50 protein-coding genes and 1 tRNA gene (2 of these 51 cut by a window edge) are annotated in these 57,355 nt (G+C 63.1%); 19 read left to right on the top strand and 32 right to left on the bottom strand.

Translation table 11 applies throughout. The features are described 5' to 3' along the window. The 6 genes from AC1DVR_RS12930 to AC1DVR_RS12905 all read right to left on the bottom strand — a co-directional run. Window positions 1-1,493: the 5' portion of an AAA family ATPase gene (locus AC1DVR_RS12930; protein ID WP_478000990.1), read on the bottom strand. Its footprint begins 868 nt before the window's first position; the window shows 1,493 of its 2,361 coding nt (coding positions 1-1,493); the start codon lies at window positions 1,491-1,493; the stop codon falls past the left edge of the window. After that, a complete protein-coding gene (locus AC1DVR_RS12925; protein WP_478000989.1) occupies window positions 1,486-1,707 on the bottom strand; it encodes a helix-turn-helix transcriptional regulator in 222 nt (73 codons plus the stop codon). Before AC1DVR_RS12925 ends, AC1DVR_RS12930 begins: the two co-directional genes overlap by 8 nt. Then, window positions 1,708-1,875, bottom strand: coding sequence for a hypothetical protein (locus AC1DVR_RS12920; RefSeq protein WP_478000988.1), 168 nt, complete (start codon window positions 1,873-1,875; stop codon window positions 1,708-1,710). Between the two features lie 42 nt (window positions 1,876-1,917). Continuing rightward, complete coding sequence (locus AC1DVR_RS12915) at window positions 1,918-2,676, bottom strand: sigma-70 RNA polymerase sigma factor region 4 domain-containing protein (protein ID WP_478000987.1); 759 nt, start codon at window positions 2,674-2,676, stop codon at window positions 1,918-1,920. 98 nt (window positions 2,677-2,774) lie between these two features. Next, a complete protein-coding gene (locus tag AC1DVR_RS12910) occupies window positions 2,775-2,990 on the bottom strand; it encodes a hypothetical protein (protein ID WP_478000986.1) in 216 nt (71 codons plus the stop codon). Window positions 2,991-3,086: 96 nt separating this feature from the next. After that, window positions 3,087-5,246, bottom strand: coding sequence for a hypothetical protein (locus AC1DVR_RS12905; protein WP_478000985.1), 2,160 nt, complete (start codon window positions 5,244-5,246; stop codon window positions 3,087-3,089). 360 nt (window positions 5,247-5,606) lie between these two features. Here AC1DVR_RS12905 and AC1DVR_RS12900 point away from each other — a divergent pair, with 360 nt between their 5' ends. Genes AC1DVR_RS12900 through AC1DVR_RS12890 form a run of 3 tightly spaced genes read left to right on the top strand, consistent with a single transcriptional unit; the run spans window position 5,607 to window position 7,749 of the window. Beyond that, window positions 5,607-6,056: a DUF2924 domain-containing protein gene (locus tag AC1DVR_RS12900; RefSeq protein ID WP_478000984.1), complete on the top strand. Its 450-nt coding sequence runs from the start codon at window positions 5,607-5,609 to the stop codon at window positions 6,054-6,056. Continuing rightward, on the top strand, window positions 6,053-7,369 hold the full coding sequence (locus AC1DVR_RS12895) for a recombinase family protein (RefSeq protein WP_478000983.1): 1,317 nt from the start codon (window positions 6,053-6,055) through the stop codon (window positions 7,367-7,369). Before AC1DVR_RS12900 ends, AC1DVR_RS12895 begins: the two co-directional genes overlap by 4 nt. Continuing rightward, window positions 7,366-7,749 (top strand): hypothetical protein, encoded by a 384-nt coding sequence (locus AC1DVR_RS12890; protein ID WP_478000982.1) that lies wholly within the window; start codon window positions 7,366-7,368, stop codon window positions 7,747-7,749. The genes AC1DVR_RS12895 and AC1DVR_RS12890 overlap by 4 nt, the downstream gene beginning before the upstream one ends. A gap of 188 nt (window positions 7,750-7,937) precedes the next feature. Here the strand turns inward: AC1DVR_RS12890 and AC1DVR_RS12885 are convergent, their stop codons facing one another. Genes AC1DVR_RS12885 through AC1DVR_RS12870 form a run of 4 tightly spaced genes read right to left on the bottom strand, consistent with a single transcriptional unit; the run spans window position 7,938 to window position 12,241 of the window. Beyond that, window positions 7,938-8,309, bottom strand: a complete 372-nt coding sequence (locus AC1DVR_RS12885; protein WP_478000981.1) for a hypothetical protein — start codon at window positions 8,307-8,309, stop codon at window positions 7,938-7,940. Next, window positions 8,306-10,294, bottom strand: a complete 1,989-nt coding sequence (locus AC1DVR_RS12880) for an AAA family ATPase (RefSeq protein WP_478000980.1) — start codon at window positions 10,292-10,294, stop codon at window positions 8,306-8,308. Before AC1DVR_RS12880 ends, AC1DVR_RS12885 begins: the two co-directional genes overlap by 4 nt. Then, on the bottom strand, window positions 10,291-10,503 hold the full coding sequence (locus tag AC1DVR_RS12875; protein ID WP_478000979.1) for a hypothetical protein: 213 nt from the start codon (window positions 10,501-10,503) through the stop codon (window positions 10,291-10,293). The genes AC1DVR_RS12880 and AC1DVR_RS12875 overlap by 4 nt, the downstream gene beginning before the upstream one ends. After that, window positions 10,496-12,241 (bottom strand): AAA family ATPase, encoded by a 1,746-nt coding sequence (locus tag AC1DVR_RS12870; RefSeq protein ID WP_478000978.1) that lies wholly within the window; start codon window positions 12,239-12,241, stop codon window positions 10,496-10,498. The genes AC1DVR_RS12875 and AC1DVR_RS12870 overlap by 8 nt, the downstream gene beginning before the upstream one ends. A gap of 413 nt (window positions 12,242-12,654) precedes the next feature. Between AC1DVR_RS12870 and AC1DVR_RS12865 the strand changes: the two genes are divergently transcribed. Continuing rightward, window positions 12,655-14,418, top strand: coding sequence for an AAA family ATPase (locus AC1DVR_RS12865; protein ID WP_478000977.1), 1,764 nt, complete (start codon window positions 12,655-12,657; stop codon window positions 14,416-14,418). Between the two features lie 10 nt (window positions 14,419-14,428). Then, window positions 14,429-15,667 carry a hypothetical protein gene (locus tag AC1DVR_RS12860; protein WP_478000976.1) on the top strand — a complete coding sequence of 413 codons (1,239 nt, stop codon included), beginning with the start codon at window positions 14,429-14,431 and terminating at the stop codon, window positions 15,665-15,667. A gap of 16 nt (window positions 15,668-15,683) precedes the next feature. Here the strand turns inward: AC1DVR_RS12860 and AC1DVR_RS12855 are convergent, their stop codons facing one another. From AC1DVR_RS12855 to AC1DVR_RS12820, 8 genes are all read right to left on the bottom strand, one after another. After that, window positions 15,684-16,925: a DNA-methyltransferase gene (locus AC1DVR_RS12855; protein ID WP_478000975.1), complete on the bottom strand. Its 1,242-nt coding sequence runs from the start codon at window positions 16,923-16,925 to the stop codon at window positions 15,684-15,686. A gap of 140 nt (window positions 16,926-17,065) precedes the next feature. After that, window positions 17,066-17,254, bottom strand: coding sequence for a tyrosine-type recombinase/integrase (locus tag AC1DVR_RS12850; RefSeq protein WP_478000974.1), 189 nt, complete (start codon window positions 17,252-17,254; stop codon window positions 17,066-17,068). Window positions 17,255-17,413: 159 nt separating this feature from the next. Next, the gene (locus AC1DVR_RS12845; RefSeq protein ID WP_478000973.1) at window positions 17,414-18,874 is read right to left on the bottom strand and encodes a hypothetical protein; all 1,461 of its coding nucleotides are present in this window, start codon (window positions 18,872-18,874) and stop codon (window positions 17,414-17,416) included. Between the two features lie 305 nt (window positions 18,875-19,179). Continuing rightward, window positions 19,180-19,269: transfer RNA gene (locus AC1DVR_RS12840), tRNA-Ser, on the bottom strand. A gap of 614 nt (window positions 19,270-19,883) precedes the next feature. Further along, window positions 19,884-20,600 carry an alanyl-tRNA editing protein gene (locus AC1DVR_RS12835; RefSeq protein WP_478001097.1) on the bottom strand — a complete coding sequence of 239 codons (717 nt, stop codon included), beginning with the start codon at window positions 20,598-20,600 and terminating at the stop codon, window positions 19,884-19,886. Window positions 20,601-20,620: 20 nt separating this feature from the next. After that, window positions 20,621-23,416: a DUF3772 domain-containing protein gene (locus tag AC1DVR_RS12830; protein ID WP_478000972.1), complete on the bottom strand. Its 2,796-nt coding sequence runs from the start codon at window positions 23,414-23,416 to the stop codon at window positions 20,621-20,623. Then, entirely contained in the window at window positions 23,413-24,447 is a 1,035-nt protein-coding gene (locus AC1DVR_RS12825) for a cysteine synthase A (RefSeq protein WP_478000971.1), read from the bottom strand. Before AC1DVR_RS12825 ends, AC1DVR_RS12830 begins: the two co-directional genes overlap by 4 nt. Window positions 24,448-24,769: 322 nt before the next feature. Beyond that, window positions 24,770-25,171 (bottom strand): cytidine deaminase family protein, encoded by a 402-nt coding sequence (locus tag AC1DVR_RS12820; RefSeq protein ID WP_478000970.1) that lies wholly within the window; start codon window positions 25,169-25,171, stop codon window positions 24,770-24,772. Window positions 25,172-25,301: 130 nt separating this feature from the next. Here AC1DVR_RS12820 and AC1DVR_RS12815 point away from each other — a divergent pair, with 130 nt between their 5' ends. Both AC1DVR_RS12815 and pth read left to right on the top strand, forming a co-directional pair. Next, window positions 25,302-25,904, top strand: coding sequence for a 50S ribosomal protein L25/general stress protein Ctc (locus AC1DVR_RS12815; protein WP_478000969.1), 603 nt, complete (start codon window positions 25,302-25,304; stop codon window positions 25,902-25,904). Window positions 25,905-26,013: 109 nt separating this feature from the next. Further along, on the top strand, window positions 26,014-26,733 hold the full coding sequence (pth, locus tag AC1DVR_RS12810; RefSeq protein WP_478000968.1) for an aminoacyl-tRNA hydrolase: 720 nt from the start codon (window positions 26,014-26,016) through the stop codon (window positions 26,731-26,733). A gap of 40 nt (window positions 26,734-26,773) precedes the next feature. Here the strand turns inward: pth and AC1DVR_RS12805 are convergent, their stop codons facing one another. Then, complete coding sequence (locus AC1DVR_RS12805) at window positions 26,774-27,775, bottom strand: YcjF family protein (RefSeq protein WP_478000967.1); 1,002 nt, start codon at window positions 27,773-27,775, stop codon at window positions 26,774-26,776. 30 nt (window positions 27,776-27,805) lie between these two features. Continuing rightward, the gene (locus AC1DVR_RS12800; protein WP_478000966.1) at window positions 27,806-29,194 is read right to left on the bottom strand and encodes a YcjX family GTP-binding protein; all 1,389 of its coding nucleotides are present in this window, start codon (window positions 29,192-29,194) and stop codon (window positions 27,806-27,808) included. Window positions 29,195-29,332: 138 nt separating this feature from the next. Between AC1DVR_RS12800 and truA the strand changes: the two genes are divergently transcribed. From truA to AC1DVR_RS12780, 4 genes are all read left to right on the top strand, one after another. Beyond that, entirely contained in the window at window positions 29,333-30,103 is a 771-nt protein-coding gene (gene truA, locus AC1DVR_RS12795) for a tRNA pseudouridine(38-40) synthase TruA (RefSeq protein WP_478000965.1), read from the top strand. A 325-nt stretch (window positions 30,104-30,428) separates the two neighbouring features. Further along, the gene (acs, locus tag AC1DVR_RS12790) at window positions 30,429-32,387 is read left to right on the top strand and encodes an acetate--CoA ligase (RefSeq protein WP_478000964.1); all 1,959 of its coding nucleotides are present in this window, start codon (window positions 30,429-30,431) and stop codon (window positions 32,385-32,387) included. A 311-nt stretch (window positions 32,388-32,698) separates the two neighbouring features. Beyond that, the gene (locus tag AC1DVR_RS12785; RefSeq protein WP_478000963.1) at window positions 32,699-34,774 is read left to right on the top strand and encodes an MFS transporter; all 2,076 of its coding nucleotides are present in this window, start codon (window positions 32,699-32,701) and stop codon (window positions 34,772-34,774) included. 212 nt (window positions 34,775-34,986) lie between these two features. Next, window positions 34,987-35,961: a hypothetical protein gene (locus AC1DVR_RS12780; RefSeq protein WP_478000962.1), complete on the top strand. Its 975-nt coding sequence runs from the start codon at window positions 34,987-34,989 to the stop codon at window positions 35,959-35,961. 5 nt (window positions 35,962-35,966) lie between these two features. Here AC1DVR_RS12780 and AC1DVR_RS12775 read toward each other — a convergent pair whose 3' ends face one another. From AC1DVR_RS12775 to tpa, 10 genes are all read right to left on the bottom strand, one after another. Continuing rightward, complete coding sequence (locus AC1DVR_RS12775; RefSeq protein ID WP_478000961.1) at window positions 35,967-36,839, bottom strand: dimethyl sulfoxide reductase anchor subunit family protein; 873 nt, start codon at window positions 36,837-36,839, stop codon at window positions 35,967-35,969. After that, the gene (locus tag AC1DVR_RS12770) at window positions 36,839-37,582 is read right to left on the bottom strand and encodes a 4Fe-4S dicluster domain-containing protein (protein WP_478000960.1); all 744 of its coding nucleotides are present in this window, start codon (window positions 37,580-37,582) and stop codon (window positions 36,839-36,841) included. Before AC1DVR_RS12770 ends, AC1DVR_RS12775 begins: the two co-directional genes overlap by 1 nt. Before the next feature lie 154 nt (window positions 37,583-37,736). Beyond that, window positions 37,737-40,523, bottom strand: coding sequence for a molybdopterin-dependent oxidoreductase (locus AC1DVR_RS12765; protein ID WP_478000959.1), 2,787 nt, complete (start codon window positions 40,521-40,523; stop codon window positions 37,737-37,739). 96 nt (window positions 40,524-40,619) lie between these two features. After that, window positions 40,620-41,639: an acetate/propionate family kinase gene (locus AC1DVR_RS12760; protein WP_478000958.1), complete on the bottom strand. Its 1,020-nt coding sequence runs from the start codon at window positions 41,637-41,639 to the stop codon at window positions 40,620-40,622. After that, complete coding sequence (locus tag AC1DVR_RS12755; protein WP_478000957.1) at window positions 41,640-42,386, bottom strand: sulfite exporter TauE/SafE family protein; 747 nt, start codon at window positions 42,384-42,386, stop codon at window positions 41,640-41,642. Beyond that, on the bottom strand, window positions 42,383-43,180 hold the full coding sequence (phnX, locus tag AC1DVR_RS12750) for a phosphonoacetaldehyde hydrolase (protein WP_478000956.1): 798 nt from the start codon (window positions 43,178-43,180) through the stop codon (window positions 42,383-42,385). Before phnX ends, AC1DVR_RS12755 begins: the two co-directional genes overlap by 4 nt. After that, window positions 43,180-44,301, bottom strand: coding sequence for a TIGR03364 family FAD-dependent oxidoreductase (locus tag AC1DVR_RS12745; RefSeq protein ID WP_478000955.1), 1,122 nt, complete (start codon window positions 44,299-44,301; stop codon window positions 43,180-43,182). The genes phnX and AC1DVR_RS12745 overlap by 1 nt, the downstream gene beginning before the upstream one ends. Beyond that, window positions 44,301-46,076, bottom strand: coding sequence for a sulfoacetaldehyde acetyltransferase (gene xsc / locus AC1DVR_RS12740; RefSeq protein ID WP_478000954.1), 1,776 nt, complete (start codon window positions 46,074-46,076; stop codon window positions 44,301-44,303). Before xsc ends, AC1DVR_RS12745 begins: the two co-directional genes overlap by 1 nt. A gap of 252 nt (window positions 46,077-46,328) precedes the next feature. Next, window positions 46,329-47,777, bottom strand: a complete 1,449-nt coding sequence (gene pdxR, locus AC1DVR_RS12735; protein ID WP_478000953.1) for a MocR-like pyridoxine biosynthesis transcription factor PdxR — start codon at window positions 47,775-47,777, stop codon at window positions 46,329-46,331. A 135-nt stretch (window positions 47,778-47,912) separates the two neighbouring features. Next, window positions 47,913-49,286, bottom strand: coding sequence for a hypotaurine--pyruvate aminotransferase Tpa (tpa, locus tag AC1DVR_RS12730; RefSeq protein WP_478000952.1), 1,374 nt, complete (start codon window positions 49,284-49,286; stop codon window positions 47,913-47,915). 287 nt (window positions 49,287-49,573) lie between these two features. Between tpa and AC1DVR_RS12725 the strand changes: the two genes are divergently transcribed. The 8 genes from AC1DVR_RS12725 to AC1DVR_RS12690 all read left to right on the top strand — a co-directional run bounded on the left by AC1DVR_RS12725 (window position 49,574) and on the right by AC1DVR_RS12690 (window position 55,740). Then, window positions 49,574-50,479 (top strand): 2-dehydro-3-deoxygalactonokinase, encoded by a 906-nt coding sequence (locus AC1DVR_RS12725; protein WP_478000951.1) that lies wholly within the window; start codon window positions 49,574-49,576, stop codon window positions 50,477-50,479. 1 nt (window position 50,480) lies between these two features. Next, window positions 50,481-51,113 carry a 2-dehydro-3-deoxy-6-phosphogalactonate aldolase gene (locus AC1DVR_RS12720; RefSeq protein ID WP_478000950.1) on the top strand — a complete coding sequence of 211 codons (633 nt, stop codon included), beginning with the start codon at window positions 50,481-50,483 and terminating at the stop codon, window positions 51,111-51,113. 2 nt (window positions 51,114-51,115) lie between these two features. After that, a complete protein-coding gene (locus AC1DVR_RS12715; protein ID WP_478000949.1) occupies window positions 51,116-51,973 on the top strand; it encodes an SMP-30/gluconolactonase/LRE family protein in 858 nt (285 codons plus the stop codon). Between the two features lie 15 nt (window positions 51,974-51,988). Further along, entirely contained in the window at window positions 51,989-52,561 is a 573-nt protein-coding gene (locus tag AC1DVR_RS12710; protein WP_478000948.1) for an SIS domain-containing protein, read from the top strand. Window positions 52,562-52,669: 108 nt separating this feature from the next. Further along, entirely contained in the window at window positions 52,670-53,428 is a 759-nt protein-coding gene (locus AC1DVR_RS12705) for an ABC transporter ATP-binding protein (protein WP_478000947.1), read from the top strand. 40 nt (window positions 53,429-53,468) lie between these two features. Next, window positions 53,469-54,227 carry a transporter substrate-binding domain-containing protein gene (locus AC1DVR_RS12700; protein WP_478000946.1) on the top strand — a complete coding sequence of 253 codons (759 nt, stop codon included), beginning with the start codon at window positions 53,469-53,471 and terminating at the stop codon, window positions 54,225-54,227. Next, entirely contained in the window at window positions 54,227-54,964 is a 738-nt protein-coding gene (locus AC1DVR_RS12695; RefSeq protein WP_478000945.1) for an ABC transporter permease, read from the top strand. Before AC1DVR_RS12700 ends, AC1DVR_RS12695 begins: the two co-directional genes overlap by 1 nt. Then, window positions 54,964-55,740, top strand: coding sequence for an ABC transporter permease (locus tag AC1DVR_RS12690; protein ID WP_478000944.1), 777 nt, complete (start codon window positions 54,964-54,966; stop codon window positions 55,738-55,740). Before AC1DVR_RS12695 ends, AC1DVR_RS12690 begins: the two co-directional genes overlap by 1 nt. A 116-nt stretch (window positions 55,741-55,856) precedes the next feature. On the opposite strand, the gene AC1DVR_RS12685 is transcribed toward AC1DVR_RS12690, so the two are convergent. Both AC1DVR_RS12685 and AC1DVR_RS12680 read right to left on the bottom strand, forming a co-directional pair. Then, window positions 55,857-56,696 carry an ABC transporter permease gene (locus AC1DVR_RS12685; RefSeq protein ID WP_478000943.1) on the bottom strand — a complete coding sequence of 280 codons (840 nt, stop codon included), beginning with the start codon at window positions 56,694-56,696 and terminating at the stop codon, window positions 55,857-55,859. Window positions 56,697-56,709: 13 nt separating this feature from the next. Beyond that, a protein-coding gene (locus tag AC1DVR_RS12680; protein WP_478000942.1) for an ABC transporter permease crosses the window boundary here: on the bottom strand, window positions 56,710-57,355 show its 3' portion. 278 nt of this gene lie beyond the right edge of the window; only the last 646 of its 924 coding nucleotides appear in the window; the start codon falls outside the window, past its right edge; its stop codon occupies window positions 56,710-56,712.

The raw sequence follows: 57,355 nt of genomic DNA, 5'->3' as shown, positions 1-57,355 counted from the left end.
CGCAGTTCGTCGGATGGGTCCTCGAGATTGTAGACCCAGGTGCGCAGGGGACCCTGGACCCATTCACCGACCAGCGGCCGTCCGGAGGCCATCGCCAGCGCCTCGATGATGCTGTTGGACGACTTGCCGACGCCACCGGGTGCGACGGTCACCGAGACCTGCTGACGCAAGAGATGCCGACCGTAGAGCCATGGGCGTGGCGGAATAAGGGAAGGCTCCACCCACTCGAAAGGCGTGGGAAGGGCCCGGCTGATGCGATGCCCTGCGGTAGTGCCATCTGGACCTATTGCACCGAATGATGAGAGAGAGCCCTCTGGATTGGTGCGATGCCGGACGCTGTCATCTGACGTGCGCGGTACCGTCTGTCTCCCGGCGATCCGCGCGGCCGACATGGCAAAATCCTGTTGATCGCATTCTTCGCCATAGGCGCGCACCGCGGCTTCGAAAACTCCGGCATGCTCGAAGGCCACGTAGAGATCAAAACTGTCGCCAAACCTAGCCCCAGTCTTGCTCGGCGAACCGAGCCCCGCGCTGGCGTCGCTGCCGCTGAGACTAACCCAGTAATCGCCGTAATCGCGCGTGGCAAAGGTTCCGCTCGTCTGGTGCGGGGATCGCCAACTATCGGTTTGCCCGAGGCGCTCGTAACCATACCGTGGCAAGAGATCGGAAATCTTGTTCGCGGCGTTGAACCGTTGCACTGGCGTAGCGCCCTCGGCAACCTTGGGAAGCTCCGATGCCTTCTGCGCGCGTCGCGCAGCAACTTCCCGTCTGGCCTCTTCGTCCGCCGCGCGTTCATACATGCAACGGCGCGTCACTGGATGATCCTGCGTGAGGTTCAGCGGCTTGCCGCGGAACACCTCCTGCTCGTAATGGTCACCCCGGTTTGGCAGGTAGACGATCTGCCCAGTGAGCGCCAGTTTCCGGTCAGGTACACATGTGCCGCCGCTGGCTTCCTCCAGCAAATCGAAGAATGCCAGCGCCATCTCACTGTAGTCTGCCCCAGACAACGGTTGGCTCAGCGGAATCAGGACGCGCCAACGCCGGGCTTCCTCAGTCGAAGATCGGGTGGCATAGATCAGCCGCGAAACGCCTGGCACGACTGCCTCCAGCACCTGCTGGAGATCGCTGAGCGCCATGTTGTTCTTGTCGACATCGATGCAGAACCACCAAAACGAACCACGCTCGCGCTGGACGGCATGATCGCGCGCGTCGAAGCCAGTATAACTCGACGACATGAACCAGCGCGCCGAAGATTTCGGCACGCTCTGCGGTGCCAGAACCATGGCGGCAATCTCGCGACCTGTGATGGTGCTGTAGTCCAGTCCTACCGAAGCATGCAAATTGAGGCGACCATCGCTCAGCGTGATCGCGTGCGTCTCGCTCTGCCCTACGCCAGTCGGAAATAATGCCTGTGGCCGTTGGCCGGCAGCGGCAGCGCCGTCGTTTTGGGGCTCGCAATGGGCCGCCGAGCGATCCACTATCGCGTCAGTCATGATTGCCCCCTTCTGTCGCTCGATGGCCGTCTTCCCAGGCCAGCACATCCTCGCGGCGGTAAAGCACACGACAGCCGAGGCGGATCGGCATCGGGCCAACACCCAATGCTTCGCGCCGCTCGATCGTACGGATGCTGACCCGCCAAAAGACGGCAAGTTCCGCCCGGGTCAGCCGGGACGGCAGGATGGCGGATTGGGGATCAGGGCCTGCCATTCAGTGCAGCGCCTGCGCAAGCGCGACATAGACGGCGAACAGCGCCCCGCCGTCGGCCATGACGCCCACATCCTCGATCCGGTATTTGCGACCGGCCAGAACAACTTGCGCCAGATCCCAGGCCCGGTAGTAGCCGGGCAACTTTTGATAGTTCGGTTCATCGTCCATGTTTCGCCCCCTTCAAGGCCCGAACTCGCGGGCATCTGCAGGTCAAAGGCCAATCGGTGGCGGGGAATGGGACATGTCGGAAGAATTATCTCGCATGGCGGTGAGTTTCTTCATCGTGCGTTGATGCCGCTTGCGCGCCGCCTCATGAGACAGGCCAAGCGCGGACGCGGCCTCGGCCTGATTTTCCCCCAGCGTGATGATACGCAAAAAAAGGTCGCTATCGCGGCCCAGAACGGGCAGCAGGCGGCTGCGCCATACATCGCGGTCCGTGATGTCGTCGTCGCGAAGGGGCGCCGTGACCACCTCAAGGCTGTCGAACATCGGCAGTTCGATGCGCCGCTGTGCCTTTCGATCCAGATAAGCACGCCGAAGATCGCGTTCGGTGTTCATGATCAGTGTCGCGGCAACTTTCTGCACCGATGCAAGGTCCAGGCGACGAACGCCGATCGCGACATGCCCGAGGATATCATCGGCCAGATCATCACGATCCAGCGGCCAATCGCGCCAAAGACGATACCGCACAGCATCAAGTCCGGGCCAAAGCGCGAGGATCAGGATGACGGCCGCCAGCTCTGAGACGGGGCCGCTGGCTTGCACTTCTACAGCAAGGGCGCGCACGACGGCATGGCGCTGCGTCGACGGGTCGGTCGTGCTGTGCTGCCGCTCCAACAGCGCATCGATGCAGGGCGCCGCGGCCAAAACTGCATGACGCGTCTGCATCTGCCCAAAGAGCAGTTCGGAAGAGCGCCGATGGCAAAGGGCAAGGAATTGCAGATGGAACGCGGACCATGAGGTGCGCATGATGTCCAGCCTTTCGGCCGGGCGTCTGGCGCCTCACGGGGGCTCTGGGTTTCAGGGGATCAAAAGCGAAACGGGCGCCACTGGGGCGCCCGGGATGGTCAGGTGCGGTTGAAGGTGCCGCAACCGCGGCAGGTCGCTTCGACAGGCAGGGTCACAAGGTAATCGTGACCGTGAACACGCACCTGCAGTTTGCCGCCCCGGCGCACGCCGAGCAGCTTGCCGCATTCAAGGCAGCGCCACTCAGCACCCGACGGTGCCGGACGGTTCGGAGTGGTGGAGCGGGGAGGCAGGACGGGGAAGTTCGAATTGGCCATGAAAGGCTCCTATCGTTGGAGGAGCCATTGAATTGTCATGGCGAATCTGAGTGCGTCAGTGACCCAAATTCAGTTGGTTCTCAGTTGCCACTGCTTCTATGTCGCAATGGCCCAAAGGCCGCGGCCAGCGGAATGTATGTACTTCCCGTTGATTTCTTTCCACTCTTTGCCAAAGGCATTTTGTGGATGGGCCATTTTTGTTCCCATCATGGTATCAGCTAACGAAAGACCGGGCGCACCTTCGCGTAAGGCAGTTACCAGGTTTTCGACGATGGTGACCCTGGCGGCGCTGTCCACCAACCATGCCCGTTGACCAGGTACGATCAGTTGGGCGAGTCCCGCCTTCCATTTCTTGAAAACGACGGTTTCCCCCGCTTTTGCCTGAACGAGTTCACGCGCATAGCTCTGCGCAACTGCAGCAGGATCGATTTCAGGGCTGGTGTCATCATCTGTCAAGCAGGACTGGAGCGCGATGACCGGATGTGTGGCAAGGCTCGTGAAAGGTGCATCTCCGGCGGCGAACACAACGCCATTGACCAGATTCGGCATCCCCCGCAGGTGCCGGTTGACCGCACCACAGATCCCAACGTCGCCAAGCCCAGATGCAAGCCAGACCGGAACCGAGCGACCATCGACGAGAATTTGACCGAGACGCCAGATCCGCTCTGCCTCCCTGAAGATTTTCCCGGTTCGCTGAAGGGGCGAGAGAAACTCCGCCAACTTCTGCACGATGCGCTCGACGTCGATATCGTATTGCTCGACGAAATCCGCATGGACTGTTGCGGCGGGCGCTCCATCGGCAGCATTGACCTCATGCGTGCCCTCATCTCTAAGAACACCAATTTCGCCGGACTGTATGGGACCATCTTCCTCGGTTAGGCGGATGTCCTCCAGACCCTTGCGGCGGATCAGCGCCGCCTGAGACAGCATCGCGATATTGGCACCGAAATATCCCAAAGTGTCGCGGTCGGCGAGTGCCCCGTGGTCGAGAAGTTTGAGCAGTGGCCTGATCTGCATCGAAAATTCTTCCTGACGCAGGTCACGGAAGCGCTCCATGATCTTCCAATGCGCGAGAAGCGCCTCGCCAATATTCCGCCTTTCCGGTTCCCGCTGGTTGGCGATGGAACAGCTGTTCTTGCCCGAAACCGTCATGCCAAAGCTCGACAACTTGCCGTTGCCTTGTTTCACGTATTCGATATGGATCTTGGCGTGGGTGATCCGGCCGGAACCGGGCAACCCTTTGGCAGCCCCCAAGACGCGCGGCGCAAGTTGTTCCGCCTCCTTGCCTGCCCGGGTTCTAAGGGTCAGGAATTGGCCATTGGTGCCCATCGAAATACCAAATTCCACAACGGACACCTCCTTGACCTGATCACAGAGATGGGCCGGTGCGTCGAGGTGCAAGGAATTGCGCAGAGGCCAGAGGCTGAACACCTTCCAGCTCAGGGGATCGCTCTTCAGATCGACGCCGAGGACGTCGACGGCAAATATTTCTGCGATCCGCTTCCGGAGCAATCTATCCTCCGAACAGATTTCGATCAGACCGGTCGCGGGCGTATAGCTGAGTACAATTTCCCGAGCCGGGAGGTAGGTGAGCTGATCTATACCGCGATCTTTTTTATAGGTCCTGACGCTGGTGAATTGACCCGCGGTAGTAATCGCGACGACCCACCTTGCAAGCTCGCCCTCCGTCAATGGATCCAACCATGCCGTCACTTCGCAGCCTTCCGACAGATCAAGGTCCTTTGTGAGCTTCTGCGCCAGGGCCACAGAGTCAAAGCCGTCTCCCGCAAAAGGGCGCGGCGCCGACAGGCCGAACGTGTCGAAGAGCCGTTTGACGTCACGGAAATTACGAAGTCGGTGCGTGCGGTCCACCCGGTTGAAGAACGACCGAGCGAAGAGATAGCGCCAAGCGCTGCGCGCGATTTCAGCATGACCATTCTGGCAGTCGGCCAGTTGTTCGTGAGACAGAGCATCCGGCGCCATCAATTCTGCCAGCCTATCAGGCACAGCTTCAGCCTGATCGAGAATAAACGCGGCAACCAGTTCGGCGTTCTTCAAGTACTGGACTGGGAGCGCCTCAATGACAGTTGCAAGATCACGCGGATCGGCAGGAGGCGGAACGTTGGCTACGTCGCTTGGCTGTCCTTCAAGTCGGGCGGAATTCGCCTGATTGACGAGGATCATAACCCAATCGGTCGGCACATGATCCACGACCTTCTTAAGCCGTGGAAAATCGTTAATTCGTTTGCGCGCCATGCCCGATCCTGCTCTAGGAGAATTTCAACCTGACGGTGAATGCTGCGGCAACTGGCTCAGATTTTCAAACGGAATCAGGTGGAGGGATTTCTTTCCGGGCATGTCCCATTTCCCCTCTCCGATTGGCCTTTGACTGGCAGATGATCTCGAAAGGTCTGCCATGTCCGGTCCCAATCCCCTTTCCGCCCACCTGATGTCACCGCGCGAACGCCGCGAGGAACTGTGCAAGATCCTGGCCTTCGGCCTGATCCGCCTGAAGCAACGCAATGCAAGCCAACTCTCTGACCGCACTGGAGAAAGTTCGCTTCACATCCCGCCCGACCAGAGCGGTAGTCGCCCTGCAACTCACCGGAGATCCGCATGACGACCGATCATATCCCCGCGCGTTTGGCCGCGCTGAAGACCACATCGACGCCGGACCTGAAGGCCCAGTGGCGCGACCTCTTCGCGACCGAACCGCCGCCGTTCAACCGTCGGTACCTTGAAAGCCGCCTCGCCTACCGCATTCAGGAACTGGCCTATGGCGGCTTGAAGCCCGAGACGATCCGTCGGCTGGAGGCCCTTGGCGAGGAACTGGATGGTGGCGATCGCAAGAAGAGCCGCATCCGGGCGGATCTGAAGCCCATCGCTGGAACGCGGCTCATCCGCGATTGGCAAGGCGTCGAGCAGGTCGTCACCGTACTGCAAGACGGTTTCGAATGGCAGGGCCGGCCCTACCAGTCGCTGTCGGCCATCGCCCGCGCTATCACCGGCACGCGCTGGAACGGTTGGGTGTTTTTCGGGCTGAAAAACCATCGGAGGGCGGCATGAACGCACTGGTCAAACCCGACAAGCCGGTGCGCAAGCTGCGCTGCGCGGTCTACACTCGGAAATCTAGCGAGGAAGGGTTGGAGCAGGAGTTCAACAGCCTGCACGCCCAACGCGAAGCCTGCGAGGCCTATATCGCCAGTCAGCGGTCCGAGGGCTGGGTGCTGGTCCGCGATCAGTACAACGATGGCGGCATCTCAGGCGGCACGCTGGAACGCCCCGGTCTGAAACGGCTGCTGGCCGATATCGCGGATGGGCTGGTCGACGTGGTGGTCGTTTACAAAATCGACAGGCTTAGCCGCTCGCTCATGGATTTTTCTAAGCTGGTCGAGGTGTTTGACCGCAATGGCGTGACTTTTGTCAGCGTCACGCAGTCGTTCAACACCACCACCTCTATGGGGCGGCTGACGCTGAACATCCTCTTGTCCTTCGCCCAGTTCGAGCGCGAAGTGACGGCCGAACGTATCCGGGACAAGGTCCGCGCCAGCCGGATGAAGGGCATGTGGATGGGTGGTTGCCCGCCGCTGGGGTACGAGGTGAAAAACCGCAAGCTGGTCGAAAACCCTGCCGATGCCGCCCACGTCCGGTGGGTCTTTGCCCGCTTTATCGAGATCGGATCCGGCACCGAACTGGCGCGCGAACTGGCGGCACGTGGTGTCACCACCGCCCGCGGCCACCGCATCGACAAGAAGTTCATCTACCGAATGCTGAACAACCGGGTCTACATCGGGGAGGCGGTCCATAAGGGGACCAGCTATCCCGGCGAACATGCGGCGATCATCGACCGGACCATATGGCACAAGGCCCATGCCATCCTGACGGAAAGTCCCCGCAAACGTGCCGCCAACACGCGCGCCGAAACACCGGCCTTGCTGAAGGGCCTGATCTACGGCCCGGATGGCGCCGCCTTCTCGCCAACCCACACGAAGAAGAGCGGGCGGCTCTACCGCTACTATGTCAGCCAATCAGTCCTGAAACATGGCGCCGGCGCCTGTGAGGTCAGCCGGGTGTCCGCCGGGGAGGTCGAGGCTGCAGTCATCGGCCAATTGCGCGCAGTCTTCCGTCAACCGGAAATCATCGCGGGCACGTTGAAGGCGGCGCGGGAGAAAGATGTGGGGTTCAATGAGGCCGAGGCCCGCGAGGCGCTTATCCAGCTTGATCCCCTGTGGGACGAACTCTTCCCCGCCGAACAGGCGCGCATTGTCAGGCTCTTGGTCGAACGCATCGACATCGGCACCGACGGCATGGCGCTCCGCCTGCGGGTCGATGGCCTGTCAGGGCTGGCCCGCGATATGCGGGCGAAGGAGGTGGCATGAAGGTCGAGGTCCATCCAGCAGACGTGATCACGGTTCAGGTTCCATTCCGACTTGTGAAACGCGGCGGGCGCAAGGAAATGGTCCTGCCGGAAGGGACGGCCCACAAGACGAGATGCACCGACAGCACGGTGGTCAAGGCGCTGGGACGGGCGTTTCGATGGAAGCGGATGCTGGAAAGCGGGGGGTTCGCGACGATCGGCGATCTGGCGGCGCATGAGAAGATCGCACCGAGTTACATGACCCGGGTGATGCGGTTGACCCTGTTGGCACCGGGGATTGTCGAGGCGATTGTTGAAGGGGGGTGCGAACTGGGCATGGCAGAGTTGCTGGAGTTGTTCCCGGTGGAGTGGAACGTGCAGTATGTGGCCATCAGGTTATGAGCCGAAACGCCAGCGATTACAATAACTTAAGCATATCAGATGGTTACGCGATAACCCTTTGAACCGTCGACGCTTTTCAACCGCACCGCGCCGCAGCCACCCGCAGCGGGTGGGCCCAAACGGTGAACAACGTAGTTAGACAGGTTGACCTATTGTTGACCCGAAAGAAAGTACAAGCACCTGTTCCTTTACACTTTCAGCAGATCTTCAGCCTCTCTGAGCAGTTCACCAAACTGGACATCTCCACCTGAATGAAGGCGGCCAAGTTCTTGCGCACCCCACTCAGCGTAACGCTCTAAGCTACGATATACTGGCTCGTCTGTCATACTTCGCAATGCTGACACTGCGACAAACAGTGACCGATCAGGATCAAGCGTCCCTATGTTGAATACGGTTGTCCGACTGAATTCGCCTGACTCGAAACCACCATGTGCGATCCCTAGTCCAACAGCAAAACGATAGGCGTCGAGAACGCGATGAAAGACGCCAGACGTCTCAAGCGCCCGAAGCACCCCAAGACCCGCATTAGAAAGTCCCACTGTGGTCGGTTCCGGGCTCATATTGTGACTTCTCGCTCAAGCACGATAGATGACTGGCGCGAGGACTGCCGCTCAATCCGATAAATCCGAGAAATCCGATGACTTATAGAGGGAAGGTCTCGATCACGGTCCATCTCGCCCTCGTGTACCAACAGGATAACTTGCTCTGCCATTTCAGGCAGATGCTTTAGGACATTCGCTCTGTGCGTCCAATCAAGGCGACCGAATGGCGTATCCATAACGATTGGACCTCCGCGGCGTCCAGCCTTATTCAGACCATCAATCAAAGCGAGGGCGACAATCTGCTCAGCACCAGCGCTCCTCTCCGTCACCGAACGGCCTTTCTCATCCAAAATTGTCAGACCATAGTTTTCATTGATTGAAAGGCCTCCAAAGTCGGGCTCAGACGTTAGGCGTATAAATGAGTCGGCCGCATAGTCCTGAACTCGTCTACGTTGCCGATCGCGAAGACGATCAACTCCCGCAGTGAAAATCTTATCGAGCGCACTATACGCAGCAACGAGCTTGCTACTCCGCTGACCACGTGACTCCGGGTTTCGGGAAAGCATCCTGGACAACTGGTCAAGCTTTCGTCTCATCGTTGAGATTTCGGACTCTCGAACCTCAATTTCCTTTTGAAGGCCGATTGAAACTGCCAGCTTTTGCTCGCGCTCACTTCTAAGGCGCTCAACGGCCGCCGGTTCAAACTCTCGAAGCGAAGCGCGAACCTCTACAAGCGAGGCCCGCAATGACGTCTCTTTTAGAAGAACTTCACGTGTCTCCTTCTCAGCAGCTAGAACACGATGGGCCAATCCTAAGCCCTGAATACGAGCCAACTGCTCAATCTTGCTAGAAATGACGCTAAGCTCGCTGAGATTCTCTCCGGACTGCGCAGCTCTCGCTTCGATTTCTTGAAGCTTCAACATTACCAAATGGCTCTCAGCATCATGAATTCCTTGCTCACAAAGAACGCACCTTCTGTCTGCCAAGACAGTGCGCAGGTCAGCGATCCGCGAAGAAGTTATCGCGCTCGCTCTAACCGCCTTAAGCGCAGCATCACGATCGTCCTCAAGTCCTCGCCTTATCATCGCCAACTGTGGCTCAAGAAGGTCACGCCAAGCCTCTTGCAGCAAATCAGCTCGACGTGCTCGCAAGCTCTTAATTTTGGCGACAATACTAGCCAGTTCAAACTCAAGATTCCGAAGTCGTTCGCTTTGCTCAACGGCGGTTGTCATGGACTCAAGGCGCTCCAGCAAAGCAGAAGTCTCCTCGCGCAAGAGCCGAACTCTAGCTTCAAGGCCGCCCTTCTCCTTCTGCGTATCGGCTATACGCGACTGCAGAGACCGTTGTTGTTCAGCTTGGGCCGTCAGTGTTCTAAGTTGCTTCAAGTCCTCCGACTGTCGCGCTTGCGCCTGCGTCAGTAATGTCCGAATCTCTTCGCCTCCCTTGGTCAGCGCGGGAAGACCAAGAACATGTTCAATTGCCTGTTTAATTTTCAATGCAGAGTTCTCATCACGAACGAGCATCTCGTACTCTTGAAGTAACTCACCATCGAAAAGAAAGAATCGAGAAATGCCCTCAGGCATCAATTGATTCATTTCGAACGCTCGATCCTGACCTGTAACAGGGATTCCGTCCTTTCGCAGCGTAAAGATCTCCTGCAGCTCTTTGCTCGAAACGGGGTGCGCCACATGTTGAAAGGGGCGAAGCTCGCGCCGGAGCTCGTATTGCGACCCGTTTGCGTCCAGTTCAACCGAAACGAAAAGCGACCAATCACCGGCTAGCTTCGCATCTTCATTAATCAGGTCCATCCGATCTATCTGACGAGATTGCCTCGCTGTTGCATAGCCAAAGAAGGCAAAACGAATTGAGTTCAGAAAGCTCGTCTTACCACGCATATTGTCTCCATAGACGACAACCACGTTGCGACTTCCAGACGGCATCTCCATAGTCTGAACGCCTCGATACGGCATAAAGTTCTGAACTGTGATTTTCGTCAGCCTCATGATGAGCCTACTTTGTTACTATCGACCTCGGCCTCCACGGCTTTCTTCGCCCCAAGAAGTACTGCGTCCCGCTCAGTGTCAAACTGAAACCGACGCTGAAGTTCATATATTTCGCGAACGAGCCCCTCACTGATGAGCGCCTGCTGTTCCAATCGCAACTGCAAGAGGATTTCTAGCACTACATCGTCGCGATCAGGAGATTCAACCATAGATAGCTCCCTTCGGGATCTCTCGAGGCCACGCACTTTCGCTTCCCTCGACCGCTGGTAGGTCTGCAATCAATTGTGAAAGGCGAGCATCCTTGAGTTCTGCTGAAGCTACAAGAAGATCGGACTTATTTTTCCCACACGTCTCTTGTAGTGCATCTGAGACTTTCTTTAATAGCTCTTTTCCGAGAGATGATTCAAATACAGGCAAAGATTCAAATAACTTCAAGCTAGACTGGCAATTCGCGCGATCATCGTTGTATAGGGAGTACTTTATTTGATCTCGTTTCGACCTAAACGAGTCATAGAAAGTTGTTTTGAATTTCGCCGCTATTCCGTTGATCATAGCCTCTACGTCTTGTGGCTGAAGGTCAGTGCACGAACTTATGTGGGCCGGATTCAAGAAATAGTGCTCAACATCAGAGTAACTTGTTAAGAACACACTATATGCCTTCCCATTCTCCGGGAAAGCAGCCATAAATCTTGCTTCATCCTCCGCAGTCATGAAGTCTCGGTCACGGTGGATTATTACCCGCACCCCGGGCTTCACCAGATTGATGAAGCGAGATAGATCGATTGCTGAATTGAACTTTGAACTTGTTCTATAACTATGTATTAAAAACTGGGCAGGCTTTGCGCCATTCGCCTCAAGGAGCACGCGTAGATAGCTTGTGTCAGTATCTTCAGTCAGTACTATTGTCGCACAGCCTGTTGAGTAGAACCTCTCGGCGCCTTCAAGCGCCCCGAGACCGACCAGCATTGATATTCTATCTTTGCCTTGCTCGGGATGAACTGATCCGTCATCAATCCAGACGAAGTTGGTATGCTCTGAATTCTCTAGTTGATCTAGAATAGTCCTTGAATGCGTTGCCAATAGCACCGATGTTTCACCACCTGCTGCGATTTCTTTAAGTGCTGATGCAATCATTCTCTGATTGTTTGGATGAAGGTGAGAATCAGGCTCATCGAGGAGAAGCAGCGCCGGGGAAAAGTTTACAACGTAAGCAATGATTTGGAGATACTGCAACACCCCGGTCCCAAAAGCTTCAATGGATCGCGAAATCCCATTTACTTCAATTCGAGCATCTATAACTTGGTGCAATTTTGGGTTGAAATTTACCTCGAGTCTTCCATTTGGAACAATTCTCTGAAGGAGATCGTTTAGGCGCTCGCGACGCTCTGGTTTCTCATGAATCCGAAGCAACACATTTCGAAGATATAGATTCGCCTCACCTCCAGCTATTCCACGCGCTAGAATGGCATCAACACGGTACTCCTCCCTAAGGGGAATTCCCGCCAGGCCCGGCACATAAATGGAGAACGGCCTCGAGCTGTCAGAAAACATCTGGGTGGTTCGCTCAAGGTCGGTAACCTCCAGTACAATTGACTCACCAGCCCCCCGCGATACTTTTACCTCGTATTCGAACTTTGAGGCTTCACCTGCTTTGGCCTCTTCGAACTCGAATGCAACCGAAATAGGTGGGGCGCCCTCTACCAATCGGTCTTCATGGGCGAGGTCCCAGAATTCCCGCGTTGGCTGATAGCGAACCTTGTCCGGGGTAAATGTGTCGGTTCCAACCTCCGCTTCGGACTGAAGTAGCCCAACCGCAAAGTGCGCCGCTTGGAGTACACAACTCTTTCCCGAATTGTTCCCTCCGACTAACACGGTCAATGGAGAAACTGGCACAGTGGTGCCTGCTATCTTCTTGAAGTTCGCGATCTTAATTGCTTGTAACTTCACTCGGCGATCCCGTTTCGTTCTAACACATCCACAGCGTCTTGTCGGCCATCCATGGGTAAGAAGGCCTGTCCACTTTGAGCATCGTAGGCGCGTGGACCACATCTCGCAAGGGTGGGCGGAAAATGGCCCCCCTGAGTGCCTCGTGATCACCGCGGCGGCCGCCCGAGGCTCTAGATGCGTTTATACACCCGCGACTTGCACGACCTCCGTGCAGAGGTATCTGCAAGTTGAGACCTGCGACCGCTTTGCGGCAACTTCGCTGGCTCGCGAACGCCTTCCGACGTTCTGTCGCGTTGCACGGCCCTTCGAAGGTCAAACTTCGAACGGAATTCTGGTGATGGACCTCGCTCATCTGGCTCAGTACAATCAGGCTTCATTGGCGCAGCGGCGTAACCGCTGTCACAGGGGGCAACGTGGCATCGCAGATTGCAGGTTTCGAAGTTGACTTCTTTCGTTGGTTCAAAGATCGTCTGAGGGATAAGGGTCTTCAGTTCTCTCAGTGCGGTTTCAAATTGGGTACCAGCCTTGGCTCCCGTCATGAGATCAATTTGAAGACTGGCTTTTGGAGAGAGCCGAATTACTCAGCGAACAAACCGCCGCGATGGCTTTACCAGATCGAGCCCGATGGCGCGGGCTGGAAAGCTGTAAATCCTGCGAAAGGCCCACTGAATCTGGGCGCAATCAATGCCTCGCAGGAAGACAAGGCAGGTGTAGTGTTCCGCCTGGTGCCACTCTTGCGACAGGGGACGAACGACTATTTCCGCGACGATAGCCTTGAAGTCCACGCCCTATTCGTTTTCCACGGGGCAACGCCGCAAGGCTCCTCGGCTGAACCGTTCCATTTCGACCCCGATAGCGGGGCGATGAAGTTCAAGGGCGCTGCCCTGCCCTATCTGGTCGCTGGACTTCTCGCGGTGCAGCCGCGCGACCACGAGGTCGAGGTGACGCTCAACGGCACGCTTCGCAAGGTGACCTATGGCGAAATGATCAACGCCCTGGCGGCGGACATCATGGTTTCCCCAGTAGGCGGATCGGCGGGACCGATCCCGGTTTACGACCTGAGCGACAAAGCTGAGTTTGAACGGCTGAAGAAGGACATCTCGGACGCCTGGACGGCAGCGGGACCGGTGGCCCCTCCGGCTCTGGCAGCAGGCTCTAGCCTCCCTGACGAGGAAGACGAGGTTGCGGATGACGACGAGATCGTCGCGGCCGCCTCGCTGCATATCCCCGAGATGAGCGATCTGCTGGGTATCGACCCTACAGTCTATCGCCAGATCAATGCCGCGCTTGCCTCGGGCAAGCAGCATATCATGCTTTACGGCCCGCCGGGGACGGGGAAGACGACGCTTGCCCGCCATATCGCCACGGTGCTGACTGGCGGGAAATGGACACTGGTCACAGGCTCATCGGATTGGAGTTCGCAAGACATCATCGGGGGCTATCAACCTGTCGGCAGCGGATCGGTGGCCTTCATTCCGGGGGTGCTGCTGCGCCGCTTTGACCGACCGCTAATCATCGACGAGATGAACCGCTGCGACATCGACAAGGTAATCGGGCCGCTCTTCACAGTGCTGTCGGGGCAGCAAACCACCCTCCCCTATCGGCTCGACATCGAAGACAAGGATAGCCTGCAATATGTGATCCTGCCTGAGAGCAAGCCCTCGGCTGCGGCGCATGAATTTGCACCGGGACCGCACTGGCGCTTGGTGGCGACGATTAACTCCATCGACAAGGCATCCCTCTACCAGATGTCCTATGCGCTCGCGCGACGCTTCGGCTGGGTCTATGTCGATGCCCCCCGTGATACGGCGGGCTTCATGGAAGCCTTCCTGCGCAAGGAGGATCCTGCTTGGGCGGGACCAGCGGCAGGAGCCCCTTGCCCTCTCGCTGCGTTCTGGGCCGCGATCAACACGGTGCGGGTGATCGGCCCAGCGCCCATCATCGACGCGATCAAGGCCGTGCAGGCGATGGAAGAGCACGCGGCCTTCTTTGCCGCTCCGACGCTTTCGATGAAGGAAGCGCTGCTCGACGCGGTGGACATGGTGCTGTTGCCGATGCTCGATGGGATCGTTGTGCAGGATGCGGAGCTTTTGGCGGGAAAGGCTGTCGAGGTCTTTGGGCTCGATGCCGAACAGAGCAGGCGGATCAAGGCGCGGATGGCGTCCGTGGCCGTGTAGTTGACGCGTGATGGAGACGCTCGACCAGGCTATCGGTGACTACGCAGCGGGGGTGTTCCTGCGGTATTTCCGGCACGGGACGCTGGCAGGGACGGAGAGCCCCCATCTCGATCTCGCTCGGGACATGGACTTGCTCAGGGCGCATTGGGCGCTGTCGGAGCCAGTGCGGACTTTTCTGTCTTATGTGCTGACGCATCTGCACGAAGCCCAAAGCCTGCTGCAATTCGTCAGAAGGACGGATGATGCCGTGGCGCGGGGGCGGATCGACGCACGGGGCACAATGCTCGCGCGGCGGGTAGCCGGTCATCCGTCACTGGTGATCTACGAAGAGCCGGTGCGCAGCTTCAATACAGGGCCGAACCAGGTCGTGGCGTGGGTTGTGCAGACGGCTTCGACTTATGCGGCGCGGCTCTTCGCCACTCAGCCTGCGGGCTCGGCCTATGCCCAACTGGTCGAAGAGGCAATGGCGGATGTGACGGCAGTGAAACGCCTCGACGCATTGCGCGAGGTTCTGAAGAGCGTCGCCATCCATCGCAGGCCGGGACCAGGAGCGTTGCGGGACGCGGCGCGGTCGCGGCGGATGATCTACCGATTGGCGATTGCCGCCTATGAAACGCTGGCGCGGGTAGAGGCCGGAGACGAAGAGGCGCTGCGGAGCGTTCTGCTCAGCACTTTGATCGGGCCTCTGGAACAGTGGCGGCGCTTTGAACTGGCCGTGGGGCTCGGGATTGGTGAAGCCTTAGCTGCAGAGACAGGCGAGCCGATGCGCCTTGCCTTGCTTGGCAAGCCATCGGGAGCGCCGGTCATCTCATGTGGGCGATATGACATCTTCTGGCAGGGTGGCGGCGGGCTGTTCACCCCGCCTGCCTTGGAGCCGTCCGAAGAGCGTCTCGAAAGCCTACTGGCAGCTTACGGGATGGCGCTCGCTGCGGACCGGCCGGATTTGGTGATCGCCGACCGGTTTGCCGGTCAGGTGGTAGGGATTGTCGAGGTGAAGTATTTGGCGGGGGACACGGCAAATGCCCGCTTTCGCGAAGCGGCGGGACAGATCGTGCGCTATGCGCGGGGCTATGCCCCGGAAGCGGGGATAGACGGACTTGTCCGCGCCTCGCTCATCGCACTGAGCCGCGAAGTCCCTGCCCACTTGGATGAATCCGCCGCCGCACCCCGTGCGGTGGATTTCGCGGGGTTGACCGATGGACGACTGCTGCTTTGGGTGCAGGAGCGGCTTCTGGCCCCCCCTACCTAGAGCGCAGAGGTAGTGGTTACTCTGCGGCGATCTTCGGCGCGGAATTCTTGCGCATTGTAGCAGGGCGCTGGGCGCCGCCGTCCTCGAAGAGCGGCGCATCCTCTTCGGCAATTGGTCGCGCACAAGGCGAGGCTATCTCGTATGGAATGCCCCGATCCTTCGGCAGGGACTGAAGCGTGGGCTCAAAGCGGGCACGGGCTCCGAGAAGATATTCCTCGGACAGTTCGCAACACGTCCAGCGGCGCTTCAAGTTCTCAGCGACGACGCCCGTCACGCAGGAGCCGCCGAAGGGATCGACCACTAGGTCACCCGGGTCGGTAAGGAAGCGGATGAAGTACTCGGGAAGCTGCGCGGGGAAGCGGGCCGGATGGATCGGGATGTTCTCGGCTCGGCAGTGATCCTGATAGCGCCCATTGGACTCAGTATTGGCGATGGCTAGCAGGTTTGGCGGGACGGAGCCGCCGTTATCCTTGTTGAACTTGTCTGAGATGTCATGCCCCGACGGACGCAACTTGGCCTTGTAGCCGTTCTTCAACAGGTGCTCCATCGATTTGGAGTAGGGCTGAAGAACCCGCTTGTTGTTGGCCTTGGGGTATGGCGTTTTCGAGAGCCACCAGATGGTGTTCACGGCGTCTTTGACGCGCACGCGGCGGACGTTTACCCATTCGGCGGGAGTCGGGAGCTTCGACGGGTTGAACCAGTAATGCTCCTGGCACAGGTGGAAGCCGTATTCTTCGACGAGCATGACGAGGAGCTTGAAATGGTAAAGGCTGCGTGTGGGTTGCCCTGGCACCCATGCGCCGCCAATGTCGATGACGAGGCTGCCTGTGTCCTTCAAGACGCGGTGAAAGCCTTCCGCGAAGGGGCGGAACCAGTCGCAGTAGCGATCAGCATCTTCATTGCCATAGCTCTTCTTGCGCACTAGGCCGAAGGGCGGCGAGGTCATGATGAGATCGACGCTGCTTTCCTCGGCTTTGCTGAAGAGGTAGCTGCGGCTGTCGCCCCAGAAGATTTGCCCGTGAGCGGTCTTTAGAAACGGGCGCAGGAGATCAGCCGGAAAGTCTCGAGGATTGGTCTTCTCCTCGTCCATCGCAAGCCCTTCTTCCTTGGTGAAGCGGCTATGCAGGAAGCGGATATATTCGCTGAGAGAGGCGTACCCCTGTGCGGCGGCGGCGGTTTCGATTTCGGTGCGCTCTTCCTCAGTGAGACGGATATTCGCGTTTTTTGTTCTTGGATTCTCTGCTCTTGGCCGTGCCATCGTATCGATTTCCCTGCTTTTCGTGTCACTCTATGGGACCTGTTTTCGTAACACAACAACCTAATCGGTTAACCGTCACACAAAAACTTTCGAAGCTTATTTCAGATCATCCGAGCAGCGCCAACGACTCATATAGATACTTACTTCTCCACCAGCCTCAACCGCGGCTTTAGCATCTCACCCACGGCGTTGACGCCCGCCCGCAGCGGCGAGTCGATCAGGTGAGCGTAGCGCTGGGTGGTGCCGATCTGGGTGTGGCCCAGCAGCGGCCCGATCATTTCCAGCGAAGCCCCGCAAGAGACCAGCAGGGATGAAAACGTGTGACGCAATTGGGGTCTGAAGTCGTGGACTGCCGCCCTAGCCCCCATTTGACCTGCTTCCCATTTCCTGGACCGAACCGAGCTGGGATTTTCCACATGCGCTCTAGGCTCGAGGACCTTCCCGCCGTTAGTTGGGTTGCATTCCAGTGCGAGCCAGCCCCGACGACATCACCCTTCGCCATACTTTGACTTATAACGCTCTTCCGGCGCAAGCCACTCCTCAAGAAAGTCCAAGGGATCCAACGTCCCGATCATCTTCTTTGCCAAAGCCAGACGCTCCATAAGCCGGGTTCGGCGTTCTCCGTCCAGCAACGCCGTCCGTTTCTCTGCTTCTGAAAAGAACCTTTCGATAGCCACCGTGACCGTCCACCGATCCATTATGTCAGAGAGCTGTTTGCCACTCTCAGCAGATGCCTGCTTGACTTGCCGCTGATCCTCTTCCCGACGCCAACGTTCCTGCCTCTCTTCCCATTCTCGTTGCCGCCGGGCAGCCTCGACCTCGGCTGAAGTCATGAGCGCCCTGATTTCGGCCTCAGAGCTTTCCAGTGTTCGCAAAAATGCTGGAATCATCTCGCCGAACGATGCTTTCGCGGTCTCCTGCCAAACTTTCACCCAATCGACGCCATGCACAGGAGAGTATGCGACCAAGCGGAAGCGTCCGCAGGGAATATCCCGCTCAGTCGTCCATGAATTGGTGAGTTGCCAGGGTCTCGCCGACTTTACCACTTTGCTATCGTCGCGAACGTATTTTCCATCGATATACCGCATGGTTACCTGTTCGGTCATTTCGATTAATGCAAGGCCGATGGGCATCGATCCGACATACGTGATCGTAGGACGGTGCGGCGACCAGATGTTGCCAGTGCCATAACGGCCATATTTCCGGTCTTTTCCAGGCGCTTCTCGCTCTTCAATGTGAACGCGGTGCATCCTCTGATCCGGCAACGCAAACTGAACCCGGTGCCCTTTCTGGTCCAGGGCTTTGTAAATCTCGTCGGCGATATCGAGGGCGCGGAGGAGGCAGTTTTCCGAGGTAACAATGTCAGGCAGGAGCAGTTTGTATGGCCTGAGGAATTCTCCCTCGTCCAACTTGCGTGTCTTGCGGAAATGCCCCTCCACTCCAACGAGCATCGGATGGCGACCGGCCCGGATCGTACTTAAGGTCCGAGCCACATTTGTATTTCTTTGAATAGTCTTCGATTTTGGCGCCGCGATCGGTCGGTCTTTCGACCAGCTCAATTGATCCCCCGGCAACGCGGGGGGCAGGAAAGGACGTGGTTTTGCTTTCCCGACCGCCATCTTCTGCCAGTACCCTACAGGTGGTCGCGGCACTTTGAGGGCCTCACAAATCCGGGCAAGATAGGAGCCGGACACGCCGAACTTCTCGGCAAGATGATTGATTGGAGTGACCCAGACCTGTGCGTATAGGTCCTCGCGGGTCACTTCGAATTCTTCGACAACCGAGGCAGTTGAGGGAACGTTCATTGAATACTTCTCGGACGGTGGAATTTGCCGATCTGGGGATACCCGATCGCTATCGGTTCTCACCAGAACTTTCTTTGATTGACCGCTGCCGACATCCGCCGCGCAAAGTCCGGTTGCCCTTTCTTGAGCGGAAAGTGTCTTCATTGTGCGTCCGGCCCGCCGGTTTGCGCGGAATGCTCTTTGCGCGATTTGGACGCCCGTCGCGTCTGCAATGCGAGTGGAAACCACAAACCATCAAAATGGTGGTAAGATTTTCTCATTCAAATACAGATGCTTAAAGCTGAACACTAAATCCGCGCAGTCGTCAGCTTTGGAGAATACCCGTCGGGAGAGAGCCATTTCCGACGTTCTCCCACAAACGCAGTGTTCAGCTTTTCCCGTATAACCCCCGAATATAACGACAAAATTCGGCTAGTCGTGGCGACGGAGATTTTTTGCATCAGGGCAAGTGGCGGACAGAGAGGGATTCGAACCCTCGAGACGGTTCCCCGCCTACACACTTTCCAGGCGTGCGCCTTCGACCACTCGGCCACCTGTCCGTTGGCCGGGTGTTTACACGCGGGATAGCGGCGGATGCAAGGGGCCTCGGTGAGGAAAGTTGGGGCCGGGCGGGGGATTATGGCTTTGGGTGGTTTTGTGGCGGGGAACGTCGGAGCGGGCACGGGGAGGTGTCGCGGTGGAGGTGTCACGCTGCAGACTTCACGGCGGCGATTGCTTGATGGGCGGTCTGGCAGGGTGACCAAGAAAGGGGGGCCGCTGTTGAGCAGTTGCGGCGGGCGGTCACGATGGGGCGAGTGTGGAGGCGCAGTCGTGGAGGGGCGGAGGGCTTCGGTTTGCCAAGCCAGGTGGTCTCGGGGCGACGGTGATCAGGAGGAGGTTGTGCGGACGGACGGCGGGGTCCAGACCGTCAGGCGGGGGCGGTCACGAGAAGTGGCTGACCCCGGTCCAAAGGACAGATTGGCCCCGGAAAAGATTAAAGGGACAAGGCTGCCAGGTTCCTGCCACCAAGACCGGGCATTCAGGCCTGAGCCGCCAGGAGAGGACAGTCGGGGCAGGCCCGTCAGGGCAGGACAGACAGAGCAGGACAGTCGGGACAGGCCCGTAAAGTCAGGACAGCCAGGACGGCCAAGACAGGCCGGTCAGGACAGGGCGTTCAGGACAGGGCGATGGTGACGCGGCGGTTCTGGCGGCCCTTGTTCTCGATCTTGCCGATGGTGAGACGGCCGATTTCGCCGAGGCGGGCGACGTGGGTGCCGCCGCAGGGTTGCAGGTCGATCTGGCTGGCGCCCGCGCCGATCCGGATCAGGCGCACCCTGCCCTGCCCGCGTGGCGGGCGCACCGACATGGTCTTGACGAGGCCGGGGTTGGCGTCAAGCTCGGCCTCGGTGATCCAGTCCTGGGTCACGGCGAGGTCACGGTTGATCAGCCGGTTCAGGGCGGCTTCCAGGGCGGCCAGATCGCCGGGCGGGTCGGGCATGTCAAAATCAAGCCGGCCGCGTTCGGTGCCGATCTGGCCGCCGGTCACCGGCAAGGGGATCACCACCGACAGAAGGTGCAGCCCGGTATGGACCCGCATGTGGCGGTAGCGGCGGTCCCAGTCGATGCGCTGCAGGATGCGGGCGCCGACCGGCGGCAGGGCGCGCGGCTCGCCCGGCACCAGGGCCACGCCGCCCGCCTCGACCTTGACGGCGGTGGCGATGGGCAGGCGCTGGCCCTGCCATTCGATCACGCCGCTGTCGCCGGGCTGGCCGCCGCCGGTCGGGTAGAAGACCGAGGCCGAGATCACGATGCCGCCTTCGGGCGTATGGGCCACGACCTCTGCCTCGGCCTCGGCCAGATAGCTGTCATCGCGGAACAGAAGTTCGGTCAGGGCGGCTGGCTGGGCTTCGGTCATTGCGGCTTCTCCTCCGGGACGGGGGGTGGCAGGCGGCGGGCTTCGGGGGGCAGGGGCGCGCCAAGGATCGCCTCGACGGCGGCGATGTTGGCGGCCTCTTCGGCCTGGGCATCGGCCTCGGCGGCGGCCTCGTCGGCGCGGCGCTTGAGGTAGTCGCGGTGCAGGGTGGTGAAGGGGATGTTCTCGGCCCGGAAGCGTTCGGTGATCTGGTGGTTGATCTCGGTCCGCACCGCGACCTGGAAGTTCACGTCGCGCAGGATGACGCGGATTTCGAACTGCTGCACTTCACCGGCGAGGCCGATGAAGGCGATCATCGGCGGCGGCGCCAGCAGAACCAGCGGCTGCGCCTCCGCGATCTCGCGCAGGAGGGTCGCGACCTTGCGGCTGTCCTCTGTCAGGGGCACGGTCACCGGCACGATCAACCGGCCGGTCAGGCTGAAGCGGGTCCAGTTCGTGACCCGGCCCGAGATGAGGTCCGAGTTCGGCACGATCACGTCGGAGCGGTCGAAGGTCTGGATCCGTGTCGAGCGCACCGAAATGGAGGAGACGATGCCCTGCACCGGGCCGACCTCGATCCAGTCGCCCTCGGAGACCGGGCGTTCGATCAGCAGGATGATGCCCGAGACGAAGTTCGACACGACGGTTTGCAGGCCGAAACCGATGCCGACCGACAGGGCGCCGGCGACGATGGCCAGGCCCGACAGGTCGATCCCGGTCGAGTTGATCGCGATCAGCGCGGCAAGCATGATGCCGACATAGCCCACGCCCGAAACGATGGCGTTCTGGCCGCCATGGTCCAGCCCGGTGCGCGGCAGGATCGTGGTCTTGAGGGCCCCCTGCAAGAGCCGTGTCGCCGAATAGCCGATGCCGAAGACGACGGCGAAGAACAGGAAATCGGTGGGCGAGATCCGGGTCTCGCCCAGTTGGTAGCCTTCCTGGAACCGGGTCCAGATCTCGGTCAGGTCCGAGGTCCGCGCGCCCCAGATCAGCGCCACCACCGGCAGCATGGCCAGGGCCAGCGCAAAGCTGATCAGCACCGGGGCGAGCGCGTCCTGATCAGTCTCGGCCCGGGTGATCAGGGCGTAAACATCGCTGACCAGCTGCTGCATCAGGTAGAGAAGGGCGATCAGCCCCAGCGTCATCGCGGTTGGAAAGACCAAAGCGCCGGCGGCCGAGATATAGCCCACCGCCGCCAGCAAGGGCCCGATGATGCCCACGACATTGGTCGCCCGGGCCAGGATCGCAATCAGCCGCGCGTTGTAGGTGGCGCGGCCCTCGTCGCCGCTGTCGGCCTTGACCTGGCGCAGCAGATGACCCAGCCGGACCAGCAGCAAGGACCCGATCAGGATGATCGGAAAGACCAGGACCGAGGTCGCGGCATCGCTGACCTCGATCTCGGACATCGCGACCCGGCGCAGCAGGGCGATGGCCAGCAGCAGCCCGAAGGAAGTGATCAGCACCCTGCCCTCGGCCCGGCGTTCGGGCGGAAGGTTGAGGAAAGCGCCCACGGTGTTGGCCATCGGCTCGCCGGTCGTGTCGGTCACCGGATCGGCCACCGGAAAGATCCGCCCGCCGAGCCAGATCGCGGCGAAGAGGGCAAAGCCCATCTGCCCGAGCGAACCTGCCACCAGAAGCCCGACCATGCCGAGGACGCCCGACAGGCGCAGCGCCTCGGTCAGGGCCATGCAGCCCAAGACCGGCACGATGATCACCCCCAGCGAGGCGAGAAAGCCGCCGATCCGCCGCCCGCGGGCCGAGGTGCGGCCCTGCAGGCGCAGGACCAGCCAATCGACCCAGGGTCGGCCACGCCACAGCATGGCCAGGGCGAAGACCAGGAAGGTCAGGATCAGGGGCAGGTTGTTGATGGCGCGCTTGCGGACATTGGCATCGCCGACGCGGGTCACCGTCTCGCCCACGATGGTCTTGACGGTCTGGGTCAGGCCGCTGACTGCATCGGTCCAGTTGCCGGGGTAAAGCGGGTTGGGCCAGAGTTTCAGCAGCTCGTCCGCCTGCCTTTCGCGCAGCACGCGGTCGATCTCGCGGATCAGGCCGTCGGCGCGTTGATAGGCCTCGTCGGCGGCGATGCCGGGGGCCTGCAGACGGCCCATCTGGGCATTGAGCTCGGCCCGGCGGGTGGCGATCTCGGGCGCCTCGGTGGCGCCTTCGGCCGGGGCCGGGCCAAGTGCCGAGATCTGGTCCTTCAGCGTGGCGATCCGGGTGGAATTGGCGTTCTGCGCGCCCTGCAGCTGTTCGCGCCAGCGTGTCAGTTCCAGGCGCAGGTTTTCCAGCGACACGTCCGAAAGGTTGGGGTTGGAGATGGCGGATTCGGCCCGCGTCGCCATCCGCTCCCAGCCCTGATAGTCCAGCGCGCCGCTGCTGGCGCCGCCGCTGGCCACCGGCTTGGGCGCAGCCCCGCCCGCCGCCCCGGCTTTCGGTGCGAAACCGCCCGAAAGCGGGGCCTCCCCGGCCGTCGTATCGGCGATCGCGGTATCAGCGGTGGAGCCTGCGGCGGCGGTGCTGTCGAGGGCACTGCGCGGCTTTTCGGGGATCAGCGCGCCCGAGCCATCGGCATGGACCTTGACCGTGGGCTGCCCGGGGGCGGCGCCGCCCGAGATGACCGCGTTGTCACTGGCCGAAGTCTCTGGCGCCGGGGCCACCGGGATGACGGTGACCGGTGCCGCCTTGTCCTGGGCATAAAGCGGCGCGCCCGGCGCCAGGGCACAGAGTGCAGCCAGACCTCCGGCCAGAAAAGCGCGCCTCAGGCGGCGCTTCATCCGGCCCGGGCCTGTCATGCGTCCTCGAAAACCGTGGGAATGTTGGACGGCGCCCGGTCCAGCCATTCCGGCACCGGCAGGCCCTTTTCCTTCAGGAACGTCGGGTTGAACAGTTTGGACTGATAGCGGTTGCCATAGTCGCAGAGGATGGTGACGATGGTCTTGCCCGGCCCGAGGTCGCGCGCCATCCGGATCGCGCCGGCGATGTTGATGCCCGAGGAGCCGCCGAGGCAGATTCCCTCGTCCTCCAGCATCTCGAAGACCAGGGGCAGCGCCTCGGAATCCGGAATGCGGTAGCTCATGTCTGGTTTGAAGCCTTCGAGGTTGGCGGTGATCCGGCCCTGGCCGATGCCCTCGGTGATCGAGTTGCCGGGGCTCTCGAACTTGCCGCTGGTGTACCAGGAATAAAGCGCCGCCCCTTCGGGATCGGCGAGGCCGATCTTCACGCCCTTGGGCTGCAGGGCCATGGCGGTGCCGGCCAATGTGCCACCCGAGCCCACGGCGCAGATGAAGCCGTCAACTTTGCCGTCGGTCTGCTCCCAGATCTCGGGGCCGGTGGTTTCGATATGGGCCTGACGGTTGGCGACATTGTCGAACTGGTTGGCCCAGATCGCCCCATTGGGCTCGGTCCGCGACAGAGCCTCGGCCAGACGACCGGAGTAGCGGATGTAATTGTTCGGGTTCTTGTAAGGCACCGCCGGCACCTGGACGAGTTCGGCCCCGGCCAGGCGGATCATGTCCTTCTTTTCCTGGCTCTGGGTTTCCGGGATCACGATGACGGTGCGGAACCCCATCGAGGCGCCGACGAGGGCCAGGCCAATGCCGGTATTGCCCGCCGTACCCTCGACGATCGTGCCGCCGGGTTTCAGCAGCCCGCGCGCCACGGCATCCTTGATGATGAACAGCGCGGCGCGGTCCTTGACCGACTGGCCCGGATTGAGAAACTCGCATTTGCCGAGGATGGTGCAGCCCGTCATCTCGGAGGCCCGCTTCAGCTTCAGGAGCGGTGTGTTGCCAATGGTGTCAGCCAGATCGCTATGGATGCGCATGGGGGTCCCCTCAATCCTCTGGGCTCTGTGTAAGCAAGGCTTTGGCGAAACTCAAGCAAGGCCGGGCAAATCTTGCCGAAGCCGCGCCGGGTCCGACCCGTGATCCAGTTGAGCGCCTGCGGCGCAGGTCTTTTTCTCGCCTCTGGCCTGCGGCCAACCGGCTCGGGCGATGCCTCCGGCGGGAGTATTTGGGCAAAGCGCAAACACAAGGCGCCCCTGCCCTTCCATTTCATCCAGATGCAAATATCCGCGGGGGTGAAGCCGAAGGCGAGGGGGCGGCAAGCCCCCTTCCCCGGGTGGATCAGGGCGAATCGCCGGGATGTCAGGCCTGCGGTGGTGCGGCTTCGGGCAGCCAGTGGTCGGGCAGCAGCTCCCGCATCGGGCGGCGTCCAGTGGGCAACAGGACCTCTGTCGCGCGATTTGCCGGGTCGATCTGGACGATGAGTTCGCGGCAGCGGCCGCAGGGCGGCAGGATCTGGCCCTGGGCATCGACGGCGACCACGGCGCGGATCCGGCTTTCGCCGGCGGTGATCATCGCGGCCACGGCGGCATGTTCGGCGCAAAAGCCGAGGCTGCAGGCGGCGTCGATGCAGACGCCGGTATAGATGCGTCCCGCGGCGCTGCGCAGGGCGGCGCCGACGCTGGCCACCTCCACCGTCGGCGACAGGCGCCGCGGCTTGACCACGCTCAGCGCCGCTGCCAGCAGTTCCGCGTCATGTTCCATCGTCATACCCCTTCAAAAACCGCGGTTTCACAGGGATTTTGCGCTTCCCCTCCGCCGCGTTCCGCTTTATAGCCCCGCAGGTCGCGCCATGCACCCTTGGAGGATGGCGGACTTTAACAGGAGAATACCTATGGCACGCCAGATCAATGATCTGAACGTCGAGGTTCGTACGGGGACAGGCAAGGGGGCCGCTCGTCAAACTCGTCGTGAAGGATTCGTACCCGGGATCGTTTATGGGGATGGCCAAGAGCCCATCGCCATCAAGGTTCCGTACAACTACCTCTTGAAGCACCTGAAGGCCGGCCGCTTCCTGCAGACCCTCTTCAACCTGAAAGTCCCGGGCCAGGCTGACACTCATGTCATCTGCCGCGGCGTTCAGCGCGATGTGGTCCGCGACCTGCCGACCCATGTCGACTTCATGCGTCTGCATGACGAGTCGCGTATCGTCCTGCACATCCACGTCACTTTCGAGAACCACGACGCGGCTCCCGGCCTGAAAAAGGGCGGCACGCTGACCATCGTGCGTCCGGAAGTCGAACTGGAAGTGCTCGCGGGCGATATCCCCGATCACATCACGATCGACCTGACCGGCAAGAACATCGGCGATGTGATCCACATCAACGACGCCGTCCTGCCGGAAGGCGTCAAGCCGACCATCGCGCGCAACTTCGTCATCGCCAACATCGCGGCTCCGGCCGGTCTGGTGGCTGCGGAAGCTGAAGCCGAGGCCTGAGCTTTCGCCGGGTGAGGTTTTGAACGGGCGGCATCCCCTTGCCGCCCGTTTTCATTTGCGAGGCTTGCACCGCATCAGGGCAGGCGACATGCTGGGGCAGAGGTGAGGCATGAAACTCTTCGTGGGTCTGGGCAATCCGGGGGCCGAATATGCCGGCAACCGCCACAACATCGGCTTCATGGCGCTGGACCGCATCGCGGCCGATCACGGCTTTGGCCCGTGGAAGAAGGCTTTCCATGGCCTCGTGTCCGAGGGCCGGCTCGGCGGCGAAAAGGTCGTGCTTCTGAAGCCCGAGACCTTCATGAACAAATCCGGCCTTTCCGTGCAGGCCGCCGTGACCTTCTACAAGCTGGCCCTGGCCGATGTCGTGGTCTTTCATGACGAGCTCGACCTCGCCCCCGGCAAGCTGCGGGTCAAGATGGCGGGGGGGCATGCCGGGCATAACGGCCTGCGTTCGATCCATGCCCATCTGGGCGAGGCCTATGGCCGCGTCCGCATGGGGATCGGCCATCCCGGCCACAAGGATGCCGTGGCGGGCTATGTGCTGCACGACTTCTCGAAAGCCGACCGCGACTGGCTGGAGCCTGTGCTGCAGGGCGTCTCGGATGGCGCGGCGGATCTCGCCCAGGGCGAGGACTCCCGCTTCATGACCACGGTCGCCCTTCGCGTCTCGCCGCCACGCAAGGCCCCCCGCGATGCGCCGGAGGCCAGGACGGGCGAAACCAAAGCGGCTGAACCCAAGGGGCCGGCGGTTGAGAAACCACGTGAAGATCCCGCTGCAAGTCCGCTGACCGCCTTGCAAAAGCTGGCGCAGAAGTTCCGCTCGTGACATTGGCCGGTAGGATGGGCAATTTGCCCATCTTCGGGACCTAACCGGCCTCTTTCGCCCCGAACAACCCGGCCAGGGCCCGGCTGATCGTCGCCGAAACCCCGGGGCGTTCCACCGCGACAAAGGGCATCGGGCGGCAGATCTCCATCGCTGTCAGACCCACCCTTGCGGTCAGCGCCCCATTCACCACCCCCTCGCCGAAGCGGCGCGACAGTTTCGACAGGATGCCGCCGCCGGCGAAGGAGCCGATCAGGTCGTCGGTCAGCGCCACCGCCCCCGTCGCCACCAGCGACAGGAAGACCCGGCGGAGCAGGCGCCATGAGCCCAGCGATCCCGCCCGCCCGCCGTAAATCTCGGCCACGCGGCGGATCATCCGCAGGTTCGACACCAGCGCCGTTGCGACATCGGCCAGGGCCAGCGGGATCAGCGCGGTCACCGTCGCCACCTGCCGCGCCGCGGCCTCGACCTCGGCGCGGGCGAGGTCATCCAGCGGCAGGATCAGTTCGACCTCGGCCAGCCGCAACAGCGCATCGGCATCCAGCACCTCCTCCTGCCGCTCGGCCAGCCGCGCGCGGGCCCATTCCATTTGCGGCCGCCCGGCGTAAAGCCCTTCCAGCCGGGCCAGAACTGCACGGGCCTGCGCCAACTCGCCGCTTTCCACCGCCTTCAGCGCCTGCAGGCGGATGCTGTCCAGCCGGGCGAGACGCGAGAAGGCGCGCAATTCGCCCACCACCAGCACCAGCACGATCCCCGCCGCCAGCACCAGCAGCACAAGCGCCAGCCAGCCGAGCCAGATGTTGCTGGCGATCAGCCCTGCCACAAAGTTCCACGCCGAAACCGTGATCACCAGCGAGAAGAGGCTGCCGAAAACCCAGGTCGCAAAGCGCGCGAAGGCCGAGCTGCGCCGCGCGGCCAGCCGGCGCACGCCCTCCATCGCCTGACCCAGCGGCAGATCCTCGGGCATCTCGGCCAGACCGGGGTCGACCTCGCCCGCCCGTTCCAGAAGCGCCGGGCGTTTCAGCCGCTCGTCACCTTGCGCCATGCGGGTTCTCCTTCAAGGTCACAGCCAAAGTCACAGCTTGTCCCCGATCAGAAACTCCGCCGCGCGGTCAAGCCGGATGTGCGGCGGTCCCTCGCCGGGCTTGCGGGCAGCGCGGGCCGGGGCAAAGCCCATCAGGGCGAAATCGGCGTCGAGCCATTTTTCCGCCCCTTCCCGCGCCGGGGAGAGGATGCGCGCGGGGTCGAGCGGCAGTTCACCGGCATACATCGCGACCTGCCTTCCATCGGCGAGCCGCCCGCGCACCGCATCCAGCACCTCGCCGCCGCGGGTGATCTCTTCCTCCACCGTGCAGCGCAGGCTGGCCAGCGACAGGGCCGCCGTCCCGGCCCCGGCGAAATCGGCGCGGGCCTTGGCCTCGGCCAGCATGGCTTGGGTGATCGCGGTCAGGGCGGGGTGCTGGCGGTGGTGCAGATGGTCGGCCTTGGTCGCGGCGAACAGCAGCCGCTCGACCCGCCGCCCGCCCAGAAGCAGATCCAGCCAGCCGTTGCGCCCGGGGCGGAAGGCGGTCAGCACCTCGGCCATGGTGCGGCGCAGATCCTCGACCGCGGCCGGGCCCTGATGCAGCGCCGAAAGCACGTCGACCAGCACGATCTGGCGGTCGATCCGGGCGAAATGGTCGCGGAAGAAGGGGCGGACGACCTTGTCCTTGTAGGCGGCATAGCGGCGCTCCATCTCGGTCCAGAGACAGCCGCGCGGGCGTTGGGCGGGCTTGGGCAGGGGGGCAAAGGTCAGGACCGGGCTGCCCGCCAGATCGCCAGGCAACAGGAAACGCCCCGGGGTGCAATCGGTCCATCCCGCCGCGCGCGCGGCGTTCAGATGCGCGGTAAAGCTCGCGGCCAGCGCCATGGCTTTCGGTTCGTCCAGGCGCAAGGCGCCATCCTCGGCCCGAGCCAAGGCCATGAAATCACGCGCTTCCGCGCGCTTGGCCAGCCGCGACAGCACGCCGTCGGACCAGTCCTCATAGCTCTTGTCCAAAAGCGCCAGATCCAGAAGCCACTCGCCCGGGTAATCCACGATATCGACATGCAGCACCCGTGGCCCGGTCATCCCGCCGATGAAGCCGCGCCCCCGGGTGCGGAAGGACAGCCGCAGTTCCGACACCGCCCGTGTCGATTGCGGCCAGCGCGGGTTGTCGCCCGTCATCGCGGCGAGATGGTCCTCATAGGCAAAGCGCGGCAGGGTCATGTCGGGCTGCGGCTGCAGATAGACCGCCTCGATCCGGTTGCGCGCGGTCAGCTGCGGCATCCGACCCCGCTCCAGCAAGTTGGCCACAAGGTTGGTGATGAAGACGGTCTTGCCCGCCCGGCTGAGGCCCGTCACCCCAAGCCGCAAGACCGGAGCCGGCAGCGCCAGGGCCTCGACCCCGCGCCAGACATCGTCCACCAGATCTGAAACGCCCAATCCCTGCCCCTTTGCCTGCCCCCCTTACATAGGCACGGCCAGCCCCCCGATCCAGCCCCCCCGTTTCTAGGGCCCCGTTGCACAAGCCCCCCCAAGCCGCTACAGCCACGCCATCCCCTTTCCCAACCCGGCCCTCCCATGCCCCGCTATGCCCTCCGCATCGAATACGACGGCAGCCCGTTCAACGGTTGGCAGCGCCAGGCGCAGGGTCAACCCTCGGTCCAGGCCGCGGTGGAAGAGGCACTGGCAAGGCTGGAGCCCGGCCCCCATACCATCGCCGCCGCAGGCCGCACCGATACCGGGGTGCATGGGATCGGTCAGGTCGCCCATGTCGACCTCGCGCACGACTGGGACGCGTTTCGTTTGTCCGAGGCGCTGAACCATCACCTGCGCCCGCAGCCGGTGGCCGTGACCGCCTGCGCCAAAGTGACCGAGGATTTCCACGCCCGCTTCTCCGCCATCGAGCGGCGCTATCTCTACCGCATCCTCGCCCGCCGCGCCCCGCCGGTCTTGGACCGTGGCCACGTCTGGCATGTGCTGAACCCGCTTGATCTGGAGGCCATGCAGGAAGGTGCCGCACATCTGATCGGCTTTCACGATTTCACCACCTTCCGATCGACCCTCTGCCAGGCCAAAAGCCCGGAGAAGACGCTGGACGAGATCACCATCACCGCCCTGCCCCAGCCCCAGGGCACCGAGTACCGCTTTCACCTGCGCGCCCGCAGTTTCCTGCACAATCAGGTCCGCTCGCTGGTGGGCTCGCTGGTCCGTGTCGGGGTTGGCGCCTGGGCTCCCGACCGCATTGCCGCGGCGCTTGCGGCGCGCGACCGCGCGGCCTGCGGCACGGTGGCGCCACCGCAGGGCCTGTGCCTCACCGAGGTGCGCTACCCGGTCGATCCGTTCGCGTAAGGGTTGCACGGCCCCGCCCCCCGTTCCCGCCCTGTCGCAACGCTGGGGCAAAGTGTCGCGGCCCTTGCGCAGCCCCGCGGATGTTAGCGCAACCCAAAATGGCCGCAAAGGAGAAGCGGCCAAATTAGCCAGATCTTCCAGTGTGTTACCCTGCGCGCCCCCCTGCGACGTTCTGGAATTTGCCAGATTGTATGCTCTGGTATACCCAAAAAGAAATTGTAGCTTTCGTAATCACAAAGTTGCGATAGAGTTGAACCAGCGAAGAGATGACACGCAGCGCCGCCGGGGAAAATCGGGGTGGCGCCTGCGGTCCAGGGAGGACTGAATGACGGATCGTGCGCCGGCGGTTTACACCGCCACCACCGAGTTTACTTCCAAGGCCCATGTGACTCCGGCAGGCTATAAAGCCCGCTACGAGGCCTCGATGACCGACCCCGAAACCTTCTGGGGGGTCGAAGGCCGCCGGATTGACTGGATCAAGCCCTATACCCGCGTCAAGAACACCTCCTTCACCCTGGGGGAGGTTTCAATCAAGTGGTACGAGGACGGCACCACCAACGTCTCGGCCAATTGCATCGACCGCCACATGGTCAAGCGCGCCAACCAGACCGCGATCATCTGGGAGCCCGATGACCCCAAGACGCCGTCGCGCCACATCACCTATGCCGAGCTTCTGGAGCAGACCTGCCGTCTGGCCAATGTGCTCAAGGCCCATGGCGTGAAGAAGGGCGACCGCGTTGTCCTTTACATGCCGATGATCCCCGAGGCGGCCTTCGCCATGCTGGCCTGCACAAGGATCGGCGCGATCCATTCCATCGTCTTCGGCGGCTTCTCGCCCGACGCCCTGGCCAACCGGATCAACGATTCCGAGGCCCGCGTCGTGATCACCGCCGATTTCGGCCCACGCGCCGGCAAGAAGACCCCGCTGAAGGCCAATGCCGACCAGGCGCTGTTGCACTGCAAGGACAATGTGAAATGCCTCGTGGTCAAACACACCGGGGATGAGACGCACTGGACGCAGGGCCGCGATTTCGACCTCAAGGCCGAGATGGCCGCAGCCTCCCCCTATTGCCCCTATACCGAGATGGGGGCGGAGGATCCGCTCTTCATCCTTTATACTTCGGGTTCGACCGGCAAGCCGAAGGGTGTCGTCCATACCACCGGCGGCTACCTCGTCTACGCGGCGATGACGCATGAGATGACCTTCGATTACCACGACGGCGACATCTTCTGGTGCACCGCCGATGTGGGCTGGGTCACCGGGCACAGCTATATCGTCTACGGCCCGCTCGCCAATGGCGCCACGACCGTGATGTTCGAAGGCGTCCCCACCTTCCCCGACGCCGGACGGTTCTGGGAGGTGATCGCAAAGCACAAGGTCACCCAGTTCTACACCGCCCCGACCGCGATCCGCTCGCTGATGGGCATGGGGCTGGAGCTGGTCGAGAAGCACGACCTGTCGTCCCTGCGCCTTCTGGGTTCGGTCGGCGAGCCGATCAACCCCGAGGCCTGGAACTGGTACTTCCACAACATCGGCAAGGGCAACTGCCCGATCGTCGACACGTTCTGGCAGACCGAAACCGGCGGCCACCTGATCACGCCGCTGCCGGGCGCCGTGCCGCAAAAGCCCGGTTCGGCCACCCTGCCCTTCTTCGGCGTCAAGCCCGAGGTGCTGGACCCGGCCAATGGCCATGTCCTGTCGCAGACCGAGACGGAAGGCGTCCTCTGCATCGCCGACAGCTGGCCGGGCCAGATGCGCACGCTCTGGGGCGACCACAAGCGGTTCGAAGAGGCCTATTTCGCGCAATACCCGGGCTATTACTTCACCGGCGACGGCTGCCGCCGCGATGCGGATGGCTATTACTGGATCACCGGCCGCGTCGATGACGTCTTGAACGTCTCGGGCCACCGTCTGGGCACCGCCGAGGTCGAAAGCGCCCTCGTCGCCCACCCGAAAGTCGCCGAAAGTGCCGTGGTCGGCTACCCGCATGACATCAAGGGCCAGGGCATCTACGCCTATGTCACCCTGATGCAGGGGATCGAGCCTTCCGAGGAGCTGCGCAAGGACCTGGTGAAATGGGTCCGCACCGAGATCGGGCCGATCGCCACGCCGGACCTGATCCAATGGGCGCCCGGCCTGCCGAAAACCCGCTCGGGCAAGATCATGCGCCGCATCCTGCGCAAGATCGCCGAGAACGACTTCGCGGCCCTGGGCGACACCTCGACCCTGGCCGATCCGACGGTCGTCGACGACCTGATCGAAAACCGCATGAACCGGGCCTGAGACCCGCAAGGGTCAGGCACCGGCCCGACATCCCGGCCCCGCTGGGCCGGGACAGAAGGCCCCGCCCGCAAGGGCTCACGGCAGAAAAACCCGCCCGCAAGGAGCCGGGGAGGAAGAACCCGACCGCAAGGACCCGGGGGAGAGGATTCCCCGACCGCAAGGGCGGGGGAGAGGGGCTCGCCCGCAGGGGCGAGACAGGAAGGACCCGCCCGAAGGGACGGGAGGGAAGGGCCGGAGGTTGAGCATTCCGCCTGAAGGGCAGGACCGCTCAGTCAAGCAAACATAAAGACTTGCACTAAGGGAGAGAGACAATGTCAATAGGAACGGCAGATGTGGGCGCCCGCTCGCGTCCGATGTCAGCCTCGGAAAGGAAGGTCATTCTGGCCTCCTCGATGGGGACGATCTTCGAATGGTACGACTTCTACCTCTATGGCTCGCTGTCGGCCTATATCGGCGCGCAGTTCTTCACGCCCTTCCCGGAAGCGGCACGGAACATCTTCGCGCTTCTGGCCTTTGCGGCAGGCTTTCTGGTGCGTCCCTTCGGCGCCCTTGTCTTCGGCTCGCTGGGCGACCTGATCGGGCGGAAGTATACCTTCCTCGTCACCATCCTGATCATGGGCGGCTCGACATTCCTTGTGGGTCTTCTGCCGGGCTATCAAAGCTGGGGCATCGCGGCGCCGATCATCCTGATCGGTCTTCGGATGCTGCAGGGTCTGGCGCTTGGCGGTGAATATGGCGGGGCGGCGGTCTATGTGGCCGAACACGCGCCGCAAAACCGGCGCGGCTATTACACCTCCTTCATCCAGACCACGGCCACCGGCGGCCTCCTGCTGTCGCTGGTCGTCATCCTGGTGGTGACGCCGCTCATTGCCAACAACTTCCCGGCCGTGGCGCAGATGGGCCTCGACGGCCTGCCGGCACTGGATGCCAAGGGCAATCCGGTCGTGCTGGACGCCTGGAAAGCCTGGGGCTGGCGCGTGCCGTTCCTGCTGTCGGCCTTCCTTCTGCTGATCTCGCTCTATATCCGCATGACCATGTCGGAAAGCCCGGTCTTCCAGAAGATGAAAGCCGAGGGCGCTGCCTCGAAAGCACCGCTGCGTGAGGCTTTCGGCCAGTGGAAGAACGCCAAGATCGCGCTGATCGCGCTCTTCGGTCTGACCATGGGCCAGGCGGTCGTCTGGTACTCGGGCCAGTTCTACGCCCTGACCTTCCTGCAATCGGTCGTGAAAGTGGACAGCTTCACCGCCAACGTCTTCGTCGCGGCTTCGCTGATCCTCGGCACCTGGGGCTTCATCTTCTTCGGCAGCCTGTCGGACAAGATCGGCCGCAAGCCGGTGATCCTGCTCGGCTGCCTTCTGGCCGCGCTGACCTACTTCCCGGTCTTCCAGTTCATCACCAAGACCGCGAACCCGGCGCTTTACGCCGCCCAGCAGACCGTCATCACCGTGTCGGCCGACCCGGCGGATTGCTCCTTCCAGTTCAACCCGGTCGGGACCGCCAAGTTCACCCACAGCTGCGACAACGTGAAGGCGCTGCTGCTGAAGAACTCGGTCAACTCGGTCACCGTCGATGCGCCCGCCGGCACCGTGGCCAGCGTCAAGATCGGCGACACCGAGATCCCGGGCTATGACGGGACCAAGAATGCCGCCGAGATCGCCGCCGCCAAGACCGCGATGGATACCGCCAAGGCCGCGATCGACCCGGGCATGATGACGCCCCTGACCGACGCCCAAAAGGCGCTGGAGAAAGCCAAGGGCGCTGCCGCCGACGCCGACAAGGCGCTGAAGGCCGCCGCCGATGATGCCGCCAAGGCCACGGCGCAAACGGCCCTCGATGCCGCCAATGCCGCCGTGACCGCAGCGCAGACCGCGCTCGACACCGCTCGCTCGGCCCTTCCCGCCGACAAGCTGGCCGCACTTGATACCGCCGCGGCCGATGTGGCCAAGGCAAACGGCGTGAAGGCCACCTTCGAGAAGGCCGTCAACGACGCGCTTCTGGCGGCGGGCTACCCCCTGATCGCCAAGGACAATACCACCGTGGCCAAGGTCAACACCTTTGGCGACGTCTTCAAGGCGCAGAACCTGACGGTGATCATCACCCTGACCTATCTGATCCTTCTGGTGACGATGGTCTACGGCCCGATCGCCGCCCAGCTGGTCGAACTTTACCCGACCCGGATCCGCTACTCCGGCCTGTCCCTGCCCTACCACATCGGCAACGGCTGGTTCGGCGGCCTGCTGCCCGCGCTCGTCCTGGCCATCTCGGCCCAGACCGGCAACATCTACTCGGGCCTGTGGTATCCGATCATCATCGCGGGCATCACCGTCGTGATCGGCGCGCTGCTGGTGCCGAACGGCACGCACAAGAAGTCGATCTTCTCGGAGTGAGGCTTCCCTCATGAGTTGCGCGGGCCGGAGATCCTTCTCCGGCCCGTTTGCTTTGGCCCGTTTGCTTTGGCCCGTTTGCTTTGCACCTCATGCGCTGCCTCGCAGCAAAGTCACAATCTTGGCACGGAATAGCTGAAATCCGGTGATGAAAGCTTGGAGCACAGCGCCCGCGGACCGCAAGATCCGGGGCATGATTCTGCAAGGGGACTGCAATGACCGAGGCGGCCGAATCCATCATCTTCGTGGTCGACGGCAAGAAGCTGGAGGCGATGGCGCTGGTTCTGGCCGCCTCGCTGGCGCGCCAGCACGACCCGAGGGAGGTGCAGCTGATCGCCTATGTCTCGGACGCCTATGCCCCGAGCCTGGAACCCGCCACCCGCGCCCTCTTTGATGCTTGCCATGTCCGGATCGACCCTCTGCCCTCGGGTGAGGGGCGGTGGAAGAAGGCCTACCCGCATGGCAACAAGCTTCTGGCCTGCGCCGCCCCGCGCTCCAGCCGCCGCACCACCTTTCTGGACACCGACATGGTCTGCCAGGCCCCGATCACCGGCATCCCCGGCGCCGACCCGCACGAGGTCTATGCCGTGCCCGAAGGCAAGCCGACCTGGGGCAAGGACGGCGACGCCTGGGAACGCGCCTACCGTTTCTTCGACCTGCCGATGCCCGAGGCGCGGGTCAGGCTGACCCGGGGTCGCTTTCTGGAGTTCGTGCCCTATTTCAACGCCGGCTTCGTCTCGTTCAGCGATCTGCCGCTCGACGAGGACGGCCGCAATTTCGGCGCGCTCTGGCTCGATCATGCCAGCCGCTTCGACTTTGGCTGCGCCGTCGCCAACAAGAGGCCCTGGCTCGATCAGGTCACCCTGCCCCTGGTGATGGCGAGCTATGGCCTGAACTGCCTGGTCCTGCCCGAGGTCTTCAACTACTCGATCTCGGAACGCGAGGATCTGAGCCAGGTCGCCGAGGCCAAGATGGTGCATTACCACAAGCCCGCCTATTTCAACACCTTGCCCCATGCGGGCGAATTCCTCGACCTCGCCCGGTCGAAGGTGCCCGGCCCTCTGCAAGCCAACCTGGAGAGCCTGCTGGAAGTCTTCACCGAGGCCCCACCGCGCCAATACGACGCGGAGGATGCCGAAGCGGGCGGGCAAGACGACCCGGCCCTGCCCGCGAAAATCGCCGTCGACTGAGGCTTCTAGCGTTGGCCGTAATACAGGCCCACGACATGCTCCGCCTGGGCAAAGAACAGCCAGCGCGCCGCCAGCGCCCCGCAAAGGTGCACCAACGCGACCCCGGCAAACAGCACCGGGCTCGGCGGCAAAAGCAACAAGAGGAAGGGCACGCCGGCCCCGGCGCCCAGCGCGATCAGGCGCAACTTCTCCACATGCTTGCGGCCAACGACATGGATCATCTCGCGCATCAGGTAATTGGGCGAGGTATGGGGCTGTTCAAAGACCGTGACCTTTCCGATCCGGTCGAGCCCGGTCGCCGTGCCGATCGTCTGCGCCGCCCGGGCGAAAGCCGTGTCACCAAAGCGGAAAGCGGCCAGCAGCGCCAGCGCCACCAGAAGGCAGCCCAGAAGCGCCAGCCCGCGGTTGCCCGACAGGATCGCCCCGCCGCAGAGCATGAAGCTGAAGAACAAAGCCGGCGTCGTGGGGCTATGCCAGCGCGGCACGGTCTTGAGCTGGCCATAGATCATCGAAGTGGTGAGCACCGTCGCCAACGCCAGCAACGCCCCCACCTGACCGACCCCTCGCCAGAGGCCGAGCCCGAAGATATCCGACAGCGCCATCGGCGCCAGGACCACCAGACAGGCGACCGAGGCCCAGGCCTCGCGGCTGAGCCAGGAGCTTTGCCACTGGCTGAAGGCCTTCATGGCATTCTTGCGGTTGCCGAGGTGGAAGGTCGAGGCGGCAAGCCCCCCGACCGCGAGGCCATAGCCGAGCCCCCAGTGAAAGAAGGCCGCCCAGCCCGAAGGCGCGGGCCATCCAAGTCCAAGGAAGGCCAGAAGGCCAAAGCCCATGCCGGACAGAACGGTGAAAGCGATGACAGAGGGGGCCGGATGCATCAGATTTTCCCCAGAACCTTGTCAAGCCAGCCGGCAAAACCGCTCGCCCGGATGTCGAGCAGTGGCGCCAGAACAGAGGCTTCCTGCGGGCGGTCCTTCTTCCTCGGCGGCAGGTATTTGTTGGTGGGCTTGGTCTTGAGGTCGGGCATCAGATCATAGCCGCCGCGTTCGGCCACCAGTTTGGAAACCTTGCTGTTTGGATCGGCGAAATCACCGAAATGGCGCGCGCCGGTCGGGCAGGTGCGCACGCAGGCCGGCTCGCGGTCCTCCTCGGGCAGGTTCTCGTTGTAGATGCGGTCGACGCAGAGGGTGCATTTCTTCATCACCCCCGCCGCCTGATCCAACTCGCGCGCGCCGTAAGGGCAGGCCCAGGCGCAGAGGCCGCAGCCGATGCAGGCATCTTCATTGACCAGAACGATGCCATCCTCGACCCGCTTGTAGCTGGCCCCGGTCGGACAGACCGGCACGCAAGGCGCATCCTCGCAATGCAGGCAGGAGCGCGGGAAGGTGATGATCTGCGCCGCACCGTCGTCGGGCCGGACCTGATAGCTGTGCACCCGGTTGAGGAAGACGCCAGAAGGGTCTGATCCGTAAGGATTTTGGTCCGACAGGTTGCCGCTGTCGCCCTTACTTTGATCGTTCCAGCCCTTGCAGGCGGTGACACAGGCCTGACAGCCGACGCAGGTGTCAAGGTCGATCGCCAGACCCAGTTTTTTCTCGGTATGGGTGGGAAGCTGGGTCATGTGCGATCCTCGCAGGCTTGGGTCGCAGTCACAAATTTTCTGCGAAAATTTCTGTCCTTCCGAATTTTCTGCGAAAATTCCCGATCTTTCGCTGAAAGGTCGGCTTCTGATTTTTCGCAGAAAAATCGTGCGGCGCAGCGGATGACAGCTTGCCTCATGCCCGGTCCTTCCCCTGCGGCACGACGCGCGGGATCGGCGGCAGATCGGGCGCGGCATGATCTTTCGGCCCGACATTCTCGATCCGCACCCGCAGATCGAACCAGGCCGCCTGCCCCGTCACCGGGTCCGAATTGGAATAGCGCAAGCCATCGCCCTTTTCCGGCAAAAGCTCGGAGATCAGGTGGTTCAGCAAGAAGCCCTCATTCGCCTCGGGCGCGCCTTCGTCCAGCGCCCAGGCCGCCTTGCGCTTGCCGATCGCGTTCCAGGTCCAGATCGTGTTCTCGTTCAGCGCGGCCATATGGGCGACCGGCGCCGTGATGGCGCCGCTGGGCGAGGTCACACGGGCAAAGTCACCTGCCTTGAAGCCATGCTCCTCCCAGATCCGGGTCGGAATATAGAGGAAGTTCTTGCCCCTGATCTGCCGCAGCCAGGCGTTCTGGCTGCCCCAGGAATGATACATGTCCATCGGCCTTTGCGTCAGGGCGTGGATCGGATAGCCCCAGCCCTTCGCCTCAAGGTCGCCGAAGGGCGGATACCACAGCGGCAGCGGGTCCATCGCCTGTTTCAAGCGGCCACGCAGATGGTCGGGGGGCTGGATCGGCCCCTGCCCCTCAGCCGCCAGCTGGAACTTGCGCATCGGCTCGGACCAGATCGCGAAAAGATAGGGCTGCGGGGACTCATAGAACGAGGTTTCGACCGCCCAGTTCTGATAGTCCATGTTCCAGGGTTTGAAGAACAGCCCCGCCTCGGGCACATGGGCCTGATAGAAGCCGCCGTTTGCGATATAGGCGGCGATCTGGTCGGGGTTGGCCTCGCCCCGCCCCTCCTTGTCGCCCTCTGCGCCGCGAAAGCCGATCAGCGGGCCGACGCCGGGGCGGCGGATGTGGTTCTGGATGTAGTCGGCGTAGTCCTTGAACTTGGGGCTGCCGTCTTCCTTGATCATCGGCGCCAGCCCCAGCCTTGCGCCAAGGTCCAGAAGCACCGACTGGAAGCCGCGCACATCGCGGTCAGGCTCCTGCACCGGCCAGCGGATGCTGTCGCCCGCCGCATCGGGCTCGGAAATCGGGCGGTCGAGCAGGCTGATGCAGTCGTGGCGTTCCAGATAGGTCGTGTCGGGCAGGATCAGGTCGGCATAGGCCACCATTTCCGAGGCATAGGCGTCGGAATAGATGATCCGCGGGATGACGTATTCGCCGTCCGGACCCTTGTCGGTCAGCATCTCCAGCACCTTGGCGGTGTTCATCGACGAGTTCCACGCCATGTTCGCCATGTACAAAAACAGCGTGTCGATCCGGTAGGGATCGCCGGCATGGGCATTGGGGATCAGCATGTGCATCATGCCATGGGCGGAGAAGGGGTTCTCCCAGGTGAACGCCTTGTCGATCCGGGCGGGGGTGCCGTCTTCCTTCAGCGCCAGCTGTTCCGGCCCGCGCACATAGCCGAGATGGGGCCCTGACAGCGGCTTGCCCGGGGCGGTGACGAAATGCGGGGTCGGATGGGCCTCGACCGGTTTGGGATAGGGCGGCTTCAGCCGGTAGCCGCCGGGGGTTTCGACGGTGCCGAGCACGATCTGCAACAGATGCAGGGCGCGGGCGGTCTGGAAGCCGTTGGAATGGGCCGAGATTCCGCGCATCGCGTGGAAGCTGACCGGCCGGCCGGGCATCGTGTCGTGATGATCGCCGCGGAAATCGGTCCAGCTCTGCTTGATCTCGATCGCCTGGTTGAAGGCCACATCGGCCAGCTCCGCCGCAAGGCCGCGGATGCGGGCTGCCGGGATGCCGCAGCGCGCGGCCACTGCTTCCGGAGCATAGTCGGGCGAAAGATACCGTTCCGCCATATGCTGGAACACCGTCCGGTGCCCCTGCCAGACAGCGCCCAAATCGGGCTGCACGCCCTTGCCATCCCAGGGCGCCGGCTGACCGGTGCGCTTGTCGATCACGAAGGGCTGGCTTTCGGCGTTCTTGACGAAGAGACCCTTCTCCGGCCCCTCCGTCTCGTTGATCAGCAAAGGCGCGTTGGTCCAGCGGGCGAGGTAGTCGAGGTCAACCTTCCCCGCCTCCAGCAGGCAATGGATCAGCGACAGGATCAAAAGCCCGTCGGTGCCCGGCGTGATGCCGTACCAGTCATCGGCAATCGCATTATATCCGGTGCGGATCGGATTTACCCCGATCACCCGCGCCCCGCGCCCCTTCAGCTTGCCAAGCCCGATCTTGATCGGGTTGCTGTCGTGATCCTCGGCCACGCCGAACATGACGAACAGCTTGGTGCGCTCCCAATCCGGCTGGCCAAACTCCCAGAATGCCCCGCCGATCGTGTAGATCCCGCCCGCCGCCATGTTGACCGAGCAAAACCCGCCATGTGCCGCGTAATTCGGCGTGCCGAAGGCTTGCGCCCACCAGCCGGTGAAGCTTTGGCTCTGGTCGCGCCCGGTGAAGAAGGCCAGCTTCTCTGGCGCCGTCTCGCGCAGCGGTTTCATCCAGGACACCGCCAGCGACAGCGCCTCCTCCCAGGAAATCGGCTCGAACGCGCCCGAGCCGCGCGGCCCGACCCGCCGCAACGGCTGTTGCAGGCGCGAAGGTGCCGTGACCTGCATGATCCCCGAGGCGCCCTTGGCGCAGAGCACCCCCTTGTTGACCGGATGGTCGCGGTTGCCCTCGATATAGGACACTTTCCCCGAGCGCAGATGCACGTTGATGCCGCAGCGACAGGCGCACATGTAGCAGGTGGTCTTGCGGATCTCGTCCGAGACAGGCGGGGAGGTGTTGACGATGGGCGCGTTCATGACGGTCCTCTGCTCGCTTCTTTCGGGACAATATCTTGAGGTTTTCCGGCTTTACCAGATGAATTTCCCGAAAACCCGCCACGGGCCGGAATTTCTTTACGGGCCGATCAGGGCGGCGGCCTCCACCGCGATCTGGCGTTCTTCCTCGGCGGGCACGATCAGCATGGGATTCTCTCCTGCCCAGGCCAGCCCGGTCCTGATGGCGCCGCGCACCCTGGCGTCATTCTCGCCGATGCCGCCGGTGAAGGCCACGCCGTCCAGCCCGCCCATCGCCGCGATCATGCTGCCGGCATGGCGGATCGCCCAATAGATGAAATGGTCGATGGCAAAGCGCGCCTCCCGCGTGCCCGCCGCATGAAGCGCGCGCATGTCGCTGGTCCCGCCCAGCCCCATGAGGCCGGACCCCCGGTTGAGGATCCGGCTCGCCGCCTCCAGCCCGTTGACCTCGGCCAGGCGCAGCACCGCGTTGCCGTCGATATCACCGGTGCGGGTGCCCATGGTCACGCCCGACAAAGGGGAATAGCCCATCGTGGTGGCCACCGAGCACCCGTCCAGGATCGCGCACAGCGAGGCGCCATTGCCCAGATGCAAGGCCAGCAGGCGGCGCGGCAGCGGGCCAGCCATGCGCAACTTGCGCACCAGGCTCGCGTAGCTCAAGCCATGAAAGCCGTAGCGGCGCAGGCCCAGCGCCTCGGCCTCGGGCGGCAGGGCGTAGCGGGTGGCGACTTCCGGGTTGGTGGCGTGAAAGGCGGTGTCAAAGCTGGCGAATTGCGCAAGGTCGGGGGCGAGCCGCTCCAGCGCGCTGATGCCGGTCAGGTTGGCCGGGTTGTGCAGGGGGGCGAGGGGGATGCAGGCCTCGATCTTGGCCGCGACCTCGGGCGTGATCCGGGTCGGGTGGGTCAGACTAGCGCCGCCATGCACGACGCGGTGGGCTGCGGCCTTCAGGCTGGTGAAGGGCACGGCCATCTGCGCCAGACCCTGCTCCAAAGCCTCCAGATGGGTGGCGGGGCCGGTGGAGCCGATCTCCTCCAGCCGCGCCTGCGCCACCTCGGCCAGGCCTTCGTCAAATACCGCCAGCTTGACCGAGGACGACCCGGCATTGACCACAAGCAGCATTCACAGCACCGACTTCAAAAGGCCAAGCGTGGCAAGAAAGGCCAGCAAACCTATGGCAAACTTGCGAAAATCCTGCGGGTCTGTGTTGAGGAAATGCCGTGACCCCAGCCAGTTGCCCAGGAAAACCAGCGGCAGCGTGATGAGCGAGGCCCAGAGCGTGTCCCAGGTCACCATCCCGCTCAGCCAGTACATCGGCGCCGAATAGATATCGAGGATCGGGAAGTAGGCCACCAAAGTCGCGCGGAAGACCGAAGCATTCATGCTTTGCGCAGCGAAAAAGGCCGCCACCGGCAGCCCGCCCATCCCCGGCGCATTGGCGAGGCCGGAGACGACGCCGGCCGCGAAATTCCCCGCCGTCCCCACCTCGTGCTTCAGCTTCCAGCCGATCAGAAGGACCACGCACATCAAAAGCACATAGCCCGAAATCACCGCCCGCGCCGCATCGGCGGAGATCGAGGTCAGCGCCCAAAGCCCGAGCGGCAGGCCCACCGCAGCCCCCAGCGACAGCAGGATCACCCGCCGCCAGTCGACATCGGGGCCGACATGCTTCCAGGCCTGCACCGACATGACGACCTCGCAAAGCATGACGACGGCCACGAAATGCAAGGGGTTGGTGACCAGCCCCGAAGAGGCGATCACCAGCGCCGAAAAGCCAAAGCCGGAATAGCCCCGCACGAAGGCCGAGATCAGGATGGCAAAGCCCATCCAGACCGCCGCGCCAAGCCCCAGGTCAAAGGGCAGCGTCACGGGCGCTCACCACGGGCGAGGCGGCCTTCGATGTCATCGAGAACCGCGTCGATATCGGCCACCGAATCAATGACATAATGCGCCCCGGTCCGGCGCAGGTCGGCATAGGCGGAAGCCTTCATCGTGGCATATTCCTCAGCCGTCAAAGCCGCCGTTTCCGCCGGGTTCAGGCCAAAGGCATTGCCCGAGATCGCCACCCCCACCGTCCAACAGCCCGCATTCAGCCCCTCGCCAATGCCGACGCCGGTGTCATCGACCTTCACGACAGCCCAGGCCGGCCAGACGCCGAGGTCGAGGAAGGTCCGGTACATCATCATCGCCGAGGGCCGCGCTTCGGAGAGGTCTCCGGCGCAAACCAGGTTGTCCGGCTCATAGCCTTGCGCCTTGGCCAAGGGCAGCACCTTGGCCATGATCGAGCGCGTATAGCCGGTGGTCGAGCCGATCTTCAGCCCCCGCGCCCGCATCCGGTTGATGGCAGGGACGGCGCCTGCGATCATCGTGCAGTAATCGGTCACCGCCTCGACATTCATCGGCACGAAGACCTCATAGACCCGGTCGATCGCCGCCTCGTCCGGAGCCGAGCCTTGCGCGGCCTTCCAGGCCTCGGCGATGCGCGGGGCGCTCATCAGGGTCTTGATATGGTCGCGCTTGGCCATGCCCATCGGGCCGCGGGCCTCGGCGATGGTAATGTCGACGCCGAAGCTTTTGAAAGCCTTGACGAAAACCCCCATCGGCGCCTGGGACCCGTGATCGATCACCGTGCCCGCCCAGTCGAATACCGCCGCTTTCAGCATCATGCTCTCCCGTAAATCTCGTCAATGGTTTCCTCGCCGATGGCGAAAGAGGTGCTGGCCCCGGTGCCCGAGGTCACGATGACCAGCCGCGTCTGATCATCGATCGTCTCGCGCATCATCGTCTCCGGCCCCGAGGCATAGGTGCCATTCCAGCGCTCGGTGATCCGGGCGCCCGGCACGTTCAGGACCGCGTGGAGTTCCTCCATGATCAGGTCATCGACCTCGGCCCGCTGGAAGGGCGAGGGCGACCAGTCGTAATGGTGGCTGTCGCCGACGATCAACCCGCCATCGGCGCCCTGCACCACGATCAGGTGGATGCCCTCGGCGAGCGTGCGCGGCTGTTCGGCGCGCAGGCGGGCCTTGATCGGCTCGGATTCCGGCAGTTCGGCATAGCCGAGGTAGCGCACCAGGCTCTGGTCCGACATGATCGAGCCCGGCAGCTTGATCGGGGTTGCGGGCTTCACCTTCATCATGTGGAGCCGGCAGCGGGTGATCTGGTGGCGGGCGATGACCTCCGGATACAGCGTCAGCATGTCGTCACCGGGGCAGACCACGACCTGGGTGGCCTCGATGGCGCCCGAGGTGGTCAGAAGCCGCCCCGGCTGCACCTCTTTCACCAGGGTCTTGCGCAGGAAGGTCACGCCCAGGCTTTCGATCCAGGCGGCGAGCTTGGCAATCGCAAAGCGGCTTTCGACACGGCGGTCATGGCTGGACCAGAGCGCGCCCTGAATGGGGTTGCCCGACAGGATCGCGCCATGCTGCGCCGTGGTTTCGGCGGCGGTCAGAAGGTGACAGCCCTGCCCCATCTCGGTGGCCATGAAGGCCTCAAGGCAGTCCATCGCCTCCGGCCGCTGCGCCACGACCAGAAGCCCCTGATGTTCAATGGCAATTCCGGCCTTGGGCGCCACCTCGGCCCAGACGTCACGACTGCGCATGGCGCGGGCGTAACACGCCCCCGCCTGCTGACCCGTCACCGTGACAAAGCCGAAATTGCGGACCGAGGCGCCGATGGCCTGCTCTTCCCGGTCCACCACCACGACCTTCAGCCCCCGGCGCGTGGCGGCCAAAGCATGGGCCAGCCCCAAAATCCCCGCGCCGACAATCGCCAGATCGTAAGCCATCAGACCACCTGGGGCCGCATGTCGGCCTTGGAGATCCCGGCGACCTCCACCGGCTTCTTCATCGCGTCGCGGCGGAAGGGCTCGCCGAGTTCCTGGTTGATCATCGCCTCGATCAGCGTGGTCTTGCCATGGTTCATCTGATCGTCGATCGCCTTGCGCAGCGCCGCGGTCAGCTCCTCCATCGTGCGGGCCACCACGCCCTGCAGCCCGCAAGCCTGGGCGATCCCGGCATAGGACACGCCCTCGTTCAACTCGGTGCCGACGAAATTGTCGTCATACCACAGGGTGGAGTTGCGCTTTTCCGCGCCCCATTGGTAGTTGCGGAACACGACCTGCGTGATCGCCGGCCATTCGCCCCGGCCAATCGCGGTCAGTTCGGTGACCGCGATGCCAAAGGCGCCGTCGCCGGAAAAGCCCACGACCGGGGTATCCGGGCAAGCGATCTTGGCCCCCACGACCGAGGGCAGACCATAGCCGCAAGGCCCAAAAAGCCCCGGCGCCAAGTACTTGCGGCCCGCTTCAAAGGTCGGATAGGCGTTGCCGATGGCGCAGTTGTTCCCGATGTCGGAGGAGATGATCGCCTCTTTCGGCAAGGCGCTCTGGATCGCGCGCCAGGCCATCCGCGGGCTCATCCAATCGGGCTTGGCCGACCGCGCGCGCTGGTTCCAGGTGGTGCCCACGTCGTCCTGTTCGTGGTCCATTGAGGCCAGTTCCTGCGCCCAACGGGATTTCGTCACCCCGATCAGATCGCGCCGCGCGGTGCGGCCCTCATCCCCCGCCGTGCCGGACAGCCGCGCGAGGATCCCCTCGGCGACCGCTTTCGCATCGCCGATGATGCCAACGGTGACCTTCTTGGTCAGGCCGATGCGGGCGGGGTTGATATCGACCTGGATGATCTTGGCCTCTTTCGGCCAGTAATCGAGGCCATAGCCCGGCAGGGTGGAAAACGGGTTGAGCCGCGTGCCCAAGGCCAGAACCACATCGGCCTTGGCAATCAGCTCCATCCCGGCCTTGTTGCCGTTATAGCCCAGGGGGCCCGCGAAGAGCGGATGCGAGCCCGGGAAGGCGTCATTGTGCTGATAACCGACGCAAACCGGCGCATCCAGCCGCTCGGCCAGGGCCATCGAGGCCGGGATCGCGCCGCCCAGAACCACGCCCGCCCCGTTCAGGATCACCGGGAACTTGGCAGAGGACAAAAGCGCCGCCGCCTCGGCCAAAGCATGATCGCCGCCCGTGGGGCGTTCGAACTCGACCACGCGGGGCAGGTCGATGTCGATGACTTGGGTGAAGTAATCGCGCGGCACGTTGATCTGCGCCGGGGCCGACATCCGCTTGGCGGTCTGGATGACGCGGGCCAGAACCTCGGCCATGCGGGAAGGGTCGCGGACCTCTTCCTGATAGCAGACCATGTCCTTGAACAGGGCCATCTGCTCGACCTCCTGGAAACCGCCCTGACCGATGGTCTTGTTGGCGGCTTGCGGGGTCACCAGCAGCAACGGCGTGTGGTTCCAGTAGGCGGTCTTCACGGCGGTGACGAAATTGGTGATGCCGGGGCCGTTCTGCGCGATCATCATCGACATCTTGCCCGAGGCGCGGGTGAAGCCGTCGGCCATCATCCCGCCCGAGCCTTCATGGGCGCAGTCCCAGAAGGTGATGCCGGCTTTGGGGAAAATATCCGAGATCGGCATGAAGGCCGAGCCGATGATGCCAAAGACATGCTCGATGCCGTGGATCTGCAGGGTTTTGACGAAGGCTTCTTCGGTGGTCATGCGCATGGGAGGCTCCTGTTTCGGCTTTGGCAAGGTTGTAGCCCTGCGATGTCCCGGCCCTTAGGTCCAGTACGGATCCCGCCATAGGGCCAGAGCTCCGCGCGGCGCCCCTGTCCCCCCAGACAAGTAGGCCAAGGCTGCGGGCGGGGATGAAGACTTCGTTAATATCGCAGGCGATATCCTTTTGTGTCAAGGACTTGCCCGCGATTGCACGCGTGCAATGCCTCGCTTTCGCGGCCCATCCTGCGGCGATGCGGCCTATTTCATCGCGGCGGCGATGCGGGCGATGCCCTCGGGGATCCTGGTCTGGGGAATCGAGCCATAGCCGAGACGGTAGTGGTGGCGATCCTCGCGGGCGGGGTCAAAGAAGGTGCGCCCCGGTTCAATCAACACGCCATCGGCGCGCAGCCTGGCGGCCAGCGGCTCGGTATCAATCGGCGCGCGCATCCAAAAGCTGGAGCCGCCGAAACCGCCCTGCCCGGCCACGGTCAGGCCATGGGCGGCAATCGCCTCCTCCATCACCTGACGGCGACGCCGGAAGGCCGAGCGCATCCGGTTGATCAGGGTGTCGTAGTGGCCGAGCGACAGGAAATAGGCCATGGTCCGCTGGATATGCCCCGGCGGGTGGCGCAAGGACATCAGCCGCAGCGCTCGCGCCTCGCGGATGAAACCCGGCGGGCCCACGAGATAGCCCAGCCGCATCCCCGGAAACACCGATTTCGAGAAGGACCCGGCGTAGATCACCCGCCCCTCGGCATCGAGGCTCTTCAGCGCCGGCGAAACCGGCTTCAGGAACGACATCTCGAATTCGTAATCATCCTCGACGATGACAAAGCCTTCCCGCCCGGCGGCTTCCAGCAAAGCGCGGCGGCGCTCGAGCGGCATGGTGGCATTGGTCGGGCATTGGTGCGAGGCGGTGGTAAAGACCACATCCATCCCCCTGGGGATCGCATCGGGCGGCAGGCCATCGGCATCGACATCGACCGACAGGACCTCGGTCCCGCTGGCGCCGAGGATGGCGCGCAGGCCGGGATAACCCGGGTTCTCCATCGCCGCCCGCCGCCCGGGGCCCAGAAGGCAGGCCGCGGTCAGCCAGAGCGCATTCTGCGCCCCCATGGTCAGCAAGACCTCATCCTCGCGCGCCGCGATCCCCCGCTTGGGCAGGATCTGGCGTAGCAGGTATTCGATCAGCAAGGGGTCGTCGCGCTCGTAATAATCCGCCGTCATCGCGGCAAAATCGCGCCGCCCCAAGGCACGGACCGCGCAAAGCCGCCAGTTCTGATGGTCAAACAGGCTCGCGTCAGCCTGGCCATAGATGAAAGGATAGGGATAACGCTCCCAGTCATCGGGCCGGTCGACGCCACGCTGGCCGGAAAAGCGGCCGGCGATGCGGCCAAACTCCGCCGCCTCGGCCCGCACCGCCTGGGCCGGCAACTCACTGGCCAGAGGCGCGTTTTCCGAGACGAAATAACCCGACCGCCCCCGCGCCGCGAGATATTCCTGCGCCACCATCTCGGCATAGGCCAGCGTCACGGTCAGCCGGCTGACCTGCAGATGCGCCGCCAGCCCGCGCGACGAGGGCAACTTGGCCCCCGGCCGGAACCGCCCCGACAGAACCCCCTCGGTCACCATCTGCCGGATGCGCTGTTGCAGGCTGCCGCGCTCGGCCGCCGGCAGGACAAAAGCTTCGGGGGGGATCGTCGCCATCAGGGCCTCCATCGCGCGATTGGCCCCGCGCGCCCCGCCAAAGTCAAGGGGCGCGGAGTTCTCCCCCCGCACCCCCCATTTCATTGGTCCATAAATATCCCACGGAGGTCCGGGGGTGTGAAACCCCCGGCGCTCTCAGCCGAAAACCCGGGTCAGAGCATTGTCGATGGCCCCGGTGATGGCATCGATGTCATCCGCCGTCGCAATCAGCGCGGGCGAGAGGCACAGCGTGTTGTTCAGCCCCGGGATCGAGCGGTTGGTCATCCCGATGATCACGCCATTCGCGTTGCAATCGGCCACGACGGCGGCGACCTTCTTCTCGTCCATCGGCTCCTTGGTCACCCGGTCCGCCACCAGTTCCGCGCCGCAGAACAGGCCCTTGCCGCGCACATCGCCGATGACTTTATGCTTTTCCATCAGGGCATTGAGGTTGTCGATCACCCGGGCCCCCATCTTCAGGGTGTTGTCCAAGAGGCCCTCATCCTCGATGATCCGCATGTTCTCCAAAGCCGCCGCCGGCCCCGCCGTGCAGCCGCCGAAGGTGGAGATGTCGCGGAAATAGCTCAAGGGATCCGCCGCATCGTCCTTGAACATCGCAAAGACCTCTTCGGTCGTCACGGTGCAGGAAATCGCGGCATAGCCGGAGGCCACGCCCTTGGCCATGGTCACAAAATCAGGCTTGATGCCGAAATGCTGGTAGCCGAACCAGACCCCGGTCCGGCCCACGCCGCAGACCACTTCGTCGATGTGCAGCAGGATGTTGTACTTCTTGCAGATCTCCTGCACCCGCTCCCAATAGCCCTTCGGCGGCACGATCACGCCGCCGCCGGCGGTCACCGGCTCCAGCACCAGCGCCCCCACGGTATCCGGGCCTTCGCGCAGGATGACCTCTTCGATCGCGTCAGCGGCGCGCTCGCCGTAGTTCTCGACATCCCACTGCTTGCGGTATTCCAGGCAATGCGGGACCATCACGAAACCCTCGGGATAGGGCCCGTACTGCATCGCACGCTCGGCCTGACCGGAGGTCGCCAGCGCTGCGATCGTGGTACCGTGGTAGTCGCGCTCGCGGTAGAGGATCTTCCACTTCTTGCCGCCATGATGCTTGTGGCTGATCTGCCGCACCATCTTGTAGACCTTCTCGTTGGCTTCCGAGCCCGAGTTGGAATAATAGACGCGGCTCAGCCCCGGCATCTTGGAGATCAGCTTTTCGGCGAACAGCGCGCCGGGAACCGAGCCGTTGGAGCCGGCGAAATAGTTCATCTTGACCAGTTGATCGGCCACGACCTTGGCGATGCTCTCGCGGCCATAGCCCACGTTGACCGTCCAGACCGCACCCGACACGGCGTCGATATATTCGCGCCCCTTGGCGTCCCAGACCCGCAGGCCCTTGCCTTCGACGATCACCCGGGGATCGACGGTTTCATATTGCTTGTGCTGGCTCAGATGGTGCCAGACATGGGCCTTGTCGGCCGCAACAACGCCGCTCAGGTCGTTGGTCATCGTGTTCATCGGTCTCTCCTACAAGCGCCGTCGGGCATGGGCTTTCAAATGACGAATCGAACCACGCATCCGCGCGGTCTCGCCAGCCAGATGATCCGCATCATCGGCCTTCCTCAAGGGCGGCGTTAGGTCCAGAGCCTGACGGGCCATAGTGCCAGAGCCGCCCGCGCCGGTTTGCCGCCGTTTCCCCCGCAGGCCCCGCCGCCCCTGCCAAAGACTTGTGCGATTTTTCAAAGCGGCAATTGCCCTTGGCGCCGCAAAAGGGCAAAACTCCCGGGCAAAAGAAGGAGACTGCCATGCCTGCAACAGGGACCGCCACCTGGATCGCCGTCGATTGGGGCACGTCGAACATGCGGGCCTGGGCGATGGGCGATGGCGCGATCCTGGCCGAGGGCCGCAGCGAAAAGGGGATGGGCAAGCTCGCCCCCGCCGAGTTCGAGGCCGCCTTGCTGGAGGTGATCGCCCCCTGGCTCGGCGCAGGCCCGACCCCGGTTCTGGCCTGCGGCATGGTCGGCGCCCGGCAGGGCTGGCAAGAGGCCACCTACCGCGCCGTGCCCTGCACCCCCACCGACCCCGAGGGCCTCATCAAGGTCGCAACCCAGGACAAACGCCTTGATGTCCGCATCGCGCCCGGCCTCTCCCAGGCCAAACCCGCCGACGTGATGCGCGGCGAGGAGACGCAACTGGCCGGGGCCATTGCGCTCTATCCCGGTTTCGACGGCGTCTTTTGCCTGCCCGGCACCCATTCCAAATGGGCGCAGGTTTCGGCGGGCGAGGTCGTCTCGTTCCAGACCTACATGACGGGCGAACTCTTCGCGCTCCTCTCCTCCCAATCCGTCCTGCGCCATTCGCTGACTGCCGAGGGCTGGGACGATGCGTCCTTCGACGAGGGCCTGGACGAGGCCCTGTCGCGCCCCGACCGCATCGCCGCGCGTCTCTTTTCGCTGCGTGCCGAGGGCCTGCTGCATGGCCTGACCTCTGCCCAGGCCCGCGCCCGGCTGTCGGGCCTTTTGATCGGGATCGAGCTGGCCGGGGCCAAGCCCTATTGGCTGGGCCAGGAGGTCAAGCTGATCGGGGCGGCGAAACTGTCGGCCTCCTATGCCCGCGCCCTTGCCACCCAGGGGTTGAAAGCCGACATCCTCGATGACACCGCCTGCACCCTGGCGGGTCTGTCCGCCCTTCATGCCAAGCTGAAAGCATAAGATGACCCAAGCCCTGCACCACAAGCGCAACCTGATCGCCATCCTGCGCGGCCTGACCCCGGCCGAGGCGCTGCCGGTCGGGGAGGCCCTGATCGCCGCCGGCATCACGCGGATCGAAGTGCCCTTGAACTCGCCGCATCCGATGACCTCGATCGCCACCATGGCCAAGGCCTTCGGCCACCACGCCGAGATCGGCGCCGGCACGGTGCTGACGGTCAAGGATGTGCAGGAGGTGCAGGACGCCGGCGGCACGCTGATCGTCTCGCCCAACTGCGACCCCGAGGTGATCGCCGCCACCAAGGCGCGCGGCATGGCCTCCTGGCCCGGCGTGATGACGCCGACCGAATGCTTTGCGGCGCTGAAGGCCGGGGCGGATGGGCTGAAGATCTTCCCGGCCAACCTGATCGGCCCGGACGGGCTGAAAGCCATGCGGGCCATCCTGCCCAAGGGAACGGCGGTCTATGCGGTGGGCGGGGCGGGCGCCTCGAACTTCGGGCAATGGTTCAAGGCCGGGGCGGATGGCTTCGGCATCGGCACAGCACTTTACACGCCGGGTCTGGCGCTGGACCAGATCACCGCCCGCGCCAGTGAAATCGTCGCGGCCTATGACGCCGCAGCCCAGACAGGAGCCTGAGCATGATCTATGACGACCGTCGCTGCGAGCTGGGCGAAGGGGTGATCTGGCACCCCTCGCAGGGCGAACTTTTCTGGTTCGACATCATCAACGGCACGCTGATGTCGAGCAATGGCAACGGCCCGCGCGCGTGGCAGATGCCCAAGATGGCCTCAGCCATGGCCTATGTCGGCTATTATGTCGTGATGATCGCGGGCGAAGGCGAATGCTTCCTCTATTCGCTCGACACCGGCGAGGCGCTGACGCTCTGCACCCTGGAAGAGGACAAGCCGCAGAACCGCCCGAACGACGGCAAGACCGACCGCCAGGGCGGTTTCTGGATCGGCACGATGCAGAAGGAAGACGAAGGGCGTGAGGGCAAGGGCGCCATCTACCGCCTGTTCAAGGGAGAGAAGCGCAAGCTTTTTGGCGGCATCTCGATCCCCAATGCGATCTGCTTTGCCCCGGATGGCAAGACCGCCTATTTCGCCGACACCATGGCGCAGCTGGTCTGGAAAGTGGCGCTGGACGACGACGGCTGGCCCGCGGGCGAGCGCGAGGTCTTCCTCGACTTCACCGGGACCGAGATCTTCCCCGATGGCGCCACGATCGACGCCGAGGGCAATTTCTGGAACGCGCAATGGGGCGCCGGGCGGGTGGCATGCTACTCCCCCGCCGGCGAATTCCTCAGCGAGGTCAAGGTCGATGCGCCCCATACCTCCTGCCCGGCCTTCGGCGGCCCCGGCCTGACCACGCTTTACGTCACCACCGCCCTGCAAGGCATGACCGAGGCGGAACGCGCCGCCTACCCCGACGCCGGCAAGGTCTTTGCCTTCGAAGGCGCGGGCAAGGGTCTTGAAGAGCCGAAGTTCCTGTCCTGACCCCTTGGAGCCGCCATGACCGCATCCCCGCCGACCCTCGCCGACCTTGCCGCCGCCGCCACCGAAGAGCTGCGGCAAGGCTGCGCCACGGTGTCGGAAGCGGAACTGCAGGCTTTGGCGCAAGCCATCGCCGCCGCGAAAAAGATCGTGGTCTATGGCTGCGGACGCGAGGGGCTGATGCTGCGGGCGCTGGCGATGCGGCTTTATCACCTTGGCCGCGATGTCCATGTGCAGGGCGACATGTCCTGCCCGCCGGTCGGCGCGGGAGACCTTCTGCTGGTGGGTTCGGGCCCGGGGCGGCTGTCCACCGTGGCGGCGCTGATCGGTCAGGCCAGGGCCGCGGGCGCCCTTGTCGCCTGCGTGACGGCGGAACCGCAGGGGCCGGACCCAGAGGCCAGCGATCTGGTTCTGGTGATTCCCGTCCAGACCATGGCGCGCGACCAGCATGCCCCGACGTCAGTCCTGCCGATGGGCTCGGTTTTCGAAGGGGCGATGTTTCTGGTCTTTGAACTTCTCGTCCTGCTTTTGCGCCCGCTTTTGCAGGAAAGCCCAGAATCTATGCGCACGCGCCATACAAATCTCGAATAGCCACCTGACCAGGCGGCGAAAAATTATTCGCTTGCACAAACGCGCGCCGCTGGGTCAGATCAGGAAAAGCAACGGCGGGACCACATGCCGGAACAGGGAAATACTGCGATGTCACAACCCATCGCGATCAACGTCAGCGGATTGCGCAAATCCTTCGGAACGCATGAGGTGCTCAAGGGCGTCTCGCTCTGCGCCCGCGAAGGCGATGTCGTGGCGATCATCGGCGGCTCGGGTTCGGGCAAATCGACGATGCTGCGCTGCATCAACTTTCTGGAAACCCCCTCGGCGGGCGATATCGCGATCTGCGGCGAACATATCGCGATGAAGCCCGATGGCCATGCCGCCAACAAGCACCAGCTGGAAAAGGCGCGGCAAAGCCTGGGCATGGTGTTTCAGAACTTCAACCTCTGGACCCATATGACGGTCTTGGAAAACCTGATCGAAGTGCCGGTCCATGTGCTGAAGGTCCCGAAGGACGAGGCCATCGCCCGCGCCCGCGCCCTGCTGGCCCGGGTGGGCCTCGCCGAAAAGGAAAGCGCCTACCCGGCCTTCATGTCGGGCGGCCAGCAGCAGCGTGCCGCCATCGCCCGCGCCCTCTGCATCAACCCCAAGGCCATGCTGTTTGACGAGCCGACTTCGGCCCTTGACCCCGAACTGGTGGGCGAGGTCCTGCAGGTCATCAAGGGTCTGGCCGACGAGGGCCGCACCATGATCCTCGTCACCCACGAAATGCGCTTTGCCCGCGAAGTGGCAAGCCATGTGATCTATCTGCACAATGGCATCATCGAAGAGGAAGGCCCGCCCGAGGAATTGTTCGGCGCGCCCAAATCCGAACGTCTGAAACAATTCCTGAAAACCGTGGGCTGAAAAGCGACCTGCGGGCCCAACCGACAACAAGGAGATCACCATGAAGAAACTCGTCCTGGCCGCGGTGGCGGCCCTGTCGCTCGGCAGTGCCGCGATGGCCGACCCGATCAAGGTCGGCGTCGATGTTGCCGCCTACCCGCCCTTCACCGCGATGGATGCCAATGGCAACTGGGCCGGCTGGGAAGTGGACTTCCTGCATGCGATCTGCAAGCAGGCGGCCCTTGACTGCGTGATCACCCCCACCGCCTGGGACGGCATCATCCCGGCCCTGAACGCGGGCCAGATCGACGTGATCATGTCCTCGATGTCGATCACCGAAGAGCGCTCGAAAGCCATCGACTTCTCGGACAAGTATTACAACACCCCCACCGCGATGATGATCACCAAGGGCACCGGGCTGAAGCCGACGCCCGAGTCGCTGAAAGGCAAGATCATCGGCGTGCAGGTTTCGACCACCCAGGAAGCCTATGTGCAAAAGCACTTCCCGGATTCGGAGCTGAAAAGCTACCAGACCTCGGATGAAAGCTATCAGGATCTCGCCGCCGGCCGCATCGACGCGGTCGTGGCCGATGGTCTGGTCGTCTCGGACTTCCTGAAGACCGCGACGGGCGCCTGCTGTGAAAGCGCCGGCGAGGTCGAGGATGATCCGGCGGTTCTCGGCAAGGGCGTGGGCTTCGGCCTGCGCAAGGGCGATCCCTTGAAGGAAAAGCTGAACGCGGCGATCGCGGCGATCCGGGCCGATGGCACCTATGACGCCTTCTCCAAGAAGTACTTCGACTTCAACATCTACGGCAAATAATGACCTGCCCCCCGCCCGCACAGATCCCCGCGCTTGAACTTCTGGGCTTTGGCGACTGCGGCTGGGGGGCGACCCTGCTTTGGGGCCTTGGCAATTCGGTTATCATCGCCCTGGGCGCCTATGCGCTTGGCTTTGCCATCGGCATCGCCGGCGCCTTTGGCAAATTGTACGGCGGCCCGATCCTGAAGGATCTTCTGGCCACCTACACCACGCTGGTCCGTGCCGTGCCGGAACTGGTGCTGATCCTGATCCTTTACTACGCCTTCACCGGGCTTCTGAACGATGCCCTGACCTATTGGGGCTATGACCGCGTCGTCATCTCACCGATCCTGACCGGGATCGCGGTTTTGGGCGTCGTCCAGGGCGCCTATCAGACCGAGGTGATCCGCGGCGGCATCCTCGCCGTGCCCGCCGGCCAGATCGAGGCCGCCCGCGCCATGGGCATGTCGCCCAGCCTGATGGCCCGCCGCATCACCCTGCCCCTGATGACCTCGAACGCACTGCCGGGCCTGGCCAACCTGTGGCTCAACGCCACCAAGGACACCGCCCTTCTGGCCGTCATCGGCTTTACCGAACTGACCAAGGCCACGTCCCAGGCTTCGGCCTCGACCAAGGCCTTCTTCGTCTTTTACCCCGCCGCCATGGTGCTTTACATGGTGATCTCGCTGTCCTCGACCTTCCTGATCGGCAAGATCGAGAAATGGGCGCGGCGCGGCCAGCGCGACATGAGGATCTGATGCGCGAGTTCCTGAAGCCGCACCGTATTTTCCTGATCCTGATCGCCGCCGCCATCGTGACCTGGTGCATCTGGAACCTGCAATGGGACTGGCTGGCCAAGCCGAAGTATCAGGCCATGATGCTCAAGGGCCTGTGGACGACGATCTGGGTCTTGGTCGTGACCATGGTGGTGGGGATGATCCTCGCCATCCCGATCGGCTTTGCCCAGGCCGCGGGCCCCGCCTGGCTGGCCTGGCCGGCGCGGGTCTTCTGTTCGATCATCCGCGGCACGCCGCTGCTGCTGCAGATCTGGATGCTGTACTACGGCATCGGCTCGCTCTTCCCCTCGATCCCCTGGATCCGCGATTCCGCGCTCTGGCCGATCCTGCGCCAGGCCTGGCCCTATGCGGTGCTGGCGCTGTCGCTGTCGGTCGCGGGCTACGAGGGCGAGGTGATGCGCTCGGCCTTCAAGGGCGTCGGCCATGGCCAGCTGGAGGCCGCCAAGGCGATGGGCATGCCGCCCTTCACCATGTTCCGCCGGATCTGGCTGCCCCAGGCCATCCAGCGCGTGCTGCCGACGATTGGTGGCGAGACCGTGCTGCAGCTGAAATCCACGCCGCTGATCTCGACCATCACCATCATGGACATCTACGACGTGGCCGGCCGCGTGCGCCGCGATACGCTGATCGTCTACGAGCCGCTGTTGCTGCTGGCGGTCGTCTATATGGCGATCACCGCGCTGATCGTGCTTCTGTTCCGCTGGTTCGAAAGCAAGACACCCACGCGCACCGCCTGAGACCGGGTCGCGGCGGCAAGGTCGAAGCCTCCGGCGGGGATATTTGGGCCAAAATGAAAGCGAAAAGGGGGAGCGGTGAGGCTCCCCCTTTGCATTTGGGATGTGGCGGTTGCGGTTCAGGCGATCTCGGCGTCTTCGGCGCGGCGGGCTTCGGCCTCGCGGGCGGCTTCGATCCGGGCCAGGCGGCGGCGGCGGATCTCGTAGACCACGGCGAGGGCCAGGGTGAAGAGGATCAGCAGAAGCGCCAGCGCGTTGATCGAAGGCGTGATCCCGGCCCGCACCTTGGAGAAGACATAGACCGTCAGGGTCTGCTGCGTGCCCCGGGTGAAGAGCGTGACGTTGAAGTTCTCGATCGACTGGAAGAAGGCGATGGCGGCGCCTGCCCCGATCGCCGGGTAGAGATGCGGCAGAAGGATCCGGCGCATCACCTGACCATGGCTCGCGCCAAGGTCGAGGGCGGCTTCTTCAAGGTTCTCGTCAAAGCTTTGCAGCCGGGCCAGCACCATCAGCATCACGAAGGCCGCGATATAGCTGACCTGGCCCAGCACCGAGAGGTGCAGGCCGGTCGGCACACTGAGCTTGTTCCAGAACAGGATGGTCGAGATGCCGATCACCGCCCCCGGCACCAGAACCGGCGCCACCATGAAGCCGTAAAGCACCGAGCGGACCCGGCCCGAGACCGAGTTCACCACGATCGCCGCCGCTGTGCCGACCGGCACCGCCACGGCCACCACCGCCAGAGCGACGAGGATGGTGTTGAGGAACGAGCTCCACATCGTGCCGTCGTTCCACAGCTCGACAAACCAGCGGTCGGTCAGCCCCTTCCACGGATAGACCGAGGGCAGCCGGTTGTCGTTGAAGGCCGCCCCCCCCATCAGCGCCAGCGGCACCAGCAGGTAGACCAGAAACAGACCCATGTAGATATGGTACAGGGTCCGGCGCATTTTATCGTCCATGTCTCGCCCTCCCCTATTTCGCGATATCGGTCAGTTGGACCTTGAACAGCCACATCACCAGCGACACGAAGACCACGCAGAGGCTGAGGAACAGGAAGGCATAGGCCGCCCCGGTGTTCCAGTCCTGCGCCTCGAGCATCCATTGCTGGATGGTCTGGGTGAACCACAGCGAGGTGGGCGAACCGAGCAGCGCCGGCACCAGCAGCGATCCCGCCGCCAGCATGAAGACCATGACCGCGCCCGAGGCGATGCCCGGCTTGGAATGCGGCAGCACGATGCGCCAATGGGTGCGCCACCAGGGCGAGCCCAGATCCTGCGCCGCCTCGATCTGGTTGCTGTCAAGCGACTGCATCGCATTGTAGATCGGGAAGACCATGAACAGGACATAGGTATAGACCAGACCGATGATGATGGCGCGGTAGCCCATGATCCAGCGCACCGGCTCGTCCATGATGCCCAGACCCATCAGGGCGGCATTGAGCGGCCCCTTGTAGGCCAGGATGATCCACCAGGCGAAGCTGCGCAGCACTTCTGACACCCACATCGGCACGAACAGCAGGAGGAACAGCGTCGGCAGCGATTTCGGCGTCACCACCTTGGCGAGGTAGAAGGCCAGCGGATAGGCCATCACGAAGGTGATCACCGTCACCATGGCGGAA

The sequence above is a fragment of the Rhodobacter sp. P2_H5 genome, from assembly GCF_056403335.1.
This window is presented reverse-complemented; position numbering and strand designations above follow the sequence as displayed.

Bases quoted from the DNA above. Each gene is read 5' to 3' on its own strand.
- AC1DVR_RS12925 (WP_478000989.1), bottom strand. From the start codon at position 1,707: ATGGCAGGCCCTGATCCCCAATCCGCCATCCTGCCGTCCCGGCTGACC.
- AC1DVR_RS12920 (WP_478000988.1), bottom strand. From the start codon at position 1,875: ATGGACGATGAACCGAACTATCAAAAGTTGCCCGGCTACTACCGGGCC.
- AC1DVR_RS12915 (WP_478000987.1), bottom strand. From the start codon at position 2,676: ATGCGCACCTCATGGTCCGCGTTCCATCTGCAATTCCTTGCCCTTTGC.
- AC1DVR_RS12910 (WP_478000986.1), bottom strand. From the start codon at position 2,990: ATGGCCAATTCGAACTTCCCCGTCCTGCCTCCCCGCTCCACCACTCCG.
- AC1DVR_RS12905 (WP_478000985.1), bottom strand. From the start codon at position 5,246: ATGGCGCGCAAACGAATTAACGATTTTCCACGGCTTAAGAAGGTCGTG.
- AC1DVR_RS12900 (WP_478000984.1), top strand. From the start codon at position 5,607: ATGACGACCGATCATATCCCCGCGCGTTTGGCCGCGCTGAAGACCACA.
- AC1DVR_RS12895 (WP_478000983.1), top strand. From the start codon at position 6,053: ATGAACGCACTGGTCAAACCCGACAAGCCGGTGCGCAAGCTGCGCTGC.
- AC1DVR_RS12890 (WP_478000982.1), top strand. From the start codon at position 7,366: ATGAAGGTCGAGGTCCATCCAGCAGACGTGATCACGGTTCAGGTTCCA.
- AC1DVR_RS12885 (WP_478000981.1), bottom strand. From the start codon at position 8,309: ATGAGCCCGGAACCGACCACAGTGGGACTTTCTAATGCGGGTCTTGGG.
- AC1DVR_RS12880 (WP_478000980.1), bottom strand. From the start codon at position 10,294: ATGAGGCTGACGAAAATCACAGTTCAGAACTTTATGCCGTATCGAGGC.
- AC1DVR_RS12875 (WP_478000979.1), bottom strand. From the start codon at position 10,503: ATGGTTGAATCTCCTGATCGCGACGATGTAGTGCTAGAAATCCTCTTG.
- AC1DVR_RS12860 (WP_478000976.1), top strand. From the start codon at position 14,429: ATGGAGACGCTCGACCAGGCTATCGGTGACTACGCAGCGGGGGTGTTC.
- AC1DVR_RS12855 (WP_478000975.1), bottom strand. From the start codon at position 16,925: ATGGCACGGCCAAGAGCAGAGAATCCAAGAACAAAAAACGCGAATATC.
- AC1DVR_RS12845 (WP_478000973.1), bottom strand. From the start codon at position 18,874: ATGAAGACACTTTCCGCTCAAGAAAGGGCAACCGGACTTTGCGCGGCG.
- AC1DVR_RS12830 (WP_478000972.1), bottom strand. From the start codon at position 23,416: ATGACAGGCCCGGGCCGGATGAAGCGCCGCCTGAGGCGCGCTTTTCTG.
- AC1DVR_RS12825 (WP_478000971.1), bottom strand. From the start codon at position 24,447: ATGCGCATCCATAGCGATCTGGCTGACACCATTGGCAACACACCGCTC.
- AC1DVR_RS12820 (WP_478000970.1), bottom strand. From the start codon at position 25,171: ATGGAACATGACGCGGAACTGCTGGCAGCGGCGCTGAGCGTGGTCAAG.
- AC1DVR_RS12815 (WP_478000969.1), top strand. From the start codon at position 25,302: ATGGCACGCCAGATCAATGATCTGAACGTCGAGGTTCGTACGGGGACA.
- pth (WP_478000968.1), top strand. From the start codon at position 26,014: ATGAAACTCTTCGTGGGTCTGGGCAATCCGGGGGCCGAATATGCCGGC.
- AC1DVR_RS12805 (WP_478000967.1), bottom strand. From the start codon at position 27,775: ATGGCGCAAGGTGACGAGCGGCTGAAACGCCCGGCGCTTCTGGAACGG.
- truA (WP_478000965.1), top strand. From the start codon at position 29,333: ATGCCCCGCTATGCCCTCCGCATCGAATACGACGGCAGCCCGTTCAAC.
- acs (WP_478000964.1), top strand. From the start codon at position 30,429: ATGACGGATCGTGCGCCGGCGGTTTACACCGCCACCACCGAGTTTACT.
- AC1DVR_RS12785 (WP_478000963.1), top strand. From the start codon at position 32,699: ATGTCAATAGGAACGGCAGATGTGGGCGCCCGCTCGCGTCCGATGTCA.
- AC1DVR_RS12780 (WP_478000962.1), top strand. From the start codon at position 34,987: ATGACCGAGGCGGCCGAATCCATCATCTTCGTGGTCGACGGCAAGAAG.
- AC1DVR_RS12775 (WP_478000961.1), bottom strand. From the start codon at position 36,839: ATGCATCCGGCCCCCTCTGTCATCGCTTTCACCGTTCTGTCCGGCATG.
- AC1DVR_RS12770 (WP_478000960.1), bottom strand. From the start codon at position 37,582: ATGACCCAGCTTCCCACCCATACCGAGAAAAAACTGGGTCTGGCGATC.
- AC1DVR_RS12765 (WP_478000959.1), bottom strand. From the start codon at position 40,523: ATGAACGCGCCCATCGTCAACACCTCCCCGCCTGTCTCGGACGAGATC.
- AC1DVR_RS12760 (WP_478000958.1), bottom strand. From the start codon at position 41,639: ATGCTGCTTGTGGTCAATGCCGGGTCGTCCTCGGTCAAGCTGGCGGTA.
- phnX (WP_478000956.1), bottom strand. From the start codon at position 43,180: ATGCTGAAAGCGGCGGTATTCGACTGGGCGGGCACGGTGATCGATCAC.
- AC1DVR_RS12745 (WP_478000955.1), bottom strand. From the start codon at position 44,301: ATGGCTTACGATCTGGCGATTGTCGGCGCGGGGATTTTGGGGCTGGCC.
- xsc (WP_478000954.1), bottom strand. From the start codon at position 46,076: ATGCGCATGACCACCGAAGAAGCCTTCGTCAAAACCCTGCAGATCCAC.
- pdxR (WP_478000953.1), bottom strand. From the start codon at position 47,777: ATGGCGACGATCCCCCCCGAAGCTTTTGTCCTGCCGGCGGCCGAGCGC.
- tpa (WP_478000952.1), bottom strand. From the start codon at position 49,286: ATGAACACGATGACCAACGACCTGAGCGGCGTTGTTGCGGCCGACAAG.
- AC1DVR_RS12725 (WP_478000951.1), top strand. From the start codon at position 49,574: ATGCCTGCAACAGGGACCGCCACCTGGATCGCCGTCGATTGGGGCACG.
- AC1DVR_RS12720 (WP_478000950.1), top strand. From the start codon at position 50,481: ATGACCCAAGCCCTGCACCACAAGCGCAACCTGATCGCCATCCTGCGC.
- AC1DVR_RS12715 (WP_478000949.1), top strand. From the start codon at position 51,116: ATGATCTATGACGACCGTCGCTGCGAGCTGGGCGAAGGGGTGATCTGG.
- AC1DVR_RS12710 (WP_478000948.1), top strand. From the start codon at position 51,989: ATGACCGCATCCCCGCCGACCCTCGCCGACCTTGCCGCCGCCGCCACC.
- AC1DVR_RS12705 (WP_478000947.1), top strand. From the start codon at position 52,670: ATGTCACAACCCATCGCGATCAACGTCAGCGGATTGCGCAAATCCTTC.
- AC1DVR_RS12700 (WP_478000946.1), top strand. From the start codon at position 53,469: ATGAAGAAACTCGTCCTGGCCGCGGTGGCGGCCCTGTCGCTCGGCAGT.
- AC1DVR_RS12695 (WP_478000945.1), top strand. From the start codon at position 54,227: ATGACCTGCCCCCCGCCCGCACAGATCCCCGCGCTTGAACTTCTGGGC.
- AC1DVR_RS12690 (WP_478000944.1), top strand. From the start codon at position 54,964: ATGCGCGAGTTCCTGAAGCCGCACCGTATTTTCCTGATCCTGATCGCC.
- AC1DVR_RS12685 (WP_478000943.1), bottom strand. From the start codon at position 56,696: ATGGACGATAAAATGCGCCGGACCCTGTACCATATCTACATGGGTCTG.